This window comes from Cognatiluteimonas lumbrici, assembly GCF_006476065.1.
GTDB lineage: Bacteria > Pseudomonadota > Gammaproteobacteria > Xanthomonadales > Xanthomonadaceae > Cognatiluteimonas > Cognatiluteimonas lumbrici.
Genome location: NZ_ML636798.1, coordinates 1,190,207 through 1,245,912, shown reverse-complemented (window position 1 = coordinate 1,245,912; position 55,706 = coordinate 1,190,207). Strand labels below are relative to the sequence as shown.

At 71.8% G+C, this 55,706-nt stretch carries 50 protein-coding genes and 1 riboswitch (1 of these 51 cut by a window edge); of the genes, 24 read left to right on the top strand and 26 right to left on the bottom strand.

The features are described from left to right. Both nudC and E4F25_RS06000 read left to right on the top strand, forming a co-directional pair. On the top strand, positions 1-564 hold the 3' portion of the coding sequence (nudC, locus tag E4F25_RS06005; protein WP_140909279.1) for an NAD(+) diphosphatase. The gene continues 360 nt to the left of window position 1, outside the view; the window shows 564 of its 924 coding nt (coding positions 361-924); its start codon lies beyond the left edge, outside the window; the stop codon is at positions 562-564. 11 nt (positions 565-575) lie between these two features. Continuing rightward, the gene (locus tag E4F25_RS06000) at positions 576-1,472 is read left to right on the top strand and encodes a hypothetical protein (protein WP_140909278.1); all 897 of its coding nucleotides are present in this window, start codon (positions 576-578) and stop codon (positions 1,470-1,472) included. A gap of 5 nt (positions 1,473-1,477) precedes the next feature. Here E4F25_RS06000 and E4F25_RS05995 read toward each other — a convergent pair whose 3' ends face one another. Beyond that, a complete protein-coding gene (locus E4F25_RS05995; protein ID WP_140909277.1) occupies positions 1,478-3,361 on the bottom strand; it encodes an MFS transporter in 1,884 nt (627 codons plus the stop codon). A 133-nt stretch (positions 3,362-3,494) separates the two neighbouring features. Here E4F25_RS05995 and E4F25_RS05990 point away from each other — a divergent pair, with 133 nt between their 5' ends. Both E4F25_RS05990 and E4F25_RS05985 read left to right on the top strand, forming a co-directional pair. Further along, complete coding sequence (locus E4F25_RS05990; RefSeq protein WP_140909276.1) at positions 3,495-3,872, top strand: transcriptional regulator; 378 nt, start codon at positions 3,495-3,497, stop codon at positions 3,870-3,872. Positions 3,873-3,990: 118 nt separating this feature from the next. Further along, entirely contained in the window at positions 3,991-4,410 is a 420-nt protein-coding gene (locus tag E4F25_RS05985; RefSeq protein WP_140909275.1) for a BON domain-containing protein, read from the top strand. Between the two features lie 26 nt (positions 4,411-4,436). Here E4F25_RS05985 and purD read toward each other — a convergent pair whose 3' ends face one another. The 12 genes from purD to E4F25_RS05925 form a co-directional block, all read right to left on the bottom strand. After that, the gene (gene purD, locus E4F25_RS05980) at positions 4,437-5,729 is read right to left on the bottom strand and encodes a phosphoribosylamine--glycine ligase (protein ID WP_140909274.1); all 1,293 of its coding nucleotides are present in this window, start codon (positions 5,727-5,729) and stop codon (positions 4,437-4,439) included. A 53-nt stretch (positions 5,730-5,782) separates the two neighbouring features. Further along, positions 5,783-7,351: a bifunctional phosphoribosylaminoimidazolecarboxamide formyltransferase/IMP cyclohydrolase gene (gene purH, locus E4F25_RS05975; protein WP_140909273.1), complete on the bottom strand. Its 1,569-nt coding sequence runs from the start codon at positions 7,349-7,351 to the stop codon at positions 5,783-5,785. 2 nt (positions 7,352-7,353) lie between these two features. Further along, positions 7,354-7,644: a DNA-binding transcriptional regulator Fis gene (gene fis / locus E4F25_RS05970; protein ID WP_455423386.1), complete on the bottom strand. Its 291-nt coding sequence runs from the start codon at positions 7,642-7,644 to the stop codon at positions 7,354-7,356. Positions 7,645-7,735: 91 nt separating this feature from the next. Then, positions 7,736-8,266, bottom strand: coding sequence for a DUF3426 domain-containing protein (locus E4F25_RS05965; protein ID WP_140909271.1), 531 nt, complete (start codon positions 8,264-8,266; stop codon positions 7,736-7,738). 95 nt (positions 8,267-8,361) lie between these two features. Next, on the bottom strand, positions 8,362-9,279 hold the full coding sequence (prmA, locus tag E4F25_RS05960) for a 50S ribosomal protein L11 methyltransferase (RefSeq protein WP_140909270.1): 918 nt from the start codon (positions 9,277-9,279) through the stop codon (positions 8,362-8,364). A gap of 15 nt (positions 9,280-9,294) precedes the next feature. Then, a complete protein-coding gene (accC, locus tag E4F25_RS05955; RefSeq protein ID WP_140909269.1) occupies positions 9,295-10,677 on the bottom strand; it encodes an acetyl-CoA carboxylase biotin carboxylase subunit in 1,383 nt (460 codons plus the stop codon). Between the two features lie 10 nt (positions 10,678-10,687). Continuing rightward, complete coding sequence (gene accB / locus E4F25_RS05950; protein ID WP_140909268.1) at positions 10,688-11,155, bottom strand: acetyl-CoA carboxylase biotin carboxyl carrier protein; 468 nt, start codon at positions 11,153-11,155, stop codon at positions 10,688-10,690. 43 nt (positions 11,156-11,198) lie between these two features. Beyond that, the gene (gene aroQ, locus E4F25_RS05945) at positions 11,199-11,642 is read right to left on the bottom strand and encodes a type II 3-dehydroquinate dehydratase (RefSeq protein ID WP_140909267.1); all 444 of its coding nucleotides are present in this window, start codon (positions 11,640-11,642) and stop codon (positions 11,199-11,201) included. 97 nt (positions 11,643-11,739) lie between these two features. Continuing rightward, positions 11,740-12,333 carry a TlpA family protein disulfide reductase gene (locus E4F25_RS05940; RefSeq protein WP_246069783.1) on the bottom strand — a complete coding sequence of 198 codons (594 nt, stop codon included), beginning with the start codon at positions 12,331-12,333 and terminating at the stop codon, positions 11,740-11,742. After that, a complete protein-coding gene (locus tag E4F25_RS05935; protein ID WP_140909266.1) occupies positions 12,330-14,522 on the bottom strand; it encodes a protein-disulfide reductase DsbD family protein in 2,193 nt (730 codons plus the stop codon). The genes E4F25_RS05940 and E4F25_RS05935 overlap by 4 nt, the downstream gene beginning before the upstream one ends. After that, the gene (cutA, locus tag E4F25_RS05930; protein ID WP_140909265.1) at positions 14,512-14,826 is read right to left on the bottom strand and encodes a divalent-cation tolerance protein CutA; all 315 of its coding nucleotides are present in this window, start codon (positions 14,824-14,826) and stop codon (positions 14,512-14,514) included. Before cutA ends, E4F25_RS05935 begins: the two co-directional genes overlap by 11 nt. A 4-nt stretch (positions 14,827-14,830) precedes the next feature. Beyond that, positions 14,831-15,247: a helix-turn-helix transcriptional regulator gene (locus E4F25_RS05925; RefSeq protein WP_140909264.1), complete on the bottom strand. Its 417-nt coding sequence runs from the start codon at positions 15,245-15,247 to the stop codon at positions 14,831-14,833. A gap of 482 nt (positions 15,248-15,729) precedes the next feature. Between E4F25_RS05925 and groES the strand changes: the two genes are divergently transcribed. Next, positions 15,730-16,017 (top strand): co-chaperone GroES, encoded by a 288-nt coding sequence (gene groES / locus E4F25_RS05920; RefSeq protein ID WP_140909263.1) that lies wholly within the window; start codon positions 15,730-15,732, stop codon positions 16,015-16,017. Between the two features lie 39 nt (positions 16,018-16,056). Then, positions 16,057-17,697: a chaperonin GroEL gene (gene groL / locus E4F25_RS05915; protein WP_140909262.1), complete on the top strand. Its 1,641-nt coding sequence runs from the start codon at positions 16,057-16,059 to the stop codon at positions 17,695-17,697. A 71-nt stretch (positions 17,698-17,768) separates the two neighbouring features. Here the strand turns inward: groL and E4F25_RS05910 are convergent, their stop codons facing one another. From E4F25_RS05910 to E4F25_RS05895, 4 genes are all read right to left on the bottom strand, one after another. Continuing rightward, a complete protein-coding gene (locus tag E4F25_RS05910) occupies positions 17,769-18,818 on the bottom strand; it encodes a hypothetical protein (protein ID WP_140909261.1) in 1,050 nt (349 codons plus the stop codon). Between the two features lies 1 nt (position 18,819). Then, positions 18,820-19,986, bottom strand: a complete 1,167-nt coding sequence (locus E4F25_RS05905; protein ID WP_140909260.1) for a hypothetical protein — start codon at positions 19,984-19,986, stop codon at positions 18,820-18,822. Positions 19,987-20,107: 121 nt separating this feature from the next. After that, positions 20,108-22,867: a serine/threonine-protein kinase gene (locus E4F25_RS05900; protein WP_140909259.1), complete on the bottom strand. Its 2,760-nt coding sequence runs from the start codon at positions 22,865-22,867 to the stop codon at positions 20,108-20,110. Continuing rightward, positions 22,857-23,429, bottom strand: a complete 573-nt coding sequence (locus E4F25_RS05895; protein ID WP_140909258.1) for an ECF-type sigma factor — start codon at positions 23,427-23,429, stop codon at positions 22,857-22,859. Before E4F25_RS05895 ends, E4F25_RS05900 begins: the two co-directional genes overlap by 11 nt. A gap of 64 nt (positions 23,430-23,493) precedes the next feature. On the opposite strand from E4F25_RS05895, the gene E4F25_RS05890 reads away from it, so the two are divergent. Both E4F25_RS05890 and glnE read left to right on the top strand, forming a co-directional pair. Then, a complete protein-coding gene (locus tag E4F25_RS05890; RefSeq protein WP_140909257.1) occupies positions 23,494-25,137 on the top strand; it encodes a phytoene desaturase family protein in 1,644 nt (547 codons plus the stop codon). Between the two features lie 75 nt (positions 25,138-25,212). After that, positions 25,213-27,978: a bifunctional [glutamate--ammonia ligase]-adenylyl-L-tyrosine phosphorylase/[glutamate--ammonia-ligase] adenylyltransferase gene (gene glnE, locus E4F25_RS05885; RefSeq protein WP_342776932.1), complete on the top strand. Its 2,766-nt coding sequence runs from the start codon at positions 25,213-25,215 to the stop codon at positions 27,976-27,978. Here the strand turns inward: glnE and E4F25_RS05880 are convergent. Then, on the bottom strand, positions 27,964-28,932 hold the full coding sequence (locus tag E4F25_RS05880; RefSeq protein WP_140909255.1) for a mitochondrial fission ELM1 family protein: 969 nt from the start codon (positions 28,930-28,932) through the stop codon (positions 27,964-27,966). The genes glnE and E4F25_RS05880 overlap by 15 nt on opposite strands. 102 nt (positions 28,933-29,034) lie before the next feature. Between E4F25_RS05880 and E4F25_RS05875 the strand changes: the two genes are divergently transcribed. Genes E4F25_RS05875 through E4F25_RS05845 form a run of 7 tightly spaced genes read left to right on the top strand, consistent with a single transcriptional unit; the run spans position 29,035 to position 34,574 of the window. Continuing rightward, complete coding sequence (locus E4F25_RS05875) at positions 29,035-29,655, top strand: malonic semialdehyde reductase (protein ID WP_140909254.1); 621 nt, start codon at positions 29,035-29,037, stop codon at positions 29,653-29,655. A gap of 41 nt (positions 29,656-29,696) precedes the next feature. Beyond that, positions 29,697-30,272, top strand: a complete 576-nt coding sequence (locus E4F25_RS05870; protein ID WP_140909253.1) for a YceI family protein — start codon at positions 29,697-29,699, stop codon at positions 30,270-30,272. A 5-nt stretch (positions 30,273-30,277) separates the two neighbouring features. Then, complete coding sequence (locus tag E4F25_RS05865) at positions 30,278-30,988, top strand: pirin family protein (RefSeq protein WP_140909252.1); 711 nt, start codon at positions 30,278-30,280, stop codon at positions 30,986-30,988. 36 nt (positions 30,989-31,024) lie between these two features. Then, entirely contained in the window at positions 31,025-31,246 is a 222-nt protein-coding gene (locus E4F25_RS05860) for a zinc-finger domain-containing protein (RefSeq protein WP_140909251.1), read from the top strand. A 7-nt stretch (positions 31,247-31,253) separates the two neighbouring features. After that, positions 31,254-32,378 carry a glycosyltransferase gene (locus E4F25_RS05855; protein WP_140909250.1) on the top strand — a complete coding sequence of 375 codons (1,125 nt, stop codon included), beginning with the start codon at positions 31,254-31,256 and terminating at the stop codon, positions 32,376-32,378. Then, positions 32,341-33,681 (top strand): O-antigen ligase family protein, encoded by a 1,341-nt coding sequence (locus E4F25_RS05850; RefSeq protein ID WP_140909249.1) that lies wholly within the window; start codon positions 32,341-32,343, stop codon positions 33,679-33,681. Before E4F25_RS05855 ends, E4F25_RS05850 begins: the two co-directional genes overlap by 38 nt. Next, positions 33,678-34,574, top strand: coding sequence for a lysophospholipid acyltransferase family protein (locus tag E4F25_RS05845; RefSeq protein ID WP_181168217.1), 897 nt, complete (start codon positions 33,678-33,680; stop codon positions 34,572-34,574). Before E4F25_RS05850 ends, E4F25_RS05845 begins: the two co-directional genes overlap by 4 nt. On the opposite strand, the gene lpxL is transcribed toward E4F25_RS05845, so the two are convergent. Further along, the gene (gene lpxL, locus E4F25_RS05840; protein WP_140909247.1) at positions 34,565-35,488 is read right to left on the bottom strand and encodes an LpxL/LpxP family Kdo(2)-lipid IV(A) lauroyl/palmitoleoyl acyltransferase; all 924 of its coding nucleotides are present in this window, start codon (positions 35,486-35,488) and stop codon (positions 34,565-34,567) included. The two genes, E4F25_RS05845 and lpxL, sit on opposite strands and share 10 nt — an antisense overlap. 38 nt (positions 35,489-35,526) lie before the next feature. Between lpxL and waaA the strand changes: the two genes are divergently transcribed. Next, positions 35,527-36,828 (top strand): lipid IV(A) 3-deoxy-D-manno-octulosonic acid transferase, encoded by a 1,302-nt coding sequence (gene waaA / locus E4F25_RS05835; protein ID WP_140909246.1) that lies wholly within the window; start codon positions 35,527-35,529, stop codon positions 36,826-36,828. Positions 36,829-36,885: 57 nt separating this feature from the next. On the opposite strand, the gene E4F25_RS05830 is transcribed toward waaA, so the two are convergent. The 3 genes from E4F25_RS05830 to E4F25_RS05820 form a co-directional block, all read right to left on the bottom strand. After that, positions 36,886-38,334, bottom strand: a complete 1,449-nt coding sequence (locus E4F25_RS05830; protein ID WP_140909245.1) for a TolC family outer membrane protein — start codon at positions 38,332-38,334, stop codon at positions 36,886-36,888. Positions 38,335-38,359: 25 nt separating this feature from the next. Next, positions 38,360-39,028, bottom strand: a complete 669-nt coding sequence (locus tag E4F25_RS05825; protein WP_140909244.1) for a protein-L-isoaspartate O-methyltransferase family protein — start codon at positions 39,026-39,028, stop codon at positions 38,360-38,362. A 132-nt stretch (positions 39,029-39,160) separates the two neighbouring features. After that, positions 39,161-39,814, bottom strand: a complete 654-nt coding sequence (locus tag E4F25_RS05820) for a TetR/AcrR family transcriptional regulator (protein ID WP_140909243.1) — start codon at positions 39,812-39,814, stop codon at positions 39,161-39,163. Positions 39,815-39,932: 118 nt separating this feature from the next. On the opposite strand from E4F25_RS05820, the gene E4F25_RS05815 reads away from it, so the two are divergent. From E4F25_RS05815 to E4F25_RS05800, 4 genes are all read left to right on the top strand, one after another. Next, positions 39,933-41,030, top strand: coding sequence for an efflux RND transporter periplasmic adaptor subunit (locus E4F25_RS05815; RefSeq protein ID WP_140909242.1), 1,098 nt, complete (start codon positions 39,933-39,935; stop codon positions 41,028-41,030). 3 nt (positions 41,031-41,033) lie between these two features. Then, positions 41,034-44,087 (top strand): efflux RND transporter permease subunit, encoded by a 3,054-nt coding sequence (locus tag E4F25_RS05810; RefSeq protein WP_140909241.1) that lies wholly within the window; start codon positions 41,034-41,036, stop codon positions 44,085-44,087. A gap of 31 nt (positions 44,088-44,118) precedes the next feature. After that, positions 44,119-44,212: riboswitch (TPP riboswitch) on the top strand. 80 nt (positions 44,213-44,292) lie between these two features. Then, entirely contained in the window at positions 44,293-46,176 is a 1,884-nt protein-coding gene (gene thiC, locus E4F25_RS05805; RefSeq protein ID WP_140909240.1) for a phosphomethylpyrimidine synthase ThiC, read from the top strand. 3 nt (positions 46,177-46,179) lie between these two features. Continuing rightward, a complete protein-coding gene (locus E4F25_RS05800; RefSeq protein WP_246069781.1) occupies positions 46,180-46,863 on the top strand; it encodes an ion channel in 684 nt (227 codons plus the stop codon). A 30-nt stretch (positions 46,864-46,893) separates the two neighbouring features. Here the strand turns inward: E4F25_RS05800 and ppa are convergent, their stop codons facing one another. From ppa to E4F25_RS05785, 3 genes are all read right to left on the bottom strand, one after another. Continuing rightward, a complete protein-coding gene (gene ppa, locus E4F25_RS05795) occupies positions 46,894-47,442 on the bottom strand; it encodes an inorganic diphosphatase (protein ID WP_140909239.1) in 549 nt (182 codons plus the stop codon). 44 nt (positions 47,443-47,486) lie between these two features. Beyond that, complete coding sequence (locus E4F25_RS05790) at positions 47,487-48,812, bottom strand: FAD/NAD(P)-binding protein (protein WP_140909238.1); 1,326 nt, start codon at positions 48,810-48,812, stop codon at positions 47,487-47,489. A gap of 71 nt (positions 48,813-48,883) precedes the next feature. Next, positions 48,884-50,914, bottom strand: coding sequence for a sodium-translocating pyrophosphatase (locus E4F25_RS05785; RefSeq protein WP_140909237.1), 2,031 nt, complete (start codon positions 50,912-50,914; stop codon positions 48,884-48,886). A 123-nt stretch (positions 50,915-51,037) separates the two neighbouring features. On the opposite strand from E4F25_RS05785, the gene E4F25_RS05780 reads away from it, so the two are divergent. Then, the gene (locus E4F25_RS05780) at positions 51,038-51,550 is read left to right on the top strand and encodes a hypothetical protein (protein ID WP_140909236.1); all 513 of its coding nucleotides are present in this window, start codon (positions 51,038-51,040) and stop codon (positions 51,548-51,550) included. A gap of 1 nt (position 51,551) precedes the next feature. Here the strand turns inward: E4F25_RS05780 and E4F25_RS05775 are convergent, their stop codons facing one another. Next, positions 51,552-52,808, bottom strand: coding sequence for a 6-phosphofructokinase (locus tag E4F25_RS05775; RefSeq protein WP_140909235.1), 1,257 nt, complete (start codon positions 52,806-52,808; stop codon positions 51,552-51,554). A gap of 91 nt (positions 52,809-52,899) precedes the next feature. On the opposite strand from E4F25_RS05775, the gene E4F25_RS05770 reads away from it, so the two are divergent. The 3 genes from E4F25_RS05770 to E4F25_RS05760 are packed head-to-tail and all read left to right on the top strand — an operon-like array spanning position 52,900 to position 55,489. Then, positions 52,900-53,478: an adenylate kinase gene (locus E4F25_RS05770; RefSeq protein ID WP_140909234.1), complete on the top strand. Its 579-nt coding sequence runs from the start codon at positions 52,900-52,902 to the stop codon at positions 53,476-53,478. Positions 53,479-53,495: 17 nt separating this feature from the next. Further along, positions 53,496-54,866, top strand: coding sequence for a UDP-N-acetylmuramate:L-alanyl-gamma-D-glutamyl-meso-diaminopimelate ligase (gene mpl / locus E4F25_RS05765; RefSeq protein ID WP_140909233.1), 1,371 nt, complete (start codon positions 53,496-53,498; stop codon positions 54,864-54,866). 35 nt (positions 54,867-54,901) lie between these two features. Then, entirely contained in the window at positions 54,902-55,489 is a 588-nt protein-coding gene (locus E4F25_RS05760; protein ID WP_140909232.1) for an LON peptidase substrate-binding domain-containing protein, read from the top strand. Positions 55,490-55,706: the final 217 nt, after the last annotated feature.

Sequence of the window (55,706 nt, the reverse complement as noted above, 5' to 3'; positions counted from 1 at the left end):
GCGCAGGCGCGGGCGGTGCTGCACTGGCATGCGCGGCACCGGCACTGCGGCGACTGCGGCGGCGTACTCGCCTTCGTGCGCGGCGGCTGGCTCGGGCGCTGCACCCGATGCGGCAGCGACCACTATCCGCGCACCGACCAGGCGATCATCGTCGCGGTCACCGACGGCGAGCGGCTGTTGCTCGGGCGCCAGGCGGACTGGCCGCCGCGGCGCTGGTCGGTGGTCGCCGGCTTCGTCGAGCCCGGCGAGTCGCTGGAGCAGACCGTCGCGCGCGAGGTGATGGAGGAAACCAACGTGCGCGTGCGCGAGGCACGCTACCTGGCCTCGCAGCCGTGGCCGTTCCCGGGCGCGCTGATGCTCGGCTTCATCGCCAACGCGGCGCCTGACGAGCCGCGCGCCGGCGAGGAACTGGAGGACGCGCGCTGGTTCACGCGCGACGAAGTGCGCGCCGGCCTGGAGGCCGACTGGCAAGCCGCCGACGCCGCCGGCGAGGGCATCGTGCTGTCGTCCCCGGTGTCGATCGCGCGCTGGCTGGTCGAACGCTGGCTCGACGAAGCCGGGTAAACTCGGGCGCCATGGCCATCACCCTCATCGCCGTCGTCGTCGCACTCGCGCTGGGCCACGCCGCGCCGGCGTTCGCGCGCTCGGTGCGCGAGTACGGCTGGTACGGCAACTGGCTGCGCTGGCTCGACGAAAAGCTGCCCGGCGAGGGCTTCTGGCGCGGCCGCTACGGCATCGCCGTCGCGCTGTTGCCGCCGCTGTTGCTGGTGCTGCTGTTCCAGTTCGCGCTGGACGAGCCGCTGCTCGGCTTCGCCGGGCTGGTGTTCGCGATCGCGGTCCTGTTCTACGCGTGGGGGCCGCGCGATCTCGACGTGGACGTGGACGCGGTGCTGGAGGCCGGGGACCCGGGGTCGCGGCTGGAAGCGGCGCAACGCCTGGGCGCGGCGTCCACGGAGCCGCGCACGCTGGTGGACGCGGTGTTCCTGCAGGCGCAGCGGCGCTGGTTCGGGGTGCTGTTCTGGTTCCTGCTGCTCGGGCCCTTCGGTGCGCTGCTGTACCGGCTGTCCGCGCTGTCGGCGGAAGCGGACGCGCAATCGCTGCTGCCCGCGGAAACCGCGGCCGGCGCGCGCTGGCTGCACGCGCTGCTCGACTGGCCGGTGGCGCAGCTGATGACCCTGGCGATGGCGCTAGCCGGCAACTTCGACACCGTGGTCGGCGCCTGGAAGGACAACGGCGGTGCCGGTTTCAACCCGGAGGCCGGCTTCCTCGCGGCGGCGGGCCGCGCCAGCGTGCGCGCCGAAGTCGCCGAGGACGTGCGCGACTACATGGAAGAGGGCGTCAGCGGCAGTGCCATGGCGGTGCACATGGGCGAGATGCCCGAGCTGCGCGACGCCATGGGCCTGGCCTGGCGCATCCTGCTGCTGTGGCTGGCCGTGCTGGCGCTGTTCGTGCTGGCCGGCTGGGTGGCCTGACGCGCCTACACATCATCCCCGCGCAGTTCGCGCACCCGCAGCTCGATCTCCCTCGCATCCGCGTCCGGTGGCAGCGGGGCGCCGGCGACCAGTTCGATGCGTGCCCGGAAGCGTCGCGGCACCCGCATCCGGCCCAGCCGCGAGTCGCGCCGGCTCCACATGCTGGCCCAAAGGCCGCGCAAGGCCAGCGGCACCACCGGCACCGGCCGCCGCGCCAGGATCCGCTCGACCCCGGACTTGAACGGCGCGATCTCCCCGTCCCTGGTCAGCGAGCCCTCCGGGAAGATCCCGACCAGTTCGCCCGCCGCCAGCGCGGCGTCGATCTCGTCGAACGCGCGCTGCATCAGTGCGGGATCCTCGCGCGCGCCTGCGATCGGGATCGCGCGCGCGTTGCGGAAGATCCAGCTGAGCCCCGGGATGTCGAAGATGCGGTGGTACATCACCCAGCGCACCGGGCGCGGGATCGCGGCCGACAGCACCAGCGCGTCCACGTAGCTGACGTGGTTGCACACCAGCAGCGCCGGCCCGGCGTCGGGGACGTGCTCCTCGACCCCGCGCACGCGCAGCCGGTACAGCACGCGCACCAGCATCCAGCTCAGGAAGCGCATCAGGAACTCGGGCACGATGGTGAAGATCCAAAGCGCCACCAGCGTATTGGCCACCGCCAGCGCCAGGAACAGCTGCGGGATGCTCCAGCCGGCCCACTGGCGCAAGGCCAGGCACAGCAGCGAGGCGGCGACCACGAACGCCGAGTTCTGGATGTTCAGGGCGCCGATGACGCGCGCCAGCTCGTTGCCCGGCGTGCGGCTCTGCACCAGCGCGAACAGCGGCACCACGAAGAAGCCGGTGAACACGCCGATGCCGGTGAGGTCGAGCGCGATGCGCCAGCTTCCCGGCTCGCGCAGGAAGCCTGCGATGTCGAGGCCGGACGCGGCCACGATACCGCTGCGCGCGAAATAGAGGTCGAACAGGAACACGGTCATGCCGGCGGCGCCGAGCGGCACCAGGCCGATCTCCACCGTGCGCGCGGACAGCTTCTCGCACAGCATCGAGCCGGCGCCGGTGCCGATCGAGAACAGCGCCAGCGCGAACACGTACAGGGTGCCGCTGCCGCCCAGGTGCGCCACCGCGTAGTCCGGCAGCTGGGTGGCGAACACGGTACCGACGAACCAGAACCACGAGATGCCCAGGATCGCGTTGCGCACCGCGAGTTGCCTGCGCGCCAGGCGCAGCACCGCGATCGACTCCGGGATCGGGTTCCAGCGCACCTGCAGGTCCGGCGCGCCGGCGCCGGCGGGCGGGATCCAGCGACTGGCGAGGTTGCCCGCGATCGCCAGCGCCACCACCGCGGCGCCCGCCGCCCATGGACCGGCGGTGCCCGCCGCGGCGAACACGAGGCCGCCGGCGATCATCCCCAGCAGGATCGACACCGAGGTGCCCATCTCCACCAGCCCGTTGCCGCCGGTGAGCTCCTCCGGGCGCAGCACCGAGGGCAGGATCGCGTACTTGACCGGGCCGAACAGGGTGGACTGGACGCCGGTGCAGAACAGCGCGACCAGCAGCAGCGGCAGGCTCTGGAGCACGAAGCCGAGCGCCGCGAACGACATGATCGCGATCTCCATCGCGGTGGTGATGCGGATCAGTCGCGCCTTCTCCAGCTTCTCGGCGATCTGGCCGGCGGTGGCGGAGAACAGGAAGTAGGGCAGGATGAACACCGCCGGCGCCAGCGAGGCGTACAGCGTCCGCTGGTCGGCCGGCGCCTGCATCCAGAACAGCAGGCCGATGATGGCCTGGCGGAACACGTTGTCGTTGAACGCGCCAAGGCACTGGGTCACGAAGAACGGCAGGAAGCGGCGTTGCCGCAGCAGCGCGAACTGGCTGTTCCCCATGTGCTTCCCCTCCAGGCCCGGGCCGATTCTACGCGGCCGGCGGGCCCGGCCGGACGCGACCGGAAGCAACATTTACGGTTTCGGAAAACCAATATTTGCGTTCCCGCCGCGCGCGCGGCCTAACGTCGGGTGCATGAAGGACGAGAAGGCCGAGTTCTCCGCCCGCCTGCGCAACGCGCTGGCGGCGGCCGGCATCGAGCAGAGCGCGGCGGTGATCGAGAAGCGCTTCAACGCGCGCTACAACGGCCCGCCGGTCACCGCGCAGGCGGTGTCCATGTGGCTGAACGGGCGCGCGATCCCGCGCCAGGACAAGATGCGCGTGCTTGCGGCGCTGGTGGGACTGAATCCGCACGAGCTGCAGTACGGTGGCCGCCGCCTGGGCGAGGGCCGCGGCATCTGGGACGGGCTGCACGCGCAGGACCGCGCGATGATCGACGCCTACCTCAACCTGCCCGCGGCGCAGCGCCGCCTGGTGCGCGACCTGGTCAGGGAGCTCTCCAGCCGCGGCTGACACGTGCCGCGCTTCGCGCGTGTCCTGTTCTTCCTAGCCCTGTTTTTTCTTCGCGCGGATTTTGCCTTTGCGTTGGCAGCATGGGCCTCCAGCCAATGCAGCAACGGAGGTTCCACGCATGAACGGATTGATGAAGGCCGCCACCGTGTTCGCCGCGGGCGCCGCCGCGATGTATTTCCTCGATCCCGAGGCCGGTCGCCGTCGCCGCGCGCTCGCGCGCGACAAGGGCGTGTCGGCGGCCAACGACCTGGAACAGGGTGCGCGCAGGGTCGCGCGCCGCACTTCCGACCGCGCCCACGGCGCGATGGCGGAAGTGGGTTCGGCGATGGACGACGCACCGGTCAGCGACGAGAAGCTCGAGGCGCGCATCCGCTCGGAACTCGGGCATTTGGTCGACCGGCCGGGCGATATTTCCGTCGAGGTCAACGATGGGCACGTGGTGCTCAGTGGTTCGGCAAGCCCGGACGAAGTCGCGTCCGTCACCCGCGAGCTCGCCGGGATGAACGGCGTCGCCGACGTGGAGAACCGGATGCAATAGCCAGGCGTGCGGCGGCCGCCTCCAAGTCAGGAGGCGGCCCTCTCGCGTTCGATCGCGCGCCAGCCGATGTCGTGGCGGTGGAACTCGCCCTGCCACGAGATCCCTGCGATCTCGGCGTAGGCGCGCTGCTGGGCGTCCGCGACGGTGTCGCCGAGCGCGCACACGCACAGCACGCGCCCGCCGGCGGTCACCACCTGCCCGCCGTCGAGGCGGGTGCCGGCATGGAACACCTTGCTGTCCTCCACGTCCGGCGCGTCCAGCGAGTTGATCGGGTCGCCCGTGCGCGGCTTGCCGGGATAGCCCTCGGCCGCCATGACGACGCCCAGCGCCGGGCGCGGGTCCCACAGCGCGCGGCTGCGCTGCAGGCGCCCGTGCACCGCGTCCTCGACGTGCTGCAGCAGGTCCGATCGCAGCCGCATCATGACTGGCTGCGTCTCCGGGTCGCCGAAGCGCACGTTGTACTCGATCACCTTCGGCGCGCCGTCGGGGCCGATCATCAGCCCGGCGTAAAGGAAGCCGGTGAACGGCACGCCGTCCGCGGCCATGCCGCGCACGGTCGGCGCCACGACCTCGCGCAGGATGCGCTCCTCGATCTCCGGCGTCACCACCGGGGCGGGCGAATAGGCGCCCATGCCGCCGGTGTTGGGGCCGGTGTCGCCGTCGCCGACCCGCTTGTGGTCCTGCGAGGTCGCCATCGGCAGCGCATGGCGCCCGTCCACCATGGCGATGAAGGTCGCTTCCTCGCCCTCGAGGAACTCCTCGATGACCACGCGCGCGCCGGCGTCGCCGAAGGCGTTGCCGGACAGCATGTCGCGTACGGCGGCCTCGGCCTCTTCCAGCGTGGTGGCGACGATCACGCCCTTGCCGGCGGCCAGTCCGTCGGCCTTGACTACGATCGGCGCGCCTTTCTCGCGGATGTAGGCGAGCGCGGGCTCGACCTCGGTGTGCACGGCATGGTGCGCGGTCGGGATGCCGTGGCGTTGCATGAATTCCTTGGCGAAGGCCTTGCTGCCCTCGAGCCTCGCCGCGGCCGCGGTCGGACCGAAGATGCGGTGGCCGCGCGCGCGGAACGCGTCCACCACGCCGGCGACCAGCGGCGCCTCCGGGCCGACCACGGTGAGCGAGATGCCTTCGCGTTCGACCAGGGCCACCAGGCCCTCGATGTCGGTGGCGGCGACGTCCACGTTGCGGCAACCGGGCTCGCGCGCGGTGCCCGCGTTGCCCGGGGCGACCAGCACCTCGCTGCAGCGGTGCGACTGTGCCAGCTTCCACGCCAGGGCATGCTCGCGCCCGCCCGAACCGATGACCAGAACCTTCATCCACGACCCCTGTAGGTGCGGCGCCCGCGCCGCGAGCATCCCGCTAGCGCAGCCTAATGCCTGAAGTGTCGGACTCCGGTGAACACCATCGCGATGCCGTGCTCGTCCGCGGCCGCGATGACCTCGGCGTCGCGCATCGATCCGCCGGGCTGGATCACCGCGCGGATCCCGGCTTCCGCCGCCGCGTCGATGCCGTCGCGGAACGGCAAGAACGCGTCGGAGGCCATCACCGAGCCGGGCACTTCCAACCTGGCGTCGTTGGCCTTGATGCCCGCGATGCGCGCCGAGTACACCCGGCTCATCTGTCCCGCGCCGACGCCGATCGTGTGCCGGTCCTTCGCGTAGACGATGGCGTTCGACTTCACGAACTTGGCCACGCGCCAGGCGAACAGCAGGTCGTCGAGCTGGGCGTCGGTGGGTGCCAGCTTCGTGACCACGCGGAGTTCGTCGCGCGCGACCTCGCGGAGGTCGCTGGTCTGCATCAGCAGGCCGGAGCCGACGCGTTTCACGTCGAAGTTGTTGCGGCCGTCGCCGTGCGGGATGCGCAGCACGCGCACGTTGGCCTTCTTCTTCGCGTACGCCAGCGCCTCGTCGTCGTAGCCCGGGGCGATCAGCACCTCGACGAACTGGCGGTCGAGGATCGCCCTGGCGGTGGCGCCATCCAGCGGCCGGTTGAAGGCGATGATGCCGCCGAACGCCGAGGTCGGATCGGTCGCGTACGCGGCCTCGTAGGCCTCGCCGACGCCGGCCGCCTCGGCCACCCCGCAGGGATTGGCATGCTTGACGATCACGCAGGCGGGCGCGGCGAACTGGCGCACGCATTCCCACGCCGCGTCCGCGTCGGCCAGGTTGTTGTACGAAAGCTCCTTGCCCTGCAGCTGGGTGAAGGTCGCCAGCGTGCCCGGCACCGGCCACAGGTCGCGGTAGAACGCGGCCTGCTGGTGCGGGTTCTCGCCGTAGCGCAGGTCCATGACCTTCACGAAATTGCTGTTCTGCTGGGCGGGGAACAGCCCGCGCTGGCCGTCCTCGCCGAGCGAGGACAGGTAGTCGCTGATGCAGGCGTCGTACTGCGCGACGCGGTTGAACGCGGCCACCGACAGCGCGAAGCGGGTCTTCGCCGACAGCGCGCCGTCGCTGGCGTCGAGCTCGGCGACGATGGCCTGGTACTGCGCCGGATCGGTGGCCACCGCCACGCGGGCGAAGTTCTTGGCCGCCGAGCGGAGCATGGCCGGGCCGCCGATGTCGATGTTCTCGACGATCTCCCCGAGGCTGCTGGACGGGTCTGCGGAGACCTTCTCGAACGGGTAGAGGTTCAGCACCAGCAGGTCGATCGGAGGGATGCCGTGCTCCGCCATCACCGCCTCGTCCAGCCCGGCGCGGCCGAGCAGGCCGCCGTGCACCACCGGGTGCAGGGTCTTGACCCGGCCGTCCATCATTTCCGGGAAGCCGGTGGCCTCGCTGACGTCGGTGACCTCCAGGCCGGCCTCGCGCAGCGCGCGGGCGGTGCCGCCGGTGGAGAGCAGGGTGGCGCCGTGGCGCGCCAGGGCCCTGGCGAAGTCCACCAGGCCGGTCTTGTCGGACACCGACAGCAGCGCGCGGCGCACGCGGACGTGGTCGCCCATGCTCAACCGATCCCGTATTCGCGCAGCTTCTTGCGCAGCGTCGCGCGGTGGATGCCGAGCATCGCCGCGGCCCTGCTCTGGTTGCCTTCGCAGTGGTTGAGCACCTCGGCGAACAACGGGATCTCCAGCTCGCGCAGCGCGATTTCGTAGAGGTCGTTGGCCTCGCAACCGTCCAGGTCGCGCAGGTAGCGGCGCACCGAGTTGGCGACGTGGTCGCGTAGTGGCGGACGCGTGCCCGTGCGGGAGGATTCGGTGCGGTCGACGGCGTTCAAGCTGGGTCCCCGGTGACTCATGACACGCCGCCGGCCGAGCGCCGGCGGGTGGACGAGTCTAGCGCGCCGGGGTCGCACGTGCCACGGCGACGCGCACGGAACCGGGACGCTGTCAGCGGAAATCGAAGGTGAAGGCGACCACGTCCGGGGCCGGCTCGAGGATGTCCATCTCGACCGCGACCTCGGCGCCGCTGGCGATGGTCGGCGGCAGGGTCGCGTCGCCCATGTATTCATCGGGACGGAATGCGCGGGCGCCGACGCGGCGACCGTCGATGTCGGAGAGCGTGAGGACCAACATCGGCCAGGCCTGCTGCCACACCGCGTCGTTGCGGAAGCTGGCGCTTACCCGCAGCACGCCCGGGCGCGTCGGATTGGGACGCACGTCGCGCCGGACCAGGGTGAACGCGGCCGGTTCCCGCCAGGCCGGCAGCTCGCACTGCAGGATGGCGCAGGTCCCGGCCACGAGCGGCCGCCAGGTGGCGTCGGCGGCGAGCCGCTCGCGGTCCGCCAGCAGCACCTGCAGCAGCAACAGCAGCAAGAGCGCAGCGATCGCCACGAACGGGCGCCAGTCGCGCTTCGCGGGTGGCGCATCGGCCGTGTCGGCGACGGGCGGGCGGATGAACGACGGCAGGTGGCGGGCCATGCACGAAGTCTAGTGTAGGAGCGGCGCTGGCGCCGCGACCCGTGGGAGCCGCCATGGCGGCGAGCTTTTGCCTGGTCGCGGCGCCAGCGCCGCTCCTACAAGCGAGTGCCGGTGATGCGGATCCAGTCTTCTTCGCGGGCCGTCTCGAGGTCGGCGAACCATTCGCCGTAGCGGTCCAGTAGCGCGTCCTCCTGGCCGGCGAGGATCCCGGACAGCGCGATGCGGCCGCCCGGTGCCACGCGCGCGGCCAGGGTCGCGGCGAGCGCATCCAGGGCAGATGCCAGGATGTTGGCCACCACCACCGGGTAGGTGCGTGCCGGTTCGTCCTCCGGCAGGAACAGGGCCAGTCGTTCGTCGACCGCGTTGCGGCGGGCATTGTCGGCACTGGCGAGCAGCGCCTGCGGATCGTTGTCCACGCCGGTGGCGCGCGCGGCGCCGAGTTTCAGCGCCGCGAGCGCGAGGATGCCGCTGCCGCAACCGAAGTCGAGGACGTCGGTGCCCTGCAGCAGGCCGTCGTCGGCCAGGCCGTCGAGCCAGCGCAGGCACAGCGCGGTCGTGGGATGGGTCCCCGAGCCGAAGGCCAGGCCGGGATCGAGCCGCACCACCGCGGCATCGCCGGCGTCGGCGCCTTCCGGCAGCTCGCGGTTCCAGGGCACGATCCAGGTGCGCCGCCCGAAGCGCAGCGGCGCGTAGGTGTCCATCCACGCCCGTTCCCAGTCCTGGTCCTCGACCTTGCGGAACGAGGCCGTGGCCCAGTCCAGCCCCGGGTCGAAGCTCTCCAGCGCCGCGAGCAGCAGCAGCCCGTCGGCATCGGCCGGGAACAGCGCGCTCAGGGTGACCGCATCCCACAGCGGCGTCTCGCCGACGCCGGGCTCCAGGATCGCGCGCTCGTTGCCGCTGGCGGCGTCGGCGTCGAGCAGGGTCACCGCAAGCGCTCCGACGTCTTCGAGCGCGCGCTCGCAACGCGGCTGCTCCTGGGCGCGGCAGCGCACCGACAGTTCGAGGAAGGGCATCGCGCGCGCTCCCGGTCAGGCGATCGAGAGCGACTTGTCCTTCTGCTCGGCGAGGCGCTTCTCCAGGTAGTGGATGTTGCGCCCGCCTTCCTGGAAGCCGCCGTCGGCCATGATCCGCTGCTGCAGCGGGATGTTGGTCTTGATCCCGTCCACCACCATTTCGCTGAGCGCCACGCGCATGCGCGCGATCGCGGTGGCGCGGTCGGGCCCGTGCACGATCAGCTTGCCGATCATCGAGTCGTAGTTCGGGGGTACGCGGTAGCCCTCGTAGATGTGCGAGTCCACGCGCACGCCGGGGCCGCCGGGGCTGTGGAAGTGCTGGATGAGGCCGGGCGAGGGCAGGAACGTCTCCGGGTCCTCGGCGTTGATGCGGCACTCGATCGCATGCCCCTCCAGCACGATGTCCTCCTGCTTCAGGGACAGCCTGTTGCCGGCGGCGATGCTGAGCTGCTCGCGGATCAGGTCGACGCCGGTGACCATCTCGGTGACCGGGTGTTCGACCTGGATGCGGGTGTTCATCTCGATGAAGTAGAAGCGGCCGTTCTCGTAAAGGAACTCGAAGGTGCCGGCGCCGCGGTAGCCGATGCGGATGCAGGCCTCGGTGCAGACCTTGCCGATCTCCGCGCGCTGCTCGGCGGTGATGCCGGGGGCGGGAGCCTCCTCGACGACCTTCTGGTGGCGGCGCTGCATCGAGCAGTCGCGCTCGCCCAGGTGGATGGCGTTGCCCTGGCCGTCGGCGAGCACCTGGATCTCCACGTGGCGCGGGTTCTCCAGGAACTTCTCCATGTAGACCATGTCGTTGCCGAACGCGGCCTTGGCTTCCTGCTTGGTGGTGGCGATGGCGTTGGCCAGCGCGGCCTCGGTGTGGACCACGCGCATGCCGCGCCCGCCGCCGCCGCCGGCCGCCTTGACGATCACCGGGTAGCCGATCTCGCGGCCGATGCGCAGGTTCTCCTCGACGTCGTCGCCGAGCGGACCGCCGCTGCCGGGCACGCACGGCACGCCGGCCTCCTTCATCGCGCGGATCGCCTCGACCTTGTCGCCCATCAGGCGGATGGTGTCGGCCTTCGGGCCGATGAACACGAAGCCGGACTTCTCGACCCGCTCGGCGAAGTCGGCGTTCTCGGCGAGGAAGCCGTAGCCGGGGTGGATCGCCTGCGCGTCGGTGACCTCGGCGGCGGCGATGATCGCGGCCATGTCGAGGTAGCTCTGCGCCGACGGCGCGGGGCCGATGCACACAGACTCGTCGGCCATGGCGACGTGCTTGAGGTTGCGGTCGACGGTGGAGTGCACCGCCACCGTGCGGATGCCCAGCGCGTGGCACGCGCGCAGGATGCGCAGCGCGATCTCGCCGCGGTTGGCGATCACGACCTTGTCGAGCTGGATTCGGGCTGGCATGGGGCGCGCCTCAGCCGATCACGAACAGCGGCTGGTCGAACTCCACCGGCTGGCCGCTCTCGATCAGGACCTTGAGCACCGTGCCGGACACGTCGGACTCGATCGGGTTGAACATCTTCATCGCCTCGACGATCGCGAGGGTGTCGCCGGCCTTGACCGACTGGCCCACGGTGACGAACGGCGGCTTGTCCGGCGCCGGCGCGGCGTAGAAGGTGCCGACCATGGGCGAGCGCACGACGGTGCCGTCCGGCAACTGCTCGGCGGCGGGCTTCGGCGCGCCGCCGGTCGCGGCCTGCACCGGCGACTGCATCGGCATCGCCGCCGGCGCGGGGGCCGGCGGCGCCGGCTGCGCATGCGCGACCACGTGGGTGCCGACGCGGGCGAGGCGGACCGACTCCTCGCCCTCCTTGATCTCGATCTCGGCGAGGTTGGATTCCTCGAGCAGGTCGATGAGCTTCTTGATCTTGCGCAGATCCATGGCGGTTCTCTTTGCTTGGATTCGGAATGTGTCTTGTGTCTGGTCAGGCCGGGGCCAGCCGCGCGATCGCGGCGTCCAGCGCGTAACGGTAGCTGTCGGCGCCGAAACCGCTGATCACGCCCACGGCCAGGTCGCTGAAGAAGCTGGCGTGGCGGAAGGGTTCGCGTGCGTGCGGATTGGACAGGTGGATCTCGATGAACGGGATCGCGACCGCGGCCAGCGCGTCGCGCAAGGCCACGGAGGTGTGGGTGAACGCGGCCGGGTTGACGAGGATGAAGCCGGTGCCGTCGCCGGCGGCCGCCTGGACGCGGTCGACCAGCACCGACTCGCTGTTCGACTGCAGGCTCTCGAGCTGGTGTCCCGCGGCCGTGGCGCGCGCGGCCAGGTCGGCGTCGATCTCGGCCAGGGTGGCGCGGCCATAGACCTCCGGCTCGCGGCTGCCGAGCAGGTTGAGGTTGGGGCCGTGCAGGAGCAGCAGTCGGGCCATGGGCCTCGAGCGGAAAGGACAGGGGGCGCAGTCTGCGCGATGCGGTCGATGCTGTCCAGTTCGCCGATGTTCGCCGAAATTCAAGCGAATGTTTGATTCAGGGCCTCGCCCAGTCGTCGATTTCGCCGGCCGAGAAGGGCCCTATCCGCTGCTTCAGCACGCGGCCGTCGGCGGCGACCAGGATCGAATAGGGCAGCACGCCGCGCGGATTGCCCAGGCGCACGCCGGCGTCGGCCGGGCCGGGCGCGTCGAGCAGGATCGGATAGTCCACCGGCACCCGGCGCAGGAAGTCGCGCACCGCCACGGCCTCGTCGAGCGCGATGCCGACTACCTGCACGCCGTCGCTGCCCTGGGCCTCGGCGAAGCGCTGCAGTTCGGGCATCTCCTCGATGCAGGGGCCGCACCAGGACGCCCACAGGTTGACCAGCAGCGGCCGCCCGGCGTGCTCGCCGGGGAATTCCGCGGGACGACCGTCGAGGTCCTGCAGTTGCAGCACCGGGATGGTGTCGCCACGGCGCGCGACGGCCACGCCCGGCGGCGGCTCCGGTGCGGTCGCATCGATGGCCGCACCCAGCAGCCGTTGCCCGGCCTCGGTGCGCCACAGCGGACCGGGCCCTGTGGTCAGCACGCTGGCGACCAGGCCGAGCGTGCCGGCGGCGAGCGCCACCAGCAGGACCCTGCCGTGCTTCACGGGCGCGTGCCGGCCGCGGCGCGGCGCAGCGCGTCGACCACGATGTTGGCGGTGAGCACCGTCGGCAGCACTTCGCCCTCGCCGCCGCCTGCGGGATAGACGATGTAGAACGGCACGCCGACCGCGCCGTGCGCGCCGAGGAAATCGGTGATCCGCGGGTCGGCGCTGGTCCAGTCGCCCTGCAGGAAGACGGCGTCGGCGTCGCGCATCGCGTCCTTGAACGGCGCGCGCGAGAGCACTGCCTTCTCGTTGGCCTTGCAGGTGACGCACCAGTCCGCGGTCATGTCCACGAACACCACGCGGCCCTCGGCGCGCAGTTCCGCGAGCCGCTCGGGCGACCACGGCTCGATGCCATCGGCGCTGGCGGCCGTCGCGGGGGCCGGCACCGGCATCCGCGCCACGATCGCCAACGGCCACGCCGCCAGCAGCAGCAGCGCGAGCGCCAGCACCCGCTGCAGCGGCGCCTTGCGGAAACGCAGCCGCGACAGCCACCACGCGGCCAGCGCCAGCAGCACCAGCCCGCCCAGCGCGATCGCGATCGCGTCCACGCCGCGCTGCTGGCCGAGCACCCACAGCAGCCACACCGCGGTCAGGTACATCGGGAACGCGAGCACCTGCTTGAGCGTGTCCATCCACGCGCCCGGGCGCGGGAGGCGCCGGGCCAGCGCCGGCACGAAGCCGATCAGCAGGAACGGCAGCGCCAGGCCGAGGCCGAGCGCCAGGAACACGAGCATCGCCAAGGCCGCCGGGGCGGTGAAGGCGAACGCCAGCGCCGCGACCATGAAGGGTGCGGTGCACGGGCTCGCGATCACCACCGCGAGCACGCCGGTCATGAAGTCGCCGGCCGGCCCCTGGCGGGCGGCCAGCGACTGCCCGGCGCCGGCCAGGCCGAGGCCGATCGAGAACACGCCCGAGAGGCTCAGGCCGACCGCGAACATCACGTAGGCCAGCACCGCCACCACCAGCGGCTGTTGCAGCTGGAAGCCCCAGCCCAGTGCCTGCCCGGCCGCGCGCAGCGCCAGCACCAGCGCGCCCACCGCGAGGAAGCTCGCGAGCACGCCGGCGGTGTACCAGAGCGCGTGGCTGCGCGCGCGCTCGCCGCTGTCCGCCAGCGACAGCGCCTTCAGCGCCAGCACCGGCAGCACGCAAGGCATCAGGTTGAGGATCACGCCGCCCGCCAGCGCCATCAGCAGCGCCAGCAACAGTCCGGTGCCCGTGGCCGCCGCGGGCCGCGGCGCGGCGTTCCCGGCGGCGGCATCGGCCGCGAGCGCGAGTTCCGCGGCGCTGGCCGCCGGCAGCGACAGCGACACGCTGCGGGTCATCGGCGGATAGCAGATGCCGCCGTCCTGGCAGCCCTGGAAGGTCGCGACCACGCGCACCTCGGCCGGTTCGCCGTCCGCGCGCGACAGCGGCAGCGGCACGTCCACCTGGTCGAAGTAGACGACCTGGTCGCCGAAGTAGTCGTCGTTGTAGCGGGTGCCCTCGGGCCAGCGCGGGGCGCCGGCCGCGACGCCCGCGGCGCCTTCGATCCGGAATCCGCTGCGGTCGCGGTACAGGTAGTAGCCCTCGGCCGGGGTGAAGCGCAGCAGCAGGGTGGTGGCGTCGCCGACGATGGCCTCGAACCCGAAGGCCTGGGCCTCGGGCAACGGCGCGCCGGCACCGACGCCCGGCAGCCTGAGTCCCCGCGGCGCGGCGCCGGGCAGCACCAGGCCGGTGGCGCCGCCGTCCGCCGGAAGGGAGACCGTGAGCGTGCGTTTCTGCGGCGGATAGCAGACGCCGATGTCGGCGCAGCCCTGGTACTTCACCTCGAGCGTGACCGAACCGGCGCCGGCATCCGCGACGCCGGGCAACACCGCCTGCAGCCGTCCGCGGTAGGTCTCGACTTCACCGAAGAACTCGTCGACGTGGCGCTTGCCGTCCGGCATCTGCAACGTCCCGGCGCTGAAGCCCCCCAGCGGTGTCGCCGAGGTGCGGTGCCGGTACAGGTAGTAGCCGTCGGCGATCTTCCACTCGAGCTCGATGCGGTCGCGGGAGGGCGCGCTCGCGGTCAGGGCGAAGGCCTCGTCCACCGGCAACAGGTCGTCCGGATCCGCCGCCAGCGACGGCGCGGCGACCAGCGCGAGCAACGCGCCCGCGACCAGGGCGAGGGCAGGGTGCGCCAGCCATCGGCGCAGGCGGTCAGTTGGCATTGGCAACCCAGTCGAGATAGGCGGGCAGGCCGCCCACGGCTTCGACCGCGAGCAGCTCCGGCAGTTCATAGGGATGCAATTCCAGCAGCCGCGCCTGCAGCGCGTCCATCCGCGCGCGCGTGGTCTTGGCCAGCAGCAGCACCTCGTCGGCGTGTTCGACCGCGCCGTGCCAGCGGTACACCGAATGCACGCCGGGCAGGATATTCACGCAGGCCGCAAGGTTCTCGCCGACCAGCGCTTCGGCGATGCGCTGGCCGATGGCGCGGTCGGGGCAGGTGCACAGGCAGACCAGCACGTCGCTCATCGCTTCACTCCACGGCGCCGCCGCGCGCGCGGCGGCCGGTGCGCTGCTGCGCCAGCTGTTCGGCGAGCTCGAGCAGCGGCACCCGCGACTGCGCGGGCGCATCGCGGAACGCCGAGAGCAGCCGCCGCTCCTGCGGATCGTCCACCAGCAGGGCGTCCACCGCGGCGATCGAATCGAGCGCGTCGCCCGACGGCGTCATCGAGCCGCGCCCGGTGGCCAGCCACTCGAACTGCACGCCGGTGGCCAGCGCGAGCTTGCGCAGGTGGTTGACGCTGGGCTTGCCGCGCTGCGCTTCCCAATGGCTGACCGCGCTGCGCTGCACGCCCAGCTCCAGGGCCAGTTGGGCCTGCGACAGGCCCGCGGCCCGCCGGGCGATCCGGATCCGCTGGGCGGCGGCGGTGGGGCTGGAGAGATCCTGCATCCGGCTATGATAACTCACCCGGTGACCAAGAATAGCCCGTTCTTGTCTAGTTTTGATAGCCGACTGTCAAAACTGTGCAGCTCGCCGCTCATTGCCGGGCATCGAGCGGCAAGTGGCTATCAAAACTAGCCCCCCGTCCTCGTGCGCGCGCTTCCAAAACCCGTTTGACCTGTCCATGCTGCAGGCCACGACATGGATGTTGCACCCGACCCCGGTCGGGCGACAGGCAGTCGGGACCCGGCCGATTGGGCGGCCGGCCCCGATTCGGTCGGACCCCGGAGCGCGCATCCTCCCCTGGGATGCGCGCTCTTTTTTTTGCCCGCGGGGACTTGAATCCCGCGCACGTCGCCCCATTTCCCCTGCAGTCCCGCCTGGCGGGCGTTTTCTTGCCGCGATGCTGGCACTCGCCATGGGCGACTGCTAACATCGCGGCCCTCGTTGTCCAACAAATCCCGAACAATCAAGTACTTGCGAGGTCTGCAATGAATATCAAGCCGCTTTACGACCGCGTCGTCATCAAGCGCATGGAAGAGGAAAAGATGTCCGCGGGCGGCATCGTCATCCCCGACACCGCCGCCGAGAAGCCGATCAAGGGCGAAGTGGTCGCGGTCGGCGAGGGCAAGGCGCTGGACAACGGTTCGCTGCGCGCGCCCAAGGTCAAGGCCGGCGACAAGGTGCTGTTCGGCAAGTACTCCGGCACCGAGGTGAAGCTCGACGGCACCGAGTACCTGGTGGTGAAGGAAGACGACATCCTCGCCGTCCTCGGCTGATCCCCTCCCCGAACACAAGACTTTCAGAGGTAAATGCACATGGCTGCCAAGGAAATCCGCTTCGGCGAAGACGCGCGCTCCAAGATGGTGCGCGGCGTCAACGCGCTCGCCAATGCCGTCAAGGCCACCCTGGGCCCGAAGGGCCGCAACGTCGTGCTCGAGAAGAGCTACGGCTCGCCGACGATCACCAAGGACGGCGTGTCCGTCGCCAAGGAGATCGAGCTGCAGGACAAGTTCGAGAACATGGGCGCGCAGATGGTCAAGGAAGTCGCTTCCAAGACCTCCGACAACGCCGGTGACGGCACCACCACCGCGACCGTGCTGGCGCAGGCGCTGATCCGCGAGGGTGCGAAGGCCGTCGCCGCCGGCATGAACCCGATGGACCTCAAGCGCGGCATCGACAAGGCCGTGGTCGCGGCCGTCGCCGAGCTCAAGAACATCAGCAAGCCCACCGCCGACGACAAGGCCATCGCCCAGGTCGGCACCATCTCCGCCAACTCCGACGAGTCGATCGGCAACATCATCGCCGACGCGATGAAGAAGGTCGGCAAGGAAGGCGTGATCACGGTCGAGGAAGGCTCGGGCCTGGAGAACGAGCTGGACGTGGTCGAGGGCATGCAGTTCGACCGCGGCTACCTGTCGCCGTACTTCATCAACAACCAGCAGTCGATGTCGGCCGAGCTGGAAGATCCGTACATCCTGCTGCACGACAAGAAGATCTCGAACGTGCGCGACCTGCTGCCGGTGCTCGAGGGCGTGGCCAAGGCCGGCAAGCCGCTGCTGATCGTGGCCGAGGAAGTCGAGGGCGAGGCGCTGGCGACGCTGGTGGTCAACACCATCCGCGGCATCGTCAAGGTGTGCGCGGTCAAGGCCCCGGGCTTCGGCGACCGCCGCAAGGCGATGCTGGAGGACATGGCGATCCTCACCGGCGGCACCGTGATCTCCGAGGAAGTCGGCCTGTCGCTCGAGAAGGCGACGATCAAGGACCTGGGCCGCGCCAAGAAGGTGCAGGTCTCCAAGGAGAACACCACCATCATCGACGGCGCCGGCAACACCGGCGACATCGAGGCCCGCATCAAGCAGATCAAGGCGCAGATCGAGGAGACCTCCTCGGACTACGACCGCGAGAAGCTGCAGGAGCGCGTGGCCAAGCTCGCCGGCGGCGTGGCCGTGATCAAGGTCGGTGCCTCGACCGAGATCGAGATGAAGGAGAAGAAGGCCCGCGTCGAGGACGCGCTGCACGCCACCCGCGCCGCGGTGGAAGAGGGCGTGGTCCCGGGCGGCGGCGTCGCGCTGCTGCGCGCCAAGGCCGCGATCGAGTCGCTCAAGGGCGACAACGAGGACCAGACCCACGGCATCGCCATCGCCCTGCGCGCGATGGAGGCCCCGCTGCGCGAGATCGTCACCAACGCCGGCGAGGAGCCCTCGGTCATCGTCAACAAGGTCAAGGAAGGCAAGGGCAACTTCGGTTACAACGCCGCCAACGGCCAGTTCGGCGACATGGTCGAGTTCGGCATCCTGGACCCGACCAAGGTCACCCGCACCGCGCTGCAGAACGCGGCGTCGATCGCCGGGCTGATGATCACCACCGAGGCGATGGTCGCCGAGCTGCCGAAGAAGGAAGAGCCGGCGATGCCGGGCGGCGGCGGCATGGGCGGCATGGGCGGAATGGATTTCTGATCCAGCGCCGAAGCTGCAACCCGTTACAGCAAAAACCCCGCCGCCGGCGGGGTTTTTGTTTCTCGCCCCGGTCAGTCCACCGCCTCGAACTCCCACGTGACGGACACCGTGCCCAGGTTGTCCCGTCCGAGGACGTCCTCGACCAGGTCGCGCTCGAGGATCCAGTCACCCCGGTCGGACAGGTGCCGCGTCTCGTCGAGGTGGCTCCAGGACATCAACTTGAAGTCGCGGGTTCCCGAGAGCCGGGAGCCATCCCCGGCGATGCCGCTGCCATGGAGCCCCGGGAGCCACAGCATGTCGTCCGGCCGGGCGTCGCCGGAGCGGCGGCTGTAGACCTCCGACTTGCCCATGGCCTGGCCCTGCAGGTGGAACGTGTAGGAGCAATCGGCCTTGAGGGTGAGGGACAACATCGATCCGTCCTCGGACATGTCCTCCTCATGGCGTTGCAGCCTGCCGTTTCCGACGAAGCTGCTGCGGTAGGCCAGGCCGAGGTGGTCGAATTGCTCGAACACCTGCCGGGCATCGACCCGTCCGCGTGGCTCGGGGTGGAAGTACTGGACCAGGTAATCCGCTCCGCGGTGCTGCCTGCGGGTCCTCTCGGCCAGCTGCGCGCCGACGTCCACGGTGAAGGCGTAGCTCAGGTGGTCCTCGCCATCGGCCGAGGTGACGTCGCGCTGGTGGCTGAACGCGATCCGTCCGGTCCAGGCTTCGTGCCCGAGCAGCCCGTTGCACGCGGGAGCCGGCGGGCCGCTGGCGACGCCGGGCCGGTTGCCGGTCGGCGCGCCATCGCGGCCACAACGCCACAGCAGCAACAGGGCCAGGAGGAGCAGCGCAACCGCCGCGGAACGGCGCTTCGGCAACCAGGCGGCGATGCTGCGCCTGCGCTGCCCCTGTCCGCCGTCCGCCCCCTCGCCCGCTGCCCGTGCCTTTTCCCGGGCGGCGGCGATGTCGGCGGCGTCGCGCCGGCCGAGTTCCTGCCAGCCGCGGACCAGGCCGGCCCACAGCCGGCTGGCCAACAGCAGCAGGAAGGCGCCCGTCGCCTTTGCGACACGCCTTGCGCGCGGCCAACCTTGTTCAGGGCCGCCGGGGTTGGCCGCGGAACTCTGTTCCTGGTTGTCCATGTCAGCGCCTCAGCAGGCCGCGCAACATGCCCTTGGCCGCTTCCTTGGCGGTCGGCTTCGCCGCGTCCCGGGCGGCGCCGTCGGCACCGAGCACGAGCATCGCGGTGGACTTGTTGCGCACGCGGGCGTTCCAGCCATTCCCGGAGAGGGTGCGCTCGCTGCCGTGCGCCGCCATCTGCAGCATCGGGGTACCACCGGCCGCGAACACTTCGACCGGGATCTGGCACTCGCGCGCGCCGGCGCCCATCAGGGTCCGCTTGCGGATCCATTGCGCGACCTTCGAGGCCGGGAGGTAGTCGAGCATCTCGTGCCCGGCATAACCGTCCTCGGAACTGCTCCACATCACCACGGTGTCGCCGTCGGACACGGTGGCGTGGGCGAAGTACGCCTGCGCGCCTGCGACGCCTTCCCAGTGCAGTGTCACGCCGCCGTCGTCGTTGTCGCGGGTCCCGGGCTCGAGTTCCGGCATGAAGTCCTGGGCGGCGGCGAGCTCGAACCGCATCGCGTCGGGCACCCGGTCGCCGGTGACGTGGTGGCCACCCACCAGCGAGGCCCGCGACGAGACGTTATCGCGGCTGCCCTGGTTCGGCCACAGCACGTAGCCGCGTTCGGGATCGATGTGATCCGGGGTGAAGCGCGGCTTCATCGCGCGCCCCGTCTGCACCGGCTTGCCGTTGCGCACGGTCACCGAATACTCGATCGGCTGGCCCTTGCGGGCGTGCGTGCTGCAGCCCCAGTAGTAGCGGACGCGGTAGGTACCGCCGTCGGCGAAGGCAACGCTGGCGGCGGCATCGCCACCGACGTCGTTGGCCTGCCCCGCGCGTTCGGGAGGCAGCAGGTCCAGCTGCCGGCCCAGCCGCAGCCCCTTGGGAATGGCCTGTTGCGCGGGCACGCCCGGCCTGGCGGGGTTGTACAGCGCCACGTCGAGGTATCGGCCGGCCATCGCGGGATGGCGCGCCATGCCGTAGTGCGGCTTGGCGACGCTGCGGCTCGCCAGCCGGCCGACCAGCCCGCCGCCTGCCATGCCTGGCGTGGCGTGGGTGGCGACATCGATGGTCAGTTCGGCCTTCGCGGACTGCGCGCCGGCAGGGGCGGGCATGGCGGCGACCAGGGCGACGGCAAGGGAGCCCGCCAGCGCCGACGGGAGGAGAACAGGGGAATGCTTCATGGGTGCGTACCTGAGGGGCGGGTCGGACGGCGACCCGGCCGGGCCCGGACGGCTCCGGGCACCCCATCCACGCGATTCGGGACCTTCGACTGACAGGCGCTGCCGCGCCCGGGTCCCGCGCTCAGTCCAGGCTGGCGGCCAGGGCCAGCATCTGGCGGGTGCCGGGGTGGGTTTCGCCGTAGATGCCCAGGTTCGCCTCGACTGCTTCGCCCACCGCCTCGCGCGCCCGGTCCGGGACGTGGCGGACGAACAGTTCGGCGCGGGCGGCCATGACCCGCGGCCACTCGACGCCGTTGTCGACGCCGGCGCCGCGCGCTTCCGCGATCGCCTTGTCGTACAGCGCGACGGCTTCGCCCACGCGGCCGGTTTCCGCCAGCGCGACCGCGCGCACGCCATCGGTCGAGGCCAGCCGGCGGGGGTCCTTGAATTCGGCCCTTGCGTAGACGTCGGCAGCCTGCTCCGCCAACGCCAGGGCCTCTGCCGTGCGCCCTTGGCGCAAGCGCAGGCGGGCGACCTGGACGAGCCCGTGCGCGTAGTAGGGATGGCCTTCCCCGTGCAGCTCGCGGCGCAATCGCAGGCCTTCCCCGAGCAACGCCTCGGCTTCGTCGTAGCGGCCCGACTGGCGATACAGGTTGCCGAGGTTGGCGACCGAGATCGCATAGCGCGGGTCGTTCTCGCCGAACAGCCTGCGCGCGAGTTCCAGGGCACGGATCATGTGCGGTTCGGCCTCGGCGTCGCGTTCCGCGTTGTCCAGCGCAAGTGCCAGGTTGTTGTGGGCGGCGGCGAGCGAAGTGCTCACGCCGCCGGGAGTGCGCGCCTCCAGGATCGAGATGGCCTCGCCGATGGCATCGGCCGCCTCGTCGAACCGAGCCATGTGGGTGAGGATGATGCCGTGGTGGTCCAGCAGCACGGCGCGCTCGGGACTGCCCGGCGGGTGCACCTGGCCGGCCAGCTCCAGTGCCCGCGCCGACCGCTGCAGCGCCGTGTCGAGTTCGCCGCGGGCCAGGGCGAGGCTCGCGAGGTCGGAAAGCACCGGGAGCCGCGCGGTCGGCGGCAGGCGGTCGACGCTGCGCAGGCCGATCGCCTCGCCCAGCAGTCTTTCGGCGCCTTGTTCGTCGCCTTCGACGAGCACCGCCGAACTGAGCGCACGCAGGTAGTGGAACAATTGCTCGGGTGGCAGCGACGTGCTCGCCCGGGCCCTTGCGAGTGCCGCTTCGGCGTGGGCGGTGGCTTCGGCCGTCCTGCCCAGGCGCGACAAGGCCTGCACCCGGCGCAGGACAAGCTGCCCGTGCAATTCCCCCGGCACGCGGCCGGCGTCCTCCAGCAGGCGTTCGCTGGCGTCGTACTCGACCAGCGCCTCGGCATCCCGGTTCGCGCGAGCCTCCAGCAGGCCCCTGGCGAACCTGGCCTCGAGCACCACCGGCGCGGCGCCGGCTTCGGCCGCCAGGCGCAAGCCTTCGTCGAGCAGCGGCGCGGCCGCGTCCAACTCGTCGATCCTGCGGTACAGGTCGCCGAGCAACACGAGCATTTCCGCGCGCAAAGCAGGCGCATCGACGAACGCACCGCGGATGCGGTGTGCGCCCTGGTCGAGCAGTTCGCGCGCGGTCAGGGGGCCGCCGATCGCGGCGTCCGGGTCGTTGGCCTCGAACAGGTCCACCATGAAGTCGCGGGCAGCGGCCGCCCGCCGTTCCTGGGTCAGCGCCTGCTCCGCTGCCCGCCGCGCGGCATCGGCCTGCCACAGCGTGGTGCCGATGCCCGCGGCCAGGGTGGCGGCGAGCAACACGCCCGCGGCGACGCCGACCTTGTTGCGGGCGGCGAACTTCCGCAGCCGGTAGCCGAGCTTCGGCCGCTGCGCCAGCACCGGCTCCCCGGCGAGCCAGCGGCGCAGGTCGTCGGCCAGTGCCTCGGCAGTTGCGTAGCGTTGCTCGGGATCCTCGGCCAACGCCTTGAGCAGCACCCGGTCGAGGTCGTTCTTCAGCGGGACGTAGTGGCGGTGGTACGGGTCACCGGAGCTGCGCACGAGCAGGGACGGCCGCGTGGTGTCGGTACCTTCGGTCGCGGCCAGCGGGGTGCGCCCGGTCAGCAGGCGGTGCAGCAGGGCGCCCAGTCCGTAGATGTCCACGGCCGTGCTCGGTTCGGCGCCGGCGAGTTGTTCCGGCGCGGCGTATCCGGGCGTCAGCGCGCGCCACATGGTCCGGGTGCGGTCGTCGTTGGCGTCGGTGAACCGGCCGATGCCGAAGTCGAGCAGGTGCACGTGCCCGCCGGCGTCGACCAGCACGTTGGAGGGCTTGAGGTCGCGGTGGACCACCAGGTTGCGGTGCGCGAACGCGACCGCATTGCAGACCTGCAGCGCCAGCCGGACGATGGCGGCCGCGTCCGGCTCGCGCGCTTCGCACCAGCGGTCGATGCGCTCGCCCTCGACCAGCGGCATCGCGAGCCAGCAGGTGCCGTCGTCGGCGACCCCGGAATCGAGCAGGGTCGTGATGTTCGGATGGTTGAGGCGGGCCAGGATCACCGCCTCGCGGCGGAAGCGGTCGCGGCCGGCGGCTCCCAGCGCGCCCAGGGTGAGGACCTTCACCGCCGCTTGCTGGCGGGCCATGCCCGCTTCGCGCCAGGCACGGAGGACCACGGCCATGCCGCCACGGCCGAGTTCGGCTTCCAGCGTCCAGTCGCCCAGGCGCTGGCCGGCCAGACCGTTGCCGGGATCCATCGGACGCCGCGGCTTCCGGTGTGCGGCGACCAGTTGCTGCAGTCGCTGGCGCACCGGCACCGGAAGGTCTTGCGCCGCCAGCCAGGCGTCGCGTTCCGCTTCGGGCTGGTCCAGCCATTGGTCGAAGGCCGCATCGGCGGCCTTCCAGTGCGCCAACTGCTCAGGTCCCATCGCCGTCCTCGTCCAGCAGCGCCTGCAGGAATGCGCGCGCGCGCTCCCATTCGCGGTAGACCGTGCGTTCCGAGCACCCGAGCACCGACGCGATCTCCGAGAACTGCAGCCCGGCGAAGTAGCGCATCTCGACGATCTGCCGCCGCTGCGGGCTGATCGCCTCCAACGCGGCCAGTCCCTCGTCCAGCGCCAGCGCAGTGGTCATGGCGACCCCGGCGTCGTCCGGGATGCGGTCGTCGAGCGCGACCATCAGCTGGTCGCCGCCGCGCTTGCCGGTCGCACGGCGACGCGCATGCTCGACCAGGATCCAGCGCATCGCCTTGGCCGACGCGGCGAAGAAATGGTTACGGTCGCTGACCGACAGCGGCGCGCCGCGGTTGATGCGCAGGAACAGTTCGTGCACGAGCACCGTCGGCGTGATCGTGGCATCGCCGCCGAGCATCCGCGAGTTGGCCAGTCGCCGCAGTTCCGGATACAGGGCCTCGAAGACAGCGCCGATCCGTTCCGGCTCCCCGTCGCGCGCCAGCGCCAGCAGGTGGGTGATGTCGTCCTTCTCGGGCATCCCCGGCGACGCTAGCAGCGACGCAGGGGGGCGGCAAGCCGGAAAGCGACCGTACAATCACGCGATGCGAGACGCGGTCGACATCCTGGTCATCGGCGGCGGCCACAACGGCCTGGTCTGCGCCGCCTACCTGGCCGCGGCCGGGCTGAAGGTGCGGGTGCTGGAGCGGCGCGGGATCGTCGGCGGGGCCGCGGTCACCGAGGAATTCCATCCGGGGTTCCGCAACTCGCTGGCCAGCTACACCGTCAGCCTGCTCAACCCGCGCGTGATCCGCGACCTGCGCCTGGTCGAGCACGGCCTGCGCATCGTCGAGCGGCCGTACGCCAACTTCCTGCCGCTGCCCGACGGGCGCGCGTTCCGCTTCGGCGGCGAGCACACCCAAGCCGAGGTCGCGAAGTGGTCGCTTCGGGACGCCGAGCGCCTGCCGGCCTACTTCGCGATGCTCGAGCGGGTGGTCGCGGTGCTGCGCGAACTGATGCTGCGCACGCCGCCCAACGTCTCCGACCGCTTCGTGCTCGCGGACTGGATCGCGTCGCTGGCGGTGGGCCGCGAGCTGCGCAAGCTGGACATGGCCGCGCGCCGCGACCTGCTCGACCTGTTCACCAAGTCGGCCGGCGACCTGCTCGACGCCTGGTTCGAATCGGAGCCGCTGAAGGCCGTGCTCGGCTGGGACTCGGTGGTCGGCAACTTCGCCAGTCCGTACACGCCGGGCAGCGCCTACGTGCTGCTGCACCACGTCTTCGGCGAGGTCAACGGCAAGCAGGGTGCGTGGGGCCACGCCATCGGCGGCATGGGCGCGATTACCCAGGCGATGGCGCGCGAGTGCGAGGCGCGCGGCGTGGCGATCGAGACCGGCGCGGGGGTCGCCGAGGTGCTGGTCGAGGGCGGGCGCGCGACCGGCGTGCGCCTCGAGGACGGCCGCGAGTTGCGCGCCGGGACCATCGTCTCGAACCTCAATCCGAAACTCCTCTACCAGCGGCTGCTGCCGCGCGACGCGCTCGATACCGACACTGCCGAACGCATCGACCGCTACCGCTGCGCCTCCGGCACCTTCCGCATGAACGTGGCACTGTCGGAGCTGCCCGACTTCAGCGCGGCGCCGGGCACGCAGCTGCAGCCGCACCACCAGAGCGGGATCCTGGTCGGTCATTCGCTGCAGTACTTCGAGCAGGCCTACTTCGACGCGAAGTCGCGCGCGCACAACCCCGGCTGGGCACGCCGGCCGATCGTGGAGCTGGTGATCTCGTCCACGCTCGACGACACCCTCGTGGACGGCCGCCTGGCACCGTCGGGTGCGCACGTGGCGAGCCTGTTCTGCCAGCAGGTCAACCCCCACATGCCCGATGACAGCGGCGAGGGCGGCTGGGACATGCATCGCGACACGGTGGCCAGGCTCATGATCGACACCGTGGATGCGGTGGCGCCGAACTTCCGCCGCAGCGTGCTCGGCTACCGCGCGCTGTCGCCGCTGGACCTGGAACGCGAGCTCGGGCTGGTCGGGGGCGACATCTTCCACGGTGCGCTCGGCCTCGACCAGCTGTTCAGCGCGCGCCCGCTGCTGGGCCAGGGCAACTACCGCGGCGCGCTGCCGGGCCTGTACCTGTGCGGCTCGGGCACGCATCCCGGCGGCGGCGTCACCGGCCTGCCCGGCCGCAACGCCGCGCGCGAGGTGCTGCGCGACCTGGGCAAGGGGCCGCGCCCGGCATGAATGCGCGCCTGCATCCATCGCATAGTGAACCGTTCAGTTCTTTTTTTGCAGTGCAGCGTGCATCTTGCGTAACGAATCCTTCACGATGGTCCCGCATCCCGACGTGGGGGAGGGAGCAGGCCCGCTACCGGACTCGTCCGGTGCGGGCTTTTTAATTGCATGGACGGGATGCTCGAACGGGTCGCCGCCGCCAGCGATTTCGCCGCCGCCACCCTGTGCCGCCAGCCCGGCCTAGCCCAGCGCTTGCAGGCCGACAGCGCGCTCCCGATCGAGCCGCCCGTGCTGGACCCGGGAAACCGCCACGACTGGCCCGCACTGCTGCGCCGCTACCGCGCGGCCGAGTCCACCCGCCTTGCCTGGCGCGACATCCTCGGCCTGGACGATGTCGACGCGACCCTGACCGGCAGCACCGCGCTGGCCGAAACCTGCCTGCGCCTGGGCCTGGCCGCGCTCGAGGGCGAGTTCGCCGAACGCCACGGCGCCATCCGCGGGCCCGACGGCAACCCCCGGCGGCTGGTGGTGTTCGCGCTCGGCAAGCTCGGCGGCGGCGAGCTCAACTTCTCCTCGGACGTGGACCTGGTCTACGGCTACGAGGAGGCGGGCGAGAGCGACGGCCCGCGCCCGCTGGCTGCGGAGCAGTACTACGCGCGGCTCGGCCAGCAGTTGGCGAAGCTCCTGGACGAGACCACCGCCGAGGGCTTCTGCCACCGCGTGGACCTGCGCCTGCGCCCGTTCGGCAACGCCGGCCGGGTGGCCTGGTCGTTCGCGGCGATGGAAAACTACTTCCAGCACGAGGGCCGAGACTGGGAGCGCTACGCCTGGCAGAAGGCGCGGCCGGTGGCCGGCGACATCGGCGCGGGCGAACGCTTCCTGCGCAGCCTGCGTCCCTTCATCTACCGGCGTTACCTGGATTACGGCGCGCTCGACGGCCTGCGCGCGATGAAGGCGGCGATCGCGGCCGAGGTCGCGCGCAAGGAGTTGTCCGACGACATCAAGCGCGGTCCGGGGGGCATCCGCGAGATCGAGTTCCTGGTGCAGGCATTGCAGCTGATCCGCGGCGGGCGCGAACCGGCGCTGCGCGAACGGCGCCTGCTGCCCGCGCTGGAGGCGCTGGTCGCCGCCGGCCACGTGCGCGCGGATGCCGGCGCCTCGCTGGCCGCGGCCTACCGCTTCCTGCGCAGGCTCGAGAACCGGCTGCAGATGCTGCGCGACCAGCAGGTGCATGCGCTGCCCGAGTCCGCCGAGGATCGCGCGCGCATCGCACTCGGCCTGGGCTACCCGGACTTCGACGCACTGCAGGCGGACCTGTCGGCCCACCGCGACACGGTTTCGGCGGAGTTCGCCGCGCTGCTGGCGCCGCGCGGCCGCAGCGAGGTTCCGGGTGACCTCGCCGGCTACTGGCGGGCGCTGCCCGACGCCGGCGATCCCGGGACCCTGGCCGACGCAGGCTTCGAAGCGCCGGAGGCGGCCGACGCGGCGCTGCGCGACTTCGCCCGCGCGCCGGCCTTGCGTGCGCTCTCGGACGCCGCGCGGGCGCGGCTGGATCGCGTGCTGCCGGCGCTGCTCGGGGCCGCCGGGGATTCGGCGCAGCCGGACGCCACGCTCAAGCGCGTGCTGCCGCTGCTGCAGAACATCCTGCGCCGCGCCAGCTACCTGGCCTTGCTGGACGAACAGCCGGCGGCGCTGCAGCGGCTGGTGGACGTGTTCTCGCGCAGCGCGTTCCTGGCCGAGCGGCTGGCCGCGCACCCGCTGCTGCTGGACGAACTGCTCGACGTGCGCGTGGGCGGCCCGCTGCCCGGGCGCGAGGCGTTGCGCGAGGCGTGCGCGGCCACGCTCGTGCACGAGGACGCCGAAGCCGCGCTGCTCGCGCTCAACGAAGTGCGCCAGGCGCTCAGTTTCCGCATCGCGCTCGCGACCCTGGACCAGCGCCAGCCGCCGCAGGACAGCGTGCGCCAGCTCGCCTGGCTGGCCGACGCGGTGGTGGCGGTGGTGCTCGAGCTCGCGCGCCGGGAGATGCACGCCGCGCACGGCGAACTGCCGGGGGCGCGCTTCGCGGTGGTGGGCTACGGCAGCCTGGGCGGCGAGGAGCTGGGCTTCGGCTCGGACCTGGACGTGGTGTTCCTGTACGAGGCCGGCGCGGACGCGCAGTCCAGCGGCCCGCGCACGCTCGATGCGGCGCGCTGGTCGGCGCGGCTGGCGCAGAAGGTGGTGGCGCTGCTCGGCACCGTCACCGCCGCTGGCCGGCTGTTCGACGTGGACGTGCGCCTGCGCCCGGATGGCGCGAAGGGACTGCTGGTCTCGCCGGTGGCCGGGTTCGAGGACTACCAACGCCAGCGGGCCTGGACCTGGGAACACCAGGCACTGGTGCGCGCGCGCGGCATCGCCGGCGACGCGGCATTGCTGGAGCGCTTCGAGGCGATCCGCGCGGCGGTGCTGGCGCAACCCCGCGATCCCGACAAGCTGCGCGCGGACGTGGCCTCGATGCGCGCGCGCATGCGCGCCGAGCTGGACCGTTCGGACGCCGCCCGCTTCGACGTCAAGCAGGGCGAGGGCGGCCTGGTCGACCTCGAGTTCCTGCTGCAATACCTGGTGCTGCGCGACGCCGGGCGCTTCCCCGCACTGCTGAAGCCGCGCGACACGCAGGGCCTGCTGGATGCCGCGTGCACGCTCGGGGCCTTCGACGCCGCCTCCTGCGCGGCGCTGCGCGCAGCGCACGCGGTGCTGCTCGAGGCCGGCCTGAGGTGCACGCTCGACCGCCGCCCGCGCCTGGTGCCGGCAGGCGACGCCATCGCCGGTGCCCGCGCCGCGATCGGCGCGGCGCGCGCGTCACTCGGGCTGTAGCAGCGGCCGCAACTGCGACGCGACGCGCTCGGTCTCGCGCAATGCTTCGGCCTGGAACGGCGCGAGCCCGCCTTCGGCCGGCCGCACCCGGCCCAGCGTCGCGAGCTCGTCCATGAAGCCGCGGATCCGGCCCTGCACGCGGTCCATCCCGGCCACGAACACCGGCACGTAGGTCGCGCAGGCCTCGGAGACCATGTTCACCGAATCGGGCGAGCACACGATCCGGTCCGCCCAGGCCAGCATCCCGGCGTAGGGGTTGGCGCCGTCGGTGTCGTCCAGCCACAGCAGCGCCTCGCGCCCGGAGTAGCGCGCGCGGATGGACTGGTGCAAGGCGCGCGGCGTGCGCCGCGACGCGGTCAGCAGCACGCTGCCGCCGTCCTCGGTGACCGCCGCGTCCACCGCATCCAGCCAGGCGTCGACCGTGGCCGCGTCGTAGCGGACATGGCCGGCGGGGCCGCCGAGCAGGACCGCGATGCGCGGACGCGGCAGCCGGCCCAGCGCCGGGAAGGTCTCGCGCGCCAGCCGCAGCCAGGTGTCGTCCACTGGGTTGAGGCTGCCCAGCAGGGTCAGCACGTTGTCGCCGCGCAGGCCGTCGTGGCGCGGCGCGACCACCACGTCCCAGAGCGCGGGCGGCAGGCGTGGGTCGAGGATCTGCACCGCGCGCGCGCCGGCATCGCGCGCGAGCCGGGTCGCCAGCGCGCCCTGGCGGCCGCATCCGATCGCCAGCGCCGGCGGCTGCCGCCCGAGCGCCTCGGCGAACGCGCCGCCGAAGGCCTGGCGGCTGCCCGGGAGCCGCCGCGGCGCGGCCCAGGACCAGGGGGCCCGCGCGCGCAGCAGCCACTCGCGCGACTGCAGGCCGAGCGCACGCGCCAGCGCGCCGGCCTGGCGGACGTTGCCGGCGCGGCCGTCGCTGAGCGTCCAGCAACCGCCGGCGGCGCGCGTGGAGCGTTCCATGGCTGCGACCCTGCGTTGCATCCCGTCGGCGGAGTGCCGTCGCGCGACACTCTACACTGGACATCCAGCCGGGAAAGGCCCGGCGCAGCAACAGGGAGAACGATGGCAGATCCACAGGCAGCGGCAGGCACCGGCAGGGAGCCGCTCGACGCAGTCGCGCTGGACCGGCTGTTCCGGCAGGCGAGGACCTACAACGCCTTCGGCGGCGAGGTGGGCGACGACACCATCCACCGGCTCTACGAGCTGGTGAAGCTGGGACCGACCCAAGCCAACTCCTGCCCGGCGCGCTTCGTGTTCGTGAAGACGCCCGAGGGCAAGGCGAAACTGGGCCCGACCCTCGACGCCGGCAACCACGACAAGACCATGGCCGCCCCGTGCACCGTGATCGTGGCCTACGACATGGCCTTCTACGAGAAGCTGCCGGTGCTGTTCCCGCACACCGACGCGCGCTCGTGGTTCGCCGACAACCCGGAGCCGGAGCTGTACCGCGCCGCCTTGCGCAACAGCAGCCTGCAGGGCGCCTACCTGATGCTCGCGGCGCGCGCGCTGGGGCTGGACTGCGGCCCGATGTCGGGCTTCGACCGCGACAAGCTGGACGCCGCGTTCTTCGCCGGCACCTCCATCCGTTCCAACTTCCTGGTCAACCTCGGCCAGGGCGATCCGGCGAGCATCTTCCCGCGTTCGCCGCGGCTGCCGTTCGACGAAGCCTGCCGGATCGCGTGACCACTGACCGCACGACCCTCTTTCCAAGGAGCGACACCACCATGTTCAAGAAGCTCGTCCTCGCCGCCGCACTGGCCGGCATCGCCTTCGGCGCCAGCGCCGACCCGGTCGAATACACCATCGACCCGACCCACACCATGGTCCTGGCCAGCTGGAACCATTTCGGCTACTCCAACCCGACCGCCAACTTCGGCGAGGCCAAGGGCACCATCACCTACGACGCCGACGCACCGGAGAACTCCAAGGTCGAGGTGGTCCTGCCGCTGTCCGGCCTCACCAGCTTCGTCGCCGACCTCGACAAGCACCTGCTCAGCGCAGATTTCTTCGACGCGGAGAATTTCCCGGAAGCACGTTTCAGCAGCACCTCGGTGCGCGACCTGGGCGAGGGCCGGCTGCAAGTCACCGGCGACCTGACCCTGCACGGCGTCACCCGCCCGGTGGTGCTCGACGTGACCCTCAACAAGGCCGCGCCGCACCCGATGGGCAACGTGCCGACCGTCGGCTTCGACGCGACCACCACCATCAAGCGTTCCGAGTTCGGGATCGGCATGTACGTCCCGGCGGTGAGCGACGAGGTCGAGCTGCGCATCACTACCGAAGCCAGCGCCAAGGGCTGAGCGCGATGATCGTCGAACGCCCGTCCACCGAGCGCGGCAGCGTGCGCACCGGCTGGCTCGACAGCCGGCACACGTTCTCGTTCGGGCATTACCACGATCCTGCGTGGATGGGCTTCGGGGCGCTGCGCGTGATCAACGAGGACCGGGTGGCGCCGGGCGGCGGTTTCGCGCCGCACCGGCACGCCAACATGGAGATCCTCAGCTACGTGCTGTCCGGGACGCTCGCGCACCGCGACAGCAGCGGTGGCGGCGGCGTGCTGCGTCCGGGCGAGCTGCAATGGATGAGCGCCGGCCACGGCATCGAACACAGCGAGTACAACGCCTGCGATGCCAGGCCGGTGCACTTCCTGCAGATCTGGATCCAGCCCGACCGCGTGAACGCGCCGCCGGGCTACGACCAGCGCGCCTTCGACCCGGCCGCGCGCGAGGGGCGCTGGGCGCTGCTGGCCTCGCCCGACGGCGCCGACGGCAGCATCGCCATCCGCCAGCAGGCCAGGCTGCTCGGCACGCGCCTGCCCGAAGGCGCGGAAGTCGCGTTCACGGCCGACCCCGGGCGCCGCTACTGGCTGCACGTGGCCCAGGGCGAGGCCGGGGTCGAGGGCCGCGCGCTGGGGCCCGGCGACGCGCTCGGCTTCACCGCGGAATCCGGCGAATTCCGCCTCGCGGGCCGTGGCCCGGCGGCCGCCGACGTCCTCCTGTTCGACCTGCCGGGGTAAACTGGCGGCCCCACGAACGCAGGCCCACGCAGCGCCATGGCAGAGACCGCCCAGCACGACGTCCCCGCAACCGCAAACGCCGGCCCCGCCAATGCGAGCAAGCGTTACGAGGTGCGCCGCGCCGACCTGCCGCTGAGCTGCCCGACCCCGGCGATGGCGCTGTGGAATTCGCATCCGCGCGTCTACCTGCCGATCGAGAAGAACGGCGGCGAGGCGCAGTGCCCGTATTGCAGCGCGCAGTTCGTGCTGGTGGACTGACGCCGGGGTGCCGCTGACCGTCGTCCAGCTGCTGCCTGCGCTGGAATCCGGCGGCGTCGAACGCTCCACGCTCGAAATCGCCGAGGCCCTGGTCCGCGGGCGACACCGCGCGATCGTGGTCTCCGCCGGCGGCCGCCTGGTGCCCGCGCTCGAAGCGCTCGGCGCCGAGCACGTGCGGCTCGACATCGGCCGCAAGTCGCCATTCGTGTTCCGCCATGCGCGCGCGCTGCGGCGCCTGTTCCGCGAGCGGGCGGTGGACATCGTGCACGCGCGCTCGCGCATGCCGGCCTGGGTGGGCCGCCTGGCGCTGCGTGGCCTGCCGGCCGGCACGCGCCCGCGTTTCGTCACCACCGTCCATGGCCTTAACTCGCCGTCGCGCTACAGCGCGGTGATGGCGTCGGGCGAGCGCGTGGTCTGCGTCTCCGACACCGTCCGCGAGTACCTGCTGCGCCACTATCCCTGGCTGGACGCGTCGCGCCTGCGGGTGATCCCGCGCGGCATCGATCCGAAGGTCTTTTCGCCTGCACCGCTGCCGGACGCCGCGGCGCGGGCCTGGGCCGCGGCCCGGTTCCCGGCGCTCGGCGGCGAGGGACCGCTGCTGTTGCTGCCCGGCCGCGGGACCCGCCTGAAGGGGCACGCGGACGCCCTGCACCTGCTCGCCGCGCTGCGCGGCGACGGCAGCGACGCGCGCCTGTGGATGCCCGGCGCCCGCCACCCCGCGCGCGCCGGCTACGTCGCCGAACTCGAGGCGCTCGCGCAGTCGCTGGGCGTCGCCGGCGCGGTCGCGATCACCGCACCCACCGCCGCGATCGCGCGCGCCTACGCGGCAGCCAACGTCGTGCTGCAGCTCTCGCGCAAGCCCGAGGCCTTCGGCCGCACCGTGCTCGAAGCGCTCTCGGTCGCGCGACCGGTCGTCGGCTGGGACCACGGCGGCGTCGGCGAGTTGCTGCGCGCCTGGCAGCCGGAGGGCGCGGTGCGCGCGTTCGACGCGGCGGCGCTGGAGGCGACCACGCGCGCGATGCTCGCCAATCCGCCCGCTCCGGTTACGATGCCCGACAGTCTGCAGCAGATGCAGGACGCAACCCTGTCGCTCTATGACGAACTCGCCGACGACCGCTCCCATGGCGCCTGACCCGGCCGCCACCCCCGCAGGCTGGCGCTGGGCACCGGTGTGGGTGATGGTGTTCGTCGCGCTGTGGCCGGCGCCCGGCTATGCCGAGGGCGTGATGGTGCTCGGCGCGCTGGCAGCCATCGCCAAGCTGCTGCTGGCGCGCTTCCGCCACGGGACCCGGTTGCTCAGCGGCCCGGCGTGGGCCCTGACGAGCGTGCTGTTCGTGTCGTACTGGCTGCCGGAACTGGTGTCGGCGTTCGACGCGGTGGACCCGGGGCGTGCATTCCGCGAAGCCGCGGTGGACCTGCGCTACCTGCCGTTCCTGTGGCTGGTGGCGGCCGCGGTGGCCGACGCGCGTGGGCGCCGCATCACCTTCGTCGGGCTGGGCGTGATCGTCGGCGTCTGGAGCGCCGACGTGCTGCTGCAGGGCCTCACCGGCACCAGTCCGCTGTTCTGGGGGCTCGACAGCCTGAAGCAGTTGATCAGCGGCGGCGCGATGTGCCCGCCCGAGGCGGCGCTGCGCGCCGGGCGCCTGTCCGGCGTGCTCGGGCCGTGCAACCTCAAGCTCGGGCCGGTGCTGGCCAGCCTTTCGCCGTTCGTGCTGCACCTCGGGCGCGTGCGCTTCGGCCGCACCGGCTGGCTGGTCGCCGCGGCGCTGGTCGGCGTGGCGCTGGTGCTGGCCGGATCGCGCGCCTCGTGGCTCACCTTCAGCCTGGTGCTGCTGTTCTCCGGCTGGCAGCTGCTGGGCTGGAAGCGGCTGCTCGGCGTGTTCGCGTTCGGCGCCGTGGCGCTGGCGGTGCTCACGTTCACGGTGCCGCAGGTGCGCGACCGGGTGGAGCGCACCGCGCAGGTGCTCGAGATCGGGGACGAGGGCGTCGAGGCCGCGCTGTCCGGGCGTACGCGGATCTGGGGCGCGGCCCTGTGCATGGCGAGCGAGCACCCGTTCAACGGCATCGGCGCGCGCGGCTTCCGCGAGGCGTTCGCGCACTGCGATCCGAACCACGGCGAGATCGCGGCGTGGGGCGAGGGTCCGGCGCTGCACGCGCACCAGATCGTGCTCGAGGTGCTGGCGGAAACCGGGATCTTCGGCCTGATGTGCTGGCTCGCCGGGGTCGCGCTGGCCTGGCGCGCGTGGAACTTCGCCGAGGCCGAGGCGCGCCGGCGCGCGCGCCCGGCGATGCTGGCGCTCGCGGTCACGGTGTTCCCGCTCAACACCCACCTCGCGTTCTATTCCACCTTCTGGGGCGGGCTGACGCTGATGCTGGCGGCGCTGTACGCCGGCAGCCTGCTGGCGCGGGACAGGGCGGCGCCGGCGAGCGCGTGAACCCGGTCCCGGCCCGCTGTCGCTTCACGCGGCCCGCGGACTGGATCGCCGCGCGCATCGCGCGCCTGCCGCAGGCCTGGCTGCTGCGCCTGGGCGCCTTGCTCGCAGGGCTGGGTGCTCCGCTGCTGCGACGCCGGCGCCGGATTGCGGCGCGCAACCTCGAACTCTGCTTCCCGGAACTCGACCGCGCGGCGCGCGAGCGCCTGCTGCGCGAGACCCTCCGCGATACCGTGACCGGTGCGCTGGAAACGCTGCGCGCCTGGTTCGCGCCCGCGGACGCCTTGCGCGGCCTGTACGCCGTCGAAGGACTGGAACACCTGGCGCGGGCGCGCGCCGCGGGCCGCGGCGTGCTGCTCGTCACCGGGCACCTCACGCACTTCGAGCTGGCCGGCCGGGTGCTGGGGGACGCGTCCGGGCAGCCGGTCTCGCTGCTTGCGCGGCGCCACAACGATCCGTGCCTGGACCGCTGGATCGACGCCGCGCGCCGGCGCGCGTTCTCGTCCACCATCGCCAAGAAGGACAAGGCGGCACTGCTCGACGCGCTGCGTGGCGGCGCCGCGGTGATGTACCTGGGGGACCAGGACTTCAGCTACCACAATGCGTTCGTGCCGTTCTTCGGCGTGGCCGCGTCCACCCTCACCGCGCTGCCCGGCCTGCTCGCGGAAAGCGGCGCGGTGGCGTTGCCGGTCTGGATGCAGCGCCTGGCCGACGGCAGCTACCGCCTGCGCATCGAACCGCAATGGGCCGGCTGGCCCGGCGGCGACCCGACCGCCGATGCCGCGCGCTACATGGCCGAGCTCGAAGCAGTGGTGCGCGAAGCGCCGTCCCAGTACCTGTGGGTGCATCGTCGCTTCAAGACACGGCCACCGGGCGAACCGGACCCCTACGCGTAGGGATCGACGCCGTCCGGCTGGCGCTTGAAGCGCCGGTGGATCCACAGGTACTGCGCCGGCACGGCGCGCGCCATCGCCTCGATCGCCTGCATCACGCGCGCGGTGTCGGCAGTCGCGTCGGTGGTGGGGAAATGGTCGAACGCGGGCGACAGCCGCAGCGTGTAGCCGCCGTCGTCGCGACGCTCGTGCGCGAACGCCAGCACCGAGGCGCCGGCCAGGCGCGCGAGCTGGTGGGTGGAGGTGAGACTGGACGCGGGCACGCCGAAGAACGGCACGAACACGCTGTCGCCGCGGCGGGTCTCCTGGTCGGGCGCGAACCACAGCACGCCGCCGGCCTTGAGGTGGCGGATCGCCGGCCGCAGCTCCTCGCGTCCGAACATCGCCACCGCGTAGCGCAGGCGGCCGCGCTTCACCGCCCACTCGAGCGGGGGCTGTCCATGCGGGCGGTACATGCCGGCCAGCGGCACGTGGTCGCACATCAGCCGGCCGCAGGCCTCGAGCGTGGTGAAGTGGCCGGACACCAGGATCACGCCGCGACCGCCGGCGCGCGCTTCCTCGAGGTGCTCCAGGCCTTCGATCCGCAAGCCGCGGCGCAGCGGCGCGACCGAACCCCACCAAGCCCGCGCGAACTCGAACAGGCCGATGCCCAGCGCGCGGAAGTGCCGGCGCAGCAGCTCGCGCCGCGCTGCGTCGTCGAGCTCCGGGAAGCAAAGCGCCAGGTTGCGCGCGGCGACCTCGCGGCGGCCGCGCATGGCCAGTGCCAGCACCGCGCCGACAGCGCTGCCGAGCCGGCGCTGCAGCGCCCACGGCAGGCGTGCCAGCAACACGCAGGCGCCGACCAGCAGCCAGGTCGGCCAGTGGCGCGGCGCAAGCGGCGGGCTGCCGGCGCTGGTCGGGGAGGCGGGCTCGGGCATGCGGCGATTCTAGCGGCCGCGTTCGCTATGCTGTGCCGATGCCGGCCGATCCCTTCGAACGAGTGCTGCGCGGCCTGTATTCGGCCGCGCTGTACCTGTTGCTGCCGGTCACCCTGTACCACCTCGTGTGGCGCGGGTTCCGGCAGGCGGAGTACTTCGAGCGCTGGGCCGAGCGTTACGCCGCCTACGGCGACGCGGCCCCGCTGCACGGCACGGTCTGGATCCACGCGGTGTCGGTGGGCGAGGTCAACGCCGCGGCGCCGCTGGTCAACGCCCTGCGCGCGCGCCGGCCCGACCTGCGGCTGCTGGTGACCAGCATCACGCCGACCGGTTCGGCACGGATCCGCGCGCTCTGGGGCGAGGGCGTCGAGCACGTCTACCTGCCCTACGACCTGCCCGGCGCGGTCGCGCGCTTCCTGCACCACTTCCGGCCGCGGCTGGCGCTGGTGATGGAAACCGAGCTGTGGCCGAACCTGCTGTTCGCGTGCCGCGACGCGGGCATCCCCGCGTGGGTGGTCAACGGCCGTCTCTCGGCGCGTTCGTTGCGCGGCTACCGGGTGCTGCGGCCGCTGGTCGCGCGCGCGCTGCGCGGCCTGCGCGGTGTGCTGGCGCAGTCGCGCGCCGACGCCGCGCGCTTCGTGCTGCTCGGGGCCGACCCGGACACGACCCTGGTTACCGGAAATCTGAAGTACGACGTCGAACAGCCGCCCGAGGACGCGCCGCTGCAGCGCGAGTTCGTGCGCAGTACGGGCGTGCGCCCGGCGTGGATCGCCGCGAGCACGCACGAGGGCGAGGAAGCGGCGGTGATCGCGATCCATCGCGCCTTGCGCGGGCGCTGGCCGGACCTGCTGCTGCTCTGGGCGCCGCGCCACCCCGAACGTTTCCGCGCGGTGGCGCAACAGTGCGTGGAGGCGGGCTGGCGGGTGGCGACGCGCAAGCTCACCCGCCTGCCGGACCCGGAAGACGGCGTGTTCGTGATCGACACGCTTGGGGAACTGCCCTCGTTCTACCGCTGCGCGCAGGTCGCCTTCGTCGGCGGCAGCCTGCAGGATATCGGCGGCCACAACCTGCTCGAGCCCGCGTCGGCGGGCACGCCGGTGGTCACCGGGCCGCACCTGCACAACTTCAGCGACATCGCCGGGCGCATGCGCCATGCCGGCGCATTGCGCGTCGGCAACGACGTGGCGGAGGTGGAGCGGGAGCTCGCGACGCTGCTCGCAGGGCCGGAGGCGCGCGCCGCGATGGCCGCGGCGGCGCGTGCGCTGATCCAGGAAGGGCGCGGCGCGCTCAGCCGCACCCTCGACCTGCTGGCCCGGGACCTGCCGCCCGCGGCGGCCTGATCCTGCGCCGGATGACAGCGTGCCGATTTACAGCGTGCCGGATGACAGCGTGGCGGACTACTGCGCGGACGCGTCGAGCGCCGCGCGCGCGCTGGTGTCGACCGTCAGCAGCCGGTTCACTTCCTGCACGTCGGCCACGTCGAGGGTGCCCGCGGCCTGCTCGAGCAGCAGCCGGTTCTGCAGGTAGTTGTACTTGGCCAGGGCGTAGGCGCGCTGCGCATCGAACAGGTTCTGCTGGTTGAGCAGCACGTCGATCACGGTGCGGGTGCCGACCTCGAGGCCGACCTGCGAAGCGTCGTAGGCGGCCTGCGCCGAGACCAGCGCCAGCCGCCGCGCCTCGACCTCGCTGATGCCCGCCACGAGGGTCTGGTACGCGTTGCGGGTGTTGCGCTCGAGCGCGCGCTTCTGCTGCACCAGCTGGTCCTGGGCGATGTCGCGCTGGGCGATCGCCTGGCGCACCCGCGACTGGGTCAGGCCGCCGGAGAAGATCGGCACGTTGAGCGTCACCCCGAACGACGGGCCGCGGCTCTCGCTGCCGATCGGGAAGGTGGTCGAGAACGGGGGGTTGCTGCTGCTGAAGGTGTTGTCGCCCCAGGAGGCGTTCTTGCCGTAGCTGCCGCCGAAGGTCAGGGTCGGGAAGTGGCCGGCACGCGCCGTATCCACTGCGTAGTCGCTGGCCTGGGCCTCGAGCGCGGCGGCCTGCAGCGCGGGATTGTTGGCCAGCGCGGTCGCGACCCAATGGTCGGCGTCGCCCTCGGCCGGGAGCTGCGGCTGGAAGTCGTCCGGCAGCGCCTTGAGCGTGGCCACCGGCACGCCGGTGATCTCGGCCAGGGCCTGGTAGGCGTCGGCCAGCGCGTTGCGCACCAGGATGGTGTTGGCGCGGGCGCTGTCGTACTGGGCGCGGGCCTCGTGCACGTCGGTGATCGGCGCCAGCCCGACCTCGAGCCGCTTGCTGGCGAAGTCGAACTGCTTCTTCAGCGCGGTTTCCTGGGCCTCGGCGGCGGCCAGGGTCTCGATCGCGACCAGCACGTCGAAGTAGGCCTTGGAGGTGCGGGTGATCAGCGAGTCGCCGGCCGACTCCAGGGTGAAGTCGGCGGCGCGGCTGAGGGTACGCTCGCTGCGCAGGCGGCTGAAGGCGCCGAAGTCGAACAGCACCTGGTCCACGCCGACGCTGTAGCGGCGCGAGTAGTTGTTGGTTTCGGAGTTGCCGGTGATGGTCTCGAAGCTCGGCTCGCCGGTCACCGGGTCGACGGTGGTGATCTGCTGCCGGCCCGGACCGGTGCTTTCGCTCCGGTTGTAGCTCGCCGACGCGCCGATCTGCGGCAGCAGCGCCGCGCGCGCCTGCACCGCGCCTTCCTTGCTGATCAGGCGGTTGGATTCGGCGATCGACAGCTGCGGGTCGCCGGCGCGCGCGAGCTCGTAGGTCTGCAGCAGGTCTTCGGCGTTGGCGCCGGTGACCGGGAGCAGGGCGAGCGCGAGGGCGAGGGCCAGGGGGCGACGGATCATGGGCGTCCTTTACCTGTGTGTGGGGTTACCAGTCGAAGCTGGGGACCGGCGCGAAGCCGGCGAGATAGGGCATGTCGGTTTCGAACAGCGACTCGACGGCGACGTCGCCGGCGCCTTCGCCGGTGCGGCGCAGCAGCACCGCTTCCATTGCCGGCGCGCGGCCGCGGACCGCGAACAGGCGGCCCCCGGGGCGCAGCCACTGCACGAAGCGGGCCGGGATCTCGTCGACCGCGCCGCCGACGCAGATGGCGTCGAACTCGCGGCCGGGTGCGTAGGACAACGCATCGGCGATGAGCACGTTGACGTTGTCGCCGAAGCCGTTGTCGGCGAGGCGGGCGCGCGCGGCGACCGCGAGGTCGTCGTGCAGTTCGATGCTGGTGACTTCGCGGGCCAGCCGGCCCATGCAGGCGGCCAGGTAGCCGGTGCCGGTGCCGATGTCGAGCACGCTGTCGCCGGGCTCCAGCGCCAGCGCCTGCAGCGCCCGTCCCTCGACCACCGGCTTGAACATCACCTCGCCGTGCCCGATCGGCAGCGGCAGGTCGGCGTAGGCGAGCGCGCGGCAGGCCTCCGGGACGAAGGCCTCGCGCGGCATCCGCGCCAGCAGGTCGAGCACGCGCAGGTCGAGCACGTCCCAGGGACGCACCTGCTGCTCGACCATCAGTTCGCGGGCTCGGGCGTAGTCGATCGGGGTCATTTCAGGACAGTCTCGCTGGGGGCGGCCAGGCAGCCGGACCCGCGATTTTACCCGCCCGGGGGCGGGAGGGCTCGGACAGGATGGCCGCCGCGGCCGGGAGCCACTGAGTGCCGGAAGTCACCGGGACCGAAGTCATCGGCCGTCCCGCGGGGCGTAGGCGCGCAGGAAGAAATCCACCGACGCGGCCACGTGCCCCTCGGGGTCGTCGCAGTGGCCGCAGCAGCCCAGCACCATGCGCGTGTGCAGCTCGCCCTTGAGCAGGGTCAGGAACTGGCGGGCGGCGAGCGTGGGGTCCTCGATCTCCAGTTCGCCCCTGTTCGCGCGCCGGCGCAGCAGGTCGGCGAACACGCGCTGCACGCGCGCGGGGCCGGCCTCCCAGAACTTCCCGGGCAGCGGCGAGTCGGCCATGCGCGGCGAGCACAGCATGCGGTGGCCGGCCACCGCCTCGGGGCTGGACACGAACGCGAAGAACACGCGGCCGACCTGCATCAGGCGCTCGCGGATCGGCATGTCCGGCGCCGACTCGAACAGCGAGTCCGGCAGGTTCTGTTCGCAGTAGGACTTCACCACCGCCGCGAACAGCGTGTCCTTGTCGCCGTAGTGGCTGTAGACGGTGAGCTTGGAGACGCCCGCCTCGGCGGCGATCTGGTCCATGCTGGCGCCGTCGAAGCCGTGGGCGGTGAACAGCCGGCGGGCGGCCTCGAGGATCGCGCCGGCCTTTTCCATGTCCTTTGGGCGGCCGGGGGCCGCGGGCCTGGCGGGGGGAAGGGGGGCAATGCTGGACATGCCGCAATAGTAGACTAAGCGGTTTTATATTTATACCATACCGTCCGGTTCATTAATCCGGCGGCAGGGACACACGGCGATGGCGAACACGGAACGACGCCCGCGGAACGGAGCAAGCATGGCCGTCGGGCCGCTGCTGGGGCTGGCGCTCGCGCTGGCGGGGTGTGGCGGCGAGCCGGCCGCCGAGGCGCCGCGTCCGGTGCTGGTGGTCCACCCGGAGGCGGGCGGCGATGCCGCCGGCCTGTCGCTGGCCGGCGAAGTGCGCGCACGCGAGGAGAGCCCGCTGGCGTTCCGCGTGGGCGGCAAGCTGGTCCGCCGCGTGGTGGACGTCGGCGACCGCGTGCGGCGGGGGCAGTTGCTCGCGGAACTCGACCCCGGCGACCTGGCGCTGCAGGCGCAGGCCGCGCAGGCCGAACTGGTGGCCGCCGAAGGCCAGTTGCAGCGCGCCCGCGCCGACCGCGAGCGCTATGCCGCGCTGGCCGACGAACAACTGGTCAGCCGCTCCGCGCGCGACGCGCAGGAAGCCGCGTACGCGGCGGCGTTGGGCCAGGCCCGGGCGGCGCGCGCCAACCTCGATGCCGCGCGCAACCAGGTCGCCTACAGCCAGTTGCGCGCCCCCGCCGACGGCGTGATCGCCGCGCGCCAGGCCGAGGCCGGGCAGGTGGTCGCGGCCGGGCAGCCGGTGTTCACGCTGGCCGCGAACGGTCCGCGCGAAGTCGCGATCGCGTTGCCGGAATCGCGCATCCACGCGTTCGCCGTCGGCCGCCCGGCGCAGGTGGAGTTGTGGAACGAACAGGGCAGGCGGCTGCCGGGGCGGATCCACGAGATCGCCCCCGCCGCCGATCCGGTGACGCGGACCTACGCGGCGCGCGTCGCGTTGCAGCCCGGCAGCGACGTGGAGCTCGGCCAGAGCGCGCGCGTGCATTTCCAGCCCGCCGACAATGACGCGCCTGTCCTGGCCGTGCCGCTGGCCGCGCTGCAGCGCAGCGACGCTGGCGGCACCGCGGTGTGGGTGGTGGATCCGCGCAGCCACGCGCTGCACCTGCAGCCGGTCGAGGCCGGCCCCTACGGCGAGGACCGCGTGCCGATCCTGCGCGGTCTCTCCCCCGGCGACTGGATCGTCGCCGCCGGCGGCCACCTGCTGCGCGAAGGCCAGGTCGTGCGTCCGCTCGACCGCGACAACCGGCCACTGCCCGCCGCGCCCGGGAAGCAATAGCGCATGTCGCGCTTCAACCTGTCCGAGTGGGCCCTGCGCAACCGCGCGCTGGTGGTCTACGCGATGCTGGTGCTGGCGCTCGCCGGCGCCTGGTCCTACGCCCAGCTCGGCCAGTCCGAGGATCCGCCGTTCACCTTCAAGGCGATGGTGGTGCGCACGCTGTGGCCGGGCGCGACCGCCGAAGAGACCGCACTCCAGGTCACCGAACGCATCGAGAAGGCGCTGATGGCGACCGGCCAGTACGAGTTCATCCGCTCGTACTCGCGCCCGGGCGACTCGCAGGTGATCTTCATGGCGAAGGACGCCATGCGTTCGAAGGACGTGCCCGACCTCTGGTACGACGTGCGGAAGAAGGTCGGCGACATCCGGCACACGCTGCCTGAGGGCACCGTCGGCCCGTTCTTCAACGACGAGTTCGGCACCACCTTCGGCAACATCTACGCGATCACCGGCGAGGGCTTCGACTACGCGGTGCTCAAGGACCACGCCGACCGCATCCAGCTCGAGCTGCAGCGGGTGGAGGACGTCGGCAAGGTCGAGCTGGTCGGGCTGCAGGACGAGAAGCTGTGGATCGAGCTCGACAACGCCAGGCTGGCCACGCTCGGGATCCCGCTGGCCGCGGTGAAGCAGGCGCTGGAGCAGCAGAACGCGGTGGTCCCGGCGGGCTTCTTCGAGGGGCGCCTGGAACGGGTACAGCTGCGCGTCGGCGGCGCCTTCGCCTCGGTGGACGAGTTGCGCGACTTCCCGGTGCGCGCGGGCGACCGCACGGTCCGCCTGGCCGACATCGCCACCGTGCAGCGCGGCTTCAGCGACCCGGCGGCGCCGAAGATGCGCTTCATGGGCGAAAACGCCATCGGCATCGCGGTGGCGATGAAGGACGGCGGCGACATCCTGCAGCTCGGGGACACCCTGGACGCCGAGTTCGCGCGCCTGCAGGAAGGACTGCCCGCCGGGATGGAGCTGCGCAAGGTCAGCGACCAGCCGGAAGCGGTGCGCGACTCGGTCGGCGAGTTCACGCGGGTGCTGGCCGAGGCGGTGCTGATCGTGCTGGTGGTGAGCTTCTTCTCGCTCGGACTGCGCACCGGCATGGTGGTCGCGGTCAGCATCCCGCTGGTGCTGGCGATGACCTTCGCGCTGATGCACTACTTCGGCATCGGCCTGCACAAGGTCTCGCTGGGCGCGCTGGTGCTCGCGCTGGGGCTGATGGTGGACGACGCGATCATCGCGGTGGAGATGATGGCGATCAAGATGGAGCAGGGCTTCTCGCGGCTGAAGGCGGCGGCCTTCGCCTGGGAGAGCACCGCGTTCCCGATGCTCACCGGCACCCTGGTGACCGCGGCCGGGTTCCTGCCGATCGCCACCGCCGAATCCAGCGTCGGCGAGTACACCCGCTCGCTGTTCGAGGTGGTCACCATCGCGCTGCTGGTGTCGTGGATCGCCGCGGTCGTGTTCATCCCCTACCTGGGCGACCGCATGCTGCCCGACCGGCCGCGCGGCGAGGAAGCGCACGATCCGTACCAGACCCGCTTCTACCGGCGCTTCCGCACGCTGGTGGACTGGTGCCTGCGCCGCCGCTGGCTGGTGATCGCCGCCACCGCCGGCCTGCTGGTCGCCTCGGTGCTGCTGTTCCGCTTCGTGCCGCAGCAGTTCTTCCCGGACTCGACCCGGCCGGAGCTGATGGTGGACATGGAACTGGCCGAAGGCTCGTCGCTGCGCGCGACCGCCACGCAGGCGCAGCGGCTGGAAGCGATGCTCGCCGAACGCGAGGGTATCGACAACTTCGTCGCCTACGTCGGCACCGGTTCGCCGCGCTTCTACCTGCCGCTGGACCAGCAGCTCCCCGCGGCCAACTTCGCCCAGTTCGTGGTGCGTGCCGAAAGCATCGACGCGCGCGAGGAACTGCGCGACTGGCTGACCGACGAGGTCGCCCCGCGCTTCCCGGAGCTGCAGCTGCGCGTCACCCGGCTCGAGAACGGCCCGCCGGTCGGCTACCCGGTGCAGTTCCGCGTCTCCGGCGAGCACATCGACCAGGTGCGCGCGCTGGCGCGCCGGGTCGAGGCCAAGGTGAGAGCGAACCCGAACGTCGCCAACGTCAACCTGGACTGGGACGAGCCGAGCAAGGTCGTGCGGCTGGTGGTGGACCAGGCGCGGGCGCGCGCGCTGGGCGTGAGTTCGCAGCAGCTGGCGCTGTTCCTCCAGGGTCAGCTCTCCGGCCTGCACGTGGGAACCTATCGCGAAGGCAACGAGTTGATCGAGATCCTGCTGCGCGGGAACGACGACGAGCGCACCCGGCTGGATCTGCTGGAAAGCCTGGCGGTGCCCACGGCCGGCGGCGGCTCGGTGCCGCTGGCGCAGGTGGCGACGCTCGAGCACGGCTTCGAGGACGGCATCATCTGGCACCGCGACCGACTGCCGACGATGACCGTGCGCGCCGACGTGCGCGGCGACCTGTTGCCGGCGACGGTGACCGCGCAGATCGAGCCGACCCTGGAAGACATCCGCGCGGACCTGCCCCCGGGCTACCTGCTGGAGACCGGCGGCAGCGTCGAGGACGCCGCGCGCGGACAGGATTCGATCAAGGCCGGTCTGCCGCTGTTCCTTGTCGTGGTCGTGACCCTGCTGATGATCCAGCTGCGCAGCCTGTCGCGCACGGTGCTGGTGCTGCTGACGGCGCCGCTCGGGCTGATCGGCGTGACCCTGTTCCTGCTCGTGTTCCGGGTGCCGTTCGGCTTCGTGGCGATGCTCGGCACGATCGCGCTGGCCGGCATGATCATGCGCAACTCGGTGATCCTGGTGGACCAGATCGAGCAGGACATCGCCGCCGGCCACGATCGCTGGACCGCGGTCGTGGACGCCACCGTGCGCCGCTTCCGCCCGATCGTGCTGACCGCGCTGGCGGCGATCCTGGCGATGATCCCGCTCTCGCGCAGCGCCTTCTTCGGCCCGATGGCAGTCTCGATCATGGGCGGCCTCACCGTCGCGACGGTGCTGACGCTGCTGTTCCTCCCGGCGTTGTATGCGGCGTGGTTCCGCGTCCACAAGCCAGCCCGCTGGTAGCACTCCCGCGGCCGGCTTCGTGCCAGAATGGCCCCCGAAGCGGGGGTACCGGCGCGCCGGTTGAGACACACCCTTCGAACCTGATCCGGCTGATACCGGCGTAGGGAAGCTTCGCGAACCGGGCCTTCACGCCCGGTCGCGCCCCGCTTCGCGACAGTCCACGCGCACGCGCGGACCCCGTATCGAGCGAAACGAGGGCAGCCCCATGAATGCAGTGTCCACCGATCTCCTCCGCCAGGCCGGCGAACTGTCCGAGGCCGTGACCCGGCCGCTGCCCGGGTCGCGAAAGATCCATGTCGCCGGCACGCTGCCCGGCGTCAGGGTGCCGATGCGCGAGATCGCGCAGACCGCGACGCCGACCCTGTTCGGCGGCGAGGACAACCCGCCGATTGCCGTCTACGACACCTCCGGCCCGTATTCCGACCCGGACGCGAGCATCGACCTCGCGCGCGGCCTGCCGCCGCTGCGCGCGGCCTGGATCGCGGCGCGTGGCGACACCGAGGCGCTGGACGGCCTGTCCTCGCAGTTCGGGCGCAAGCGCGAGGCGGACGCGCGGCTGGCGCCGGTGCGCTTTCCCAACCGCCCGCTGCCCCGGCGCGCGCGCGCCGGCGCCAACGTCACCCAGATGCACTACGCGCGTCGCGGCATCGTCACCCCGGAGATGGAGTTCGTCGCGATCCGGGAGAACCAGCGGCTCGAGGCCATTGCCGCCGCCGCGCCCGCGCTCATGGCGCAGCATCCGGGCCAGGACTTCGGCGCCAGCATCCCGCGTCGCATTACGCCCGAGTTCGTGCGCGACGAGATCGCGCGCGGCCGTGCGATCCTGCCGAACAACATCAACCACCCGGAAAGCGAGCCGATGGTCATCGGCCGCAACTTCCTGACCAAGGTCAACGCCAACATCGGCAACAGCGCGGTCTCGTCGGGCATCGCCGAGGAAGTGGAGAAGCTGGTGTGGGCGATCCGCTGGGGCGCCGACACGGTCATGGACCTGTCCACCGGCAAGCACATCCACGAGACCCGCGAGTGGATCGTGCGCAACTCGCCGGTGCCGATCGGCACGGTGCCGATCTACCAGGCGCTGGAAAAGGTCGGCGGCGTCGCCGAGGACCTCACCTGGGAGGTGTTCCGCGACACCCTCGTCGAGCAGGCCGAGCAGGGCGTGGACTATTTCACCATCCACGCCGGCGTGCTGCTGCGCTACGTGCCGCTGACCGCGAAACGCGTGACCGGCATCGTCTCGCGCGGCGGCTCGATCCTCGCCAAGTGGTGCCTCGCGCACCACCGGGAGAACTTCCTCTACACCCACTTCGAGGACATCTGCGAGATCATGAAGGCCTACGACGTGGCCTTCTCGCTCGGCGACGGGCTGCGTCCGGGCTCGATCGCGGACGCCAACGACGCCGCGCAGTTCGGCGAACTCGAGACCCTGGGCGAACTGACGAAGATCGCCTGGAAGCACGACGTGCAGACCATGATCGAGGGCCCCGGCCACGTGCCGATGCAGCTCATCAAGGAGAACATGGACAAGCAGCTCGCCGAATGCGGCGAGGCGCCGTTCTACACCCTGGGGCCGCTGACCACCGACATCGCCCCGGCCTACGACCACATCACCTCGGCGATCGGCGCGGCGATGATCGGCTGGTACGGTTGCGCGATGCTCTGCTACGTGACCCCGAAGGAGCACCTCGGCCTGCCCGACCGCGAGGACGTGCGCGACGGCATCATGGCCTACCGGATCGCCGCGCACGCGGCCGACCTCGCCAAGGGCCATCCGGGCGCGCAGGTGCGCGACAACGCGTTGAGCAAGGCGCGCTTCGAGTTCCGCTGGGAGGACCAGTTCAACCTCGGCCTCGACCCGGAGCGCGCGCGCGAGTTCCACGACGAGACCATGCCGAAGGAAGCGCACAAGTCGGCCCACTTCTGCTCGATGTGCGGGCCGAAGTTCTGCTCGATGCGGATCACCCAGGACGTGCGCGACTACGCCGCAGAGCACGGGCTGGAACCGGACGCCGCGCTCGGCGAGGGCATGGCCGCGAAGTCGGCCGAGTTCCGCCAGTCGGGCGGCAAGGTCTACCACGAGGCCTGACGGGTGCAGCAGGCCTCGCTCTGGTCGCGGCCGTGGACGGTGCTAGCGCGCCGCCATCCCTCGGCGTTCCTGCTGGCCGCGCAGCTGCTGAGCCTGATGATCTACCCGTCCATGGACGACACCAGCAGCGGCCGCCTGCTGTTCGGCGCGGTCGCGCTGGTGGTCGTGCCGCTGGCGGTGTGGGTGGTCAACCGCAGTTCGTCGGTCCACTGGGTGGCCTGGCTGCTGGCGGTGCCGGCGATCGCGCTGGCCGCCGCGGGCGTGCTGCTAGACCTGCCGGGACTGCTGCCGTGGTCGGCGACGCTGGAGGCGGCGCTGTACTTCTACGCCGCCGGCAGCCTCATCGTGTACATGATGAACGACAACGTGGTCAGCGCCGACGAGCTGTTCGCCGCCGGCGCCACCTTCACCCTGCTGGCCTGGGGCTTCGCCTACGCCTACTTCGTCTGCCAGGCCGTGTATCCCGACAGCTTCCACGGCATCGTCGAACCGGAGCGCCCGCGGCGCTGGCTCGAACTGTTGTACCTGAGCTTCAGCAACCTCTCGGCCACCGGCCTCAGCGACGTGGTGCCGCTGGGCTCGCCGGCGCGCGTGCTGGTGATGCTGGAGCAGTTCGCCGGCGTCGGCTACATCGCCACGGTGGTGTCGCGGCTGATCGGCCTGACCATCGTCCGCCACCGCCGCTAGGCGGCGCCGGACGCGGTCGGAAGTCCGCGGCTAGAAGTTCGGCTTGTCCGCGGCGGCCTCATGCCGCGCCATCGCGTCGGCCAGGATCGCCTTCGCCTCCTCGGCGCCGCCCCAGCCGTCCAGGCGCACCCACTTGCCCTTCTCGAGGTCCTTGTAGTGCTCGAAGAAGTGGCCGATGCGCTCGCACCAGTGCGGGCTGACCTTGGAGATGTCGTCGATGTGGCTGTAGCCGGTGAAGATCTTGTCGGCCGGCACCGCCAGCAGCTTCTCGTCGCTGCCGGCCTCGTCGGACATCCTCAGCACGCCGACCGGGCGGCAACGGATCACCGAGCCGGGAATCAGCGGCAGCGGCAGGATCACGAGCACGTCGGCGGGATCGCCGTCGCCGCACAGGGTGCGCGGCACGTAGCCGTAGTTGCACGGGTAGCGCATCGGCGTGGACAGGATGCGGTCGACGAAGATCGCACCGCTTTCCTTGTCCACCTCGTACTTGACCGGCTCGGCGTCCTTGGGGATTTCGATGATGACGTTGATTTCGTCCGGCGGGTTCTTGCCGGTCGGGACGAGGTCCAGGCCCATTGCGTACTGCTCCGTGGGGTTTCAGCGGGGGAAAGGAGCGGATTTTACGCGTCCGCGGGATTCCCTGCCGCCAGCGCCGCGACCGCGGCTGCCTGTGCGCGCAACTCGGCCACCGCGGTGGACTCCCAGCATTCGCCCCGGCGCAGCGCGCCGACCAGGAACAGGCCGGGCACGGGCCTGCCGTTCGTGTCCAGCGCCTGGCCCTCCGGCGTGCAGGCGAGGCCAAGTCCGGTGGGGTCGGCAGCCGCGAGCCCCTGCGACAGCAGGCCGGCGAGCAACGGGGCTTCGCGCACGTCGCCGTCGAGTCCGGTGGCCATCAGCACCGCGGCGAAGCGGCGTGCTTCAGCGCTGGCGGAGCGGCGCCGCCGCAGGGTCGCGCGGACGCCGCCGGCGTCCACCGACAGCGCCTCCAGGCGCGCCGCGGCGATCTCGAGGCGCCCCCTCGCGCGCAGGCGCTCCAGCTCCGCCGCGACCTGGGCAGGGATGCGGTGGCGCACCGTGTCCCACCAGGGACGCAGGTGGCGCAGGAAGCGCTGGCGCACGGCCAGCGGCCAGCCGCGCCACGCGCGCGCGGTGTGGCCGCGCAGGTCGTCGACGAGCGCTTCCGGCGCGGCGCCGGCGGCGACCGCACGGCGGAACCCGCGCACCGCGGAGGCCAGCCGCCCCTGCTCGAGCGCGGTCATCGCGGCTTCCGGCAGCGGCTGCGGCACGACCCCGTCCGCGGGGTGCGGTCGCGGCAGCAGGCCGCGGCGCGAGATGGCGACGATCCGGCCCCGGTGGTTGCGGGAGTCCAGGGTGAGCACGAGGTCGGCCATCGTCAGCCCGGTGCCGACGATGAGCACTTCGGCGTCGGGGGCGATGCCGTCGAGGGCGCCGGGTTGCCATGGATCGGCGACCACGCCCGCGGGCGTGGCGCCCCTGGCCGGCGACGACGCCGGCGCTCCGACCGCGATCACCACCGCATCGGCCTGCAGCGTGGTGCCCGCGTTGGTGTGGAGCCGCCAGCCGGTGTCGTCGCGTTGCAGCGAGTGGGCGTCCTCGTCGACGACCTGGAGGGCAGGGCCGTGCTCGCGGCGTGCGGCCTGGAGCCGGTCGAGCAGGTAGCGGCCGTACTCGGCCCTGGGCCGGAACCCGCCGCGTGCCCCGCCGGACAGGCCCAGCCAGTCCGCGAAGGCGCCGGCGTCGCCGGGATCCAGCCCCATGCGGTCGGCGGGGACGTTGAGCAGATGGTGCGGGCGGGCGCGGCCGTAGGCGATGCCGCGGCCGCGGAGCTCGGAGCCGTCGAGCAACGCGACTTCGGCGCCGCGCGCCAGCAGTTGCAGGGCAGTGGACACCCCGGCGAAGCCGGAGCCGATGACGGCGACGCGCATGCGGGCTTCTCTCCGTGCGGTGGGGGACCGCCGTGCCGGCTGCGCCGCTGGGGCGCAGCCGGCGCGTCACGTCAGAGCAGCGGCACCATCAGCAGCGCCACGATGTTGATGATCTTGATCAGCGGGTTGATCGCCGGGCCGGCGGTGTCCTTGTACGGATCGCCGACGGTGTCGCCGGTGACCGCGGCCTTGTGCGCCTCGGAGCCCTTGCCGCCGTGGTTGCCGTCCTCGATGTACTTCTTGGCGTTGTCCCACGCGCCGCCGCCGGTGGTCATCGAGATGGCCACGAACAGTCCGGTGACGATGGTGCCGATCAGCAGGCCGCCCAGCGCCTTCGGCCCGAGCAGGATGCCGACGATCACCGGTACCACGACCGGCAGCAGCGACGGCACGATCATTTCCTTGATCGCGGACTTCGTCAGCATGTCCACCGCCTTGTCGTACTGCGGCTTGCCGGTGCCGTCCATGATCCCCTTGATGTCGCGGAACTGGCGGCGGACTTCCTCCACCACGGAACCGGCCGCGCGGCCGACGGCCTCCATCGCCATCGCGCCGAACAGGTAGGGGATCAGGCCGCCGATCAGCAGGCCGATGATCACCATGTGGTCGGACAGGTCGAAGGTGAACTCCACGCCGGGGTTGTTGGCCTGCAGGTTGTGGGTGTAGTCCGCGAACAGCACCAGCGCCGCCAGCGCGGCCGAACCGATCGCGTAGCCCTTGGTCACCGCCTTGGTGGTGTTGCCGACCGCGTCCAGCGGGTCGGTGATGTCGCGCACCTCGGGCGGCATCTCGGCCATCTCGGCGATGCCGCCGGCGTTGTCGGTGATCGGGCCGTAGGCGTCGAGGGCCACGATCATGCCCGCCATCGACAGCATCGCGGTCGCGGCGATGGCGATGCCGTAGAGGCCGCCCAGTTCGAACGCGCCCCAGATCGCGATGCAGACCGCGACCACCGGCATCGCGGTGGACTTCATCGAGATGCCGAGGCCGGCGATGATGTTGGTGCCGTGGCCGGTGGTCGAGGCCGCCGCGATGTGCTGGACCGGCTTGTACTGGGTGCCGGTGTAGTACTCGGTGATCCACACGATCACGCCGGTCAGGACCAGGCCGATGAGGGCGCACCAGAACAGGTTCATGGCGCCGACGCCGGCATCGCCCATCAGCTGCATGGTGATCGGGTAGAAGGCGATCGCCGCCAGCACCGCGGAGATGATCACACCCTTGTAGAGCGCGCCCATGATGTTGGAACCGCCGTCCTTAACGCGGACGAAGAACGCGCCGACGATCGAGGCGATGATCGAGACGCCGCCCAGCACCAGCGGGTAGAGCACGCCGTTGCTGCCGGCCTCGGCGGTCATCAGGCCGCCCAGCAGCATGGTCGCGATCACGGTCACCGCGTAGGTCTCGAACAGGTCCGCGGCCATGCCGGCGCAGTCGCCGACGTTGTCGCCGACGTTGTCCGCGATCACCGCGGGATTGCGCGGGTCGTCCTCGGGGATCCCGGCCTCGACCTTGCCCACCAGGTCGGCGCCGACGTCGGCGCCCTTGGTGAAGATGCCGCCGCCCAGGCGCGCGAAGATCGAGATCAGCGAGCTGCCGAAGGCCAGGCCGACCAGTGCGTGCAGCGCGTCCTCGCCGGTGATGCCCATCGCGGCGAGCACCCACCAGTAACCGGCCACGCCCAGCAGGCCGAGGCCGACCACCAGCATGCCGGTGATGGCGCCGCCGCGGAACGCGACGTCCATCGCCTTGGACATGCCGCTGCGCGCGGCTTCGGCGGTGCGCACGTTGGCGCGGACCGAGACGTTCATGCCGATGTAGCCGGCCACGCCGGACAGCACCGCGCCGATCAGGAAGCCGATCGCCGTGGGCCAGGTGAGCGCGAAGCCGACCACCAGGAACAGCACGACGCCGGCGATGGCGATGGTGCTGTACTGCCGGTTGAGGTAGGCCCGCGCGCCTTCCTGGATGGCGGCGGCGATTTCCTGCATGCGGGCGTTGCCCGCGGGCTGCGCGCCGATCCAGCGTGCGGAAATGATCCCGTACAGGATCGCGAGGACGGCGCAGGCGAGCGCCAGGATGAGACCGTACTGCTGAAGCATGAACCCCTCCCCGGATTTGAGAGACAGCAAGGACGAACCGGACGACTATCGCACAGGATGACGGCCTTGTTCAGCGGCGCCGTGGCAGCCTGCCCCCCCGGCTCGATCCACTGGAGGCTCCCGATGCGCGTTGCTGCCGCAACCCTCGTTGTCCTTGCCGTTGCCGCCCCGGCGGTGCTCGCCGCCGGCGCCGAGCCGGAGGTGCGCCGCGACGCCGCGCCGCCGCAGGCGGTCGGCAAGCCGCATTCCCTGCGCACCATCCCGGAGGCATGCGCCACGCTGGTCGGCGTGTTCACCGGGAAGGCCGATGCGCCGTACGCGCTCGACGCCCGGCGCACCAGCCCGGCCTGCCAGCCGCGCGCCCGGCTGGTGGACGCGCAGAAAGCAGGCGCCTCGGCCGAGGCCGGCTGGATCCTCAACGACCGCATCCGCGTGCCCAGCGCCGCGTGCCCGGGCCGCGAGGCGGTGGTGGAGGTCTGGCGCCGCCCGGGCGAGGCCGGGGTGCCGGGCCGCGACGGCCAGGGCCAGGCACGCATCTACCTGCGCGAGGGCCTGGCCAAGGCCAGGGCGGGCGCGCTCGCCGCGCTGCCCGCCTACGCGGTGTCCATGCAGCTGCAGGGCAAGCCCTGCGACTGAGTCAGTCCCGCCAGGCCGGCAGCTTGCGGGCCACGCGCCGGTTGCGCAGCACCACGTACCGGGGCAGGCCGTCGCGGCCGTAGGGCGGCGGCGCTTCGCCCCGGACCAGCGGCTCCAGGTAACGCCGCGCCGCGGCGGTGATGCCGAAGCCGTCGCGGCGGATGAAGCCCGCCGGCAGCTTCTTCTCGCGGTTGGCGACCCGCTCCAGCGACGCGGCCTCGATCTTCCAGCGGTAGGGCGAGTCCGAGGTGCGCACGATCACCGGCATGGTCGCGTTGCGCCCGGCAAGCGCGAATTCCACCGCCTTGCGCCCGACCGCCTGCGCGTGGGCGAGGTCGGTGGCCGACGCGACGTGGCGCGCGGACCGTTGCAGGTAGTCGGGCAGGGCCCAGTGCACCTTCATGCCGAGCGCGTCGTGGACACGGCCGGCGAGGTGCGCGGCGACGCCGCCGAGCTGGGTGTGCCCGAACGCGTCCTTGCCGGCACCGGCATCGGCGACGAAGCGCCCGGAAGCGTCGCGGATGCCTTCGCTGGCGACCACCACGCACCAGCCCACCGTGGCCACCACCCGCTCGACCTTGGCGAGGAACGCGGCCTCGTCGTAGGCGCGCTCGGGGAACAGGATGACCTGCGGCGCCTCGTCGGGCGTGGCCCCGGCCAGCCCGGCGGAAGCCGCCAGCCAGCCGGCATGGCGGCCCATGGCCTCGTACACGAACACCTTGGTCGAAGTCTCCGACATCGAGGCCACGTCCAGCGCGGCCTCGCGCACCGACACCGCGGTGTACTTGGCGGCCGAGCCGAAGCCCGGGCAGCAGTCGGTCACTGCCAGGTCGTTGTCGATCGTCTTCGGCACCCCGATGCAGGTCAGCGGATAGTCGAACTCCGCCGCCAACCGGGACATCTTGAGCGCGGTGTCCGCCGAATCGTTGCCGCCGTTGTAGAGGAACCAGCGCACGTCGTGGGCACGGAACACCTCCATCAGCCGCTCGTAGCGGGCGCGGTCCTCGTCCAGCGACTTCAGCTTGACCCGGCACGAGCCGAACGCGCCACCCGGCGTGTGCGCCAGCGCGCGGATCGCCGCGGCCGGCTCCTTCGAGGTGTCGAACAGGGATTCCCGCAGCGCGCCGAGGATGCCGTCGTCCGCGGCCAGTACCCGGACCCGGTGCCGGCGCGCGGTTTCCACCACCGCCCCGGCGGTGGCGTTGATGACGGCGGTGACGCCGCCGGACTGGGCGTAGAGCAGGGTGCCTGCGGGCATGGCGGGTCCTGGCCGGCTGGCCGGATGCGGTATTCTGGCCGAGTCTAGCGCCGGCACCCTGCAAGGCGATGGCAACGTTCGGGAGTTGCGAATGCGATTGGTTCTGTTGGGCGCGCCGGGTTCCGGCAAGGGAACGCAGGCGGCGCGGCTGAAGGCGCACCTGCAGGTGCCGCACATCTCCACCGGCGACCTGCTGCGCGCGGAAGTCGCCGCCGGCAGCAAGCTCGGCCTCGAGGCCAAGGGCGTGATGGCGCGCGGCGAACTGGTCTCCGACGCCATCCTGCTGGGCATGCTCGAAGACCGTTTCTCGCGGCCCGATACCGCCAACGGCTTCATCCTCGACGGCTATCCGCGCAACCTGGCCCAGGCCGACGCGCTCGACGCGCTGCTGCAGCGCATCGGCCAGCCGATGGACTTCGCGGTCCAGCTCGAGGTGCCGCAGGAACTGCTGGTCGAGCGCATCGCCGGGCGTGCCCGCGAGGAAGGTCGCGCCGACGATGCCCCCGAGGCGGTGCGCAAGCGCCTGCAGGTGTACGAGGAGCAGACCGCGCCGGTTGTGGACTTCTACCGCCAGCACGGCCAGCTCACGGTGGTCGACGGCGTCGGCACCCTGGACGAAGTCTTCAACCGCATCATCGAGGCCATCGAGCCCTCCAACCCCGTCGGCTGAATCCCTTCTCCCCGGGAATGAAACTCCACATCCTCGGAATCGCAGGCACCTTCATGGGCGGCGTGGCCGCGCTCGCGCGCGAGCTCGGGCACGCGGTCGAAGGCAGCGACCAGGCGGTGTACCCGCCGATGTCCACCCAGCTCGAGCGCCTGGGCATCGGCCTGCGCCAGGGCTACGACCCGGCCAACATCTCGCCCGATTGCGACGTGGTCGTGGTCGGCAACGCGCTGTCGCGCGGCAACCCCGCGGTCGAGCAGGTGCTCGACGAAGGGCGCGCCTACACCTCGGGCGCGCAGTGGCTCAGCGAGCAGGTGCTGCCGGGACGCGACACGCTGGCGGTGGCCGGCACCCACGGCAAGACCACCACCACCTCGATCCTGGCGTTCCTGCTGCAGGCGGCGGGCGCGGACCCGGGCTTCCTGGTCGGCGGCGTCGCCGAGGACTTCGGCGTGTCCGCGCGCATCGGCGACGGCCGCGCCTTCGTAGTCGAGGCCGACGAGTACGACACCGCGTTCTTCGACAAGCGCAGCAAGTTCGTGCACTACCGCCCGCTGGTGGCGATCCTCAACAACCTCGAGTTCGACCACGCCGACATCTTCCCGGACGTGGCCGCGATCCAGCGTCAGTTCCACCACCTGGTGCGCACCGTGCCGCGGCGCGGCCGGCTGGTGGTCAACGGCGAGGACGCGCGCCTGGCGGAAGTGCTGGAGATGGGCTGCTGGACCCCGGTCGAGCGCTTCGGCATCGACGGCGAAGGGCTGGACTGGCAGGCGCGCCTGCTGGCGACCGACGGCAGCGCGTTCGAGGTGCTGCACCGCGGGGCCGCCCGTGGCGAGGTGCACTGGCCGCTGCTGGGCCGGCACAACGTGATGAACGGCCTCGCCGCGATCGCGGCCGCGCATGCCGCCGGTGCCGACGTCGCGGCGGCGTTGCCGGCGCTGGCCGGGTTCCGCGGCGTGAAGCGCCGGCTCGAGGTCCTGGGCAACCACGCCGGCGTCACCGTGTACGACGATTTCGCGCACCACCCGACCGCGATCGCGACCACCCTGGCCGGCCTGCGCGCGCGGGTCGGCGACGCGCGCATCGTGGTGGCGATGGAGCCGCGCAGCAACTCGATGCGACTGGGCGCGCACGCGGATGCGCTGGCGCCTTCGCTCGCGGGCGCCGACGCGGTGGTGTTCCTGCAGCGCCCCGGACTGGCCTGGGACGCCGGCAAGGTCGTCGCCGCGCTGCGTGGCGAGGGCCACGCGGTCGCCGACGTCGCCGCCCTGGTGTCCACCCTGCGCGCGCTGGTGCGCGACGGCGACCATGTCGTGTTCATGTCCAACGGCGGTTTCGACGGCGCCCCGCGCCGGTTCCTGGACGCGATCGCGGCTGGAGGAACCTGAAGCGGCTTTGACGGCGGCTGGGTTAGGGTGCGGGCATGGACCAGGAGACGATCGGGCTGTTTCCGCTGCACGCGGTGCTGGTGCCGGGGGCGGCCATCGGCCTGCGGGTGTTCGAGCCGCGCTACCTCGACCTGGTGCGCGAGTGCGGGCGCAGCGGCGGCTGCTTCGGCGTGTGCATGATCCTCGCCGGCGAGGAAGCCGGCGCCGCGGCCACGCCCGCCGCGTTCGGCACCGAGGCGCGGATCGAGGACTTCGGCAGCGACGACAAGGGCGTGCTGACCCTGCGCGTACGCGGTCACCGCCGCTTCCGCGTGGCCCGCACCCGGGTGCGCGACAACGGCCTGGTGGTGGGCGACGTCGAGTGGCGCGACGCCGACGGCGACGACGAACTGCGCCCGGAGCACGCGGTGCTCGGGATGCTGCTGCAGCGCATCCTCGAGCAGGTCGGCGGGGAGGACGCGGACCCCGGGCCGCGCCAGATCGACAACGCGGCCTGGGTCGGCTGGCGCCTGGCCGAGTTGCTGCCGATGTCCGAGCGGCAACGCCAGGTGCTGCTGCAGGAGGACGACCCGCACGCGCGCCTGCAGCAGTTGCTCGAACTGGTGTCCGAGGAGACCCCGTAGGAGCGGCGCTGGCGCCGCGACCTGGGACAGGCTCGCCGCCATGGCGGCTCCCACTGGTCGCGGCGCCAGCGCCGCTCCTACAGCAGCGAAGTGTCCACGCGCATCACCACGCGGCCGTTGCGTTCGCCGTCGCGCACGCCGGGGCCGCGCAGGGCGCGGTGCAGGTCGTCGTGCGCGCGGCCCCGGTCGTCCACCGGGCGCCACAGTCCGAACACGC

Excerpts from the sequence above, each read along its gene's own strand:
- waaA (WP_140909246.1), top strand. The coding sequence starts at position 35,527 with ATGCCGGCCGATCCCTTCGAACGAGTGCTGCGCGGCCTGTATTCGGCC.
- purD (WP_140909274.1), bottom strand. The coding sequence starts at position 5,729 with ATGAAGGTTCTGGTCATCGGTTCGGGCGGGCGCGAGCATGCCCTGGCG.
- lpxL (WP_140909247.1), bottom strand. The coding sequence starts at position 35,488 with ATGCCCGAGCCCGCCTCCCCGACCAGCGCCGGCAGCCCGCCGCTTGCG.
- E4F25_RS06000 (WP_140909278.1), top strand. The coding sequence starts at position 576 with ATGGCCATCACCCTCATCGCCGTCGTCGTCGCACTCGCGCTGGGCCAC.
- E4F25_RS05815 (WP_140909242.1), top strand. The coding sequence starts at position 39,933 with ATGGCCGTCGGGCCGCTGCTGGGGCTGGCGCTCGCGCTGGCGGGGTGT.
- E4F25_RS05880 (WP_140909255.1), bottom strand. The coding sequence starts at position 28,932 with ATGGAACGCTCCACGCGCGCCGCCGGCGGTTGCTGGACGCTCAGCGAC.
- E4F25_RS05870 (WP_140909253.1), top strand. The coding sequence starts at position 29,697 with ATGTTCAAGAAGCTCGTCCTCGCCGCCGCACTGGCCGGCATCGCCTTC.
- E4F25_RS05990 (WP_140909276.1), top strand. The coding sequence starts at position 3,495 with ATGAAGGACGAGAAGGCCGAGTTCTCCGCCCGCCTGCGCAACGCGCTG.
- ppa (WP_140909239.1), bottom strand. The coding sequence starts at position 47,442 with ATGGGCCTGGACCTCGTCCCGACCGGCAAGAACCCGCCGGACGAAATC.
- E4F25_RS05995 (WP_140909277.1), bottom strand. The coding sequence starts at position 3,361 with ATGGGGAACAGCCAGTTCGCGCTGCTGCGGCAACGCCGCTTCCTGCCG.
- E4F25_RS05785 (WP_140909237.1), bottom strand. The coding sequence starts at position 50,914 with ATGCTTCAGCAGTACGGTCTCATCCTGGCGCTCGCCTGCGCCGTCCTC.
- E4F25_RS05810 (WP_140909241.1), top strand. The coding sequence starts at position 41,034 with ATGTCGCGCTTCAACCTGTCCGAGTGGGCCCTGCGCAACCGCGCGCTG.
- E4F25_RS05825 (WP_140909244.1), bottom strand. The coding sequence starts at position 39,028 with ATGACCCCGATCGACTACGCCCGAGCCCGCGAACTGATGGTCGAGCAG.
- E4F25_RS05760 (WP_140909232.1), top strand. The coding sequence starts at position 54,902 with ATGGACCAGGAGACGATCGGGCTGTTTCCGCTGCACGCGGTGCTGGTG.
- E4F25_RS05865 (WP_140909252.1), top strand. The coding sequence starts at position 30,278 with ATGATCGTCGAACGCCCGTCCACCGAGCGCGGCAGCGTGCGCACCGGC.
- cutA (WP_140909265.1), bottom strand. The coding sequence starts at position 14,826 with ATGAGCGACGTGCTGGTCTGCCTGTGCACCTGCCCCGACCGCGCCATC.
- E4F25_RS05775 (WP_140909235.1), bottom strand. The coding sequence starts at position 52,808 with ATGCCCGCAGGCACCCTGCTCTACGCCCAGTCCGGCGGCGTCACCGCC.
- groL (WP_140909262.1), top strand. The coding sequence starts at position 16,057 with ATGGCTGCCAAGGAAATCCGCTTCGGCGAAGACGCGCGCTCCAAGATG.
- E4F25_RS05965 (WP_140909271.1), bottom strand. The coding sequence starts at position 8,266 with ATGGCCCGCCACCTGCCGTCGTTCATCCGCCCGCCCGTCGCCGACACG.
- E4F25_RS05875 (WP_140909254.1), top strand. The coding sequence starts at position 29,035 with ATGGCAGATCCACAGGCAGCGGCAGGCACCGGCAGGGAGCCGCTCGAC.
- E4F25_RS05925 (WP_140909264.1), bottom strand. The coding sequence starts at position 15,247 with ATGCAGGATCTCTCCAGCCCCACCGCCGCCGCCCAGCGGATCCGGATC.
- E4F25_RS05910 (WP_140909261.1), bottom strand. The coding sequence starts at position 18,818 with ATGGACAACCAGGAACAGAGTTCCGCGGCCAACCCCGGCGGCCCTGAA.
- E4F25_RS05820 (WP_140909243.1), bottom strand. The coding sequence starts at position 39,814 with ATGTCCAGCATTGCCCCCCTTCCCCCCGCCAGGCCCGCGGCCCCCGGC.
- prmA (WP_140909270.1), bottom strand. The coding sequence starts at position 9,279 with ATGCCCTTCCTCGAACTGTCGGTGCGCTGCCGCGCCCAGGAGCAGCCG.
- groES (WP_140909263.1), top strand. The coding sequence starts at position 15,730 with ATGAATATCAAGCCGCTTTACGACCGCGTCGTCATCAAGCGCATGGAA.
- accC (WP_140909269.1), bottom strand. The coding sequence starts at position 10,677 with ATGCCAGCCCGAATCCAGCTCGACAAGGTCGTGATCGCCAACCGCGGC.
- accB (WP_140909268.1), bottom strand. The coding sequence starts at position 11,155 with ATGGATCTGCGCAAGATCAAGAAGCTCATCGACCTGCTCGAGGAATCC.
- E4F25_RS05830 (WP_140909245.1), bottom strand. The coding sequence starts at position 38,334 with ATGATCCGTCGCCCCCTGGCCCTCGCCCTCGCGCTCGCCCTGCTCCCG.
- E4F25_RS05900 (WP_140909259.1), bottom strand. The coding sequence starts at position 22,867 with ATGGGACCTGAGCAGTTGGCGCACTGGAAGGCCGCCGATGCGGCCTTC.
- E4F25_RS05860 (WP_140909251.1), top strand. The coding sequence starts at position 31,025 with ATGGCAGAGACCGCCCAGCACGACGTCCCCGCAACCGCAAACGCCGGC.
- E4F25_RS05905 (WP_140909260.1), bottom strand. The coding sequence starts at position 19,986 with ATGAAGCATTCCCCTGTTCTCCTCCCGTCGGCGCTGGCGGGCTCCCTT.
- E4F25_RS05850 (WP_140909249.1), top strand. The coding sequence starts at position 32,341 with ATGACGAACTCGCCGACGACCGCTCCCATGGCGCCTGACCCGGCCGCC.
- mpl (WP_140909233.1), top strand. The coding sequence starts at position 53,496 with ATGAAACTCCACATCCTCGGAATCGCAGGCACCTTCATGGGCGGCGTG.
- E4F25_RS05935 (WP_140909266.1), bottom strand. The coding sequence starts at position 14,522 with ATGCCAACTGACCGCCTGCGCCGATGGCTGGCGCACCCTGCCCTCGCC.
- E4F25_RS05895 (WP_140909258.1), bottom strand. The coding sequence starts at position 23,429 with ATGCCCGAGAAGGACGACATCACCCACCTGCTGGCGCTGGCGCGCGAC.
- E4F25_RS05790 (WP_140909238.1), bottom strand. The coding sequence starts at position 48,812 with ATGCGCGTCGCCGTCATCGGCTCCGGCTTCGCCGGGGTGTCCACTGCC.
- E4F25_RS05770 (WP_140909234.1), top strand. The coding sequence starts at position 52,900 with ATGCGATTGGTTCTGTTGGGCGCGCCGGGTTCCGGCAAGGGAACGCAG.
- purH (WP_140909273.1), bottom strand. The coding sequence starts at position 7,351 with ATGGGCGACCACGTCCGCGTGCGCCGCGCGCTGCTGTCGGTGTCCGAC.
- E4F25_RS05780 (WP_140909236.1), top strand. The coding sequence starts at position 51,038 with ATGCGCGTTGCTGCCGCAACCCTCGTTGTCCTTGCCGTTGCCGCCCCG.
- thiC (WP_140909240.1), top strand. The coding sequence starts at position 44,293 with ATGAATGCAGTGTCCACCGATCTCCTCCGCCAGGCCGGCGAACTGTCC.
- E4F25_RS05985 (WP_140909275.1), top strand. The coding sequence starts at position 3,991 with ATGAACGGATTGATGAAGGCCGCCACCGTGTTCGCCGCGGGCGCCGCC.
- fis (WP_455423386.1), bottom strand. The coding sequence starts at position 7,644 with ATGAGTCACCGGGGACCCAGCTTGAACGCCGTCGACCGCACCGAATCC.
- aroQ (WP_140909267.1), bottom strand. The coding sequence starts at position 11,642 with ATGGCCCGACTGCTGCTCCTGCACGGCCCCAACCTCAACCTGCTCGGC.
- E4F25_RS05890 (WP_140909257.1), top strand. The coding sequence starts at position 23,494 with ATGCGAGACGCGGTCGACATCCTGGTCATCGGCGGCGGCCACAACGGC.